Here is a 53,266-nt window from a genome sequence, read left to right on the forward strand (position 1 = left end):
GAAGAACACAATAAAAAACTGCTGCTAAACTAGAGGCCTCTTTTTGAGTTTAATTGCGTGAAAACTGACAGTATTTTCTATCAACTCTTACAAAGATTTCCCGCTTGTTTCTTTGATTTGTTGAACCTTCCCCCCGAAATCGCCAATTCTTATCAATTCTCCTCGGTGGAAGTTAAACAATTGTCCTTTCGTCTCGATGGAGTCTTTTTGCCTGATACACCCAATCAGCCTATTTATTTCCTAGAAGTACAATTTCAGAAAGATAATAGGTTTTATTCCCGTTTCTTCAGTGAAATCTTCCTCTATCTCCACCAAACGGACTTAAGCAACAATTGGCAGGGAGTAGTTATTTATCCTCGGCGTTCAGTGGAAAGCGTAGAGACTGCTCGTTATGGGGAGTTAATCAACTCAGGCAGGATTTTACGTTTTTATCTCGAGGAATTAAGGGAAGGGGAATCCCTGGGAATATCGATGTTACAGTTAATTATAGCACCCACCGCAAGAGCGATCGAGCAGGGAAAACAATTAATTCCACGGATTAGAGAAGAATTACCTAAGGTCAAACAACAGCAAGAACTTTTAGAATTGATAGAGACAATCTTGGTTTATAAGTTACCCCAAGTCAGTAGAAAGGAGATAGAAGCGATGTTTAGTTTAAGCGATTTAAAACAAACTAAAGTGTATCAGGAAGCTTTAGAGGAAGGTAGAGAGGAAGGTAGAGAGGAAGGTAGAGAGGAAGGCCGACAAGAAGGCGAATTAGCGGCAAAATTAGCCTCTATTCCTCGTTTATTGGCATTAGGATTAAACTTTGAACAGATAGCACAAGCTTTAGAATTAGAGATCGAACAGGTTAGACAAGCAACTCAAGGGGAATAGGAAAGGTTCAAAGCGATCGCACTAAGGTTAGATAGCGTATCATGCTAAACGACTTTTGTGCTATAGCAGAGAGACTAGCTGTGTCATCATTAGACATCTCCGAAAACGCAGGGACAATTCATGAATTTTACTCCAAAAATGTAGGGACAATTCATGAATTGTCCCTACCAACGGTTTCAGATTACGCATATTTAATTTTCGGAAATATCTATTCTCTATCATCATTTCTTAAAACAATTATCCCATTTTTGTATATATCCGTAAATCCGCCAGTTGCTATACACGGACTACCGACTTGCCATTGATTATTAATTGGCATTACTTGTTTAAATATTGTCATAGATACAGTGAGAGTATTAACTGGACTAGCTATTACTGCTTACTGCATGGCAACCAACAAAAATGTGGACAAAGCTTTAATCATATACAACTTCAAAACTAATACAAATATTCCACAACGCCTTATTGTATTTTTACTGAAATTTTTTATAACATTTTTAAATTATGTACGTTATAACTATTAAGATTATTAAACCAATCTTAGTATTTGAGTATTAATTACTTTTTTGTTGGTGTTATAATATTTTTAACTTTATTTAAATAAAAGTCATGCAAAAATACAAATTATCCCAAGAAAAGGTAGTTTCAATTAATCTTAACCACTAATAAGGATTGAAACTTGCAGGCAAAAATCAGCGATACTGATATTGAGATCACGATGGTGAATCCAGAAGAGATAAAGGAGAGAGAAAATGGCTAACGAAACCGTCACTTATTCCCTAGAAGCAGTTCTGACAAGGATTGAGGGGAAAATCGACTCTCTGGAAAAACGGATCGATGAGAGATTTGATCAGGTAGATAAGAGATTTGATAAGATAGAAGAACGGTTGACAAAAGTGAGATGTAGCCAAAGACTCTCTGGGAAATGCAGTTAAATAATTGGATGGCGACCTAAAAATATGAGTGAATTAACTATTCGTCCAGCTAAAATTACTGGTGTCATCCCAGATTCGATCGCCGCCGAGGTGGGTTTTGAAATCGGGGATGCGCTCGTCTCTATCAATGGTAATCGTCCCCGGGACTTAATCGATTATCAATTTTTATGTGCCGATGAATTTTTAACCCTAGAAGTGCTTGATAGTCAGGGCAAAACTCATCAAGTAAAAATCGAAAAAGATTATCATGAAGACTTAGGTTTAGAGTTTGAAAATGCCCTTTTTGATGGCTTAATTCAGTGTAATAATAAATGTCCTTTTTGCTTTATAGATCAACAACCAGAGGGCAAAAGAGAAACTTTATACTATAAAGATGATGACTATCGCTTAAGTTTTCTCTATGGCAGTTATTTAACCTTAACTAATCTCACCTCAAAAGAATGGCAGCGGATCGAAAAGATGCGAATCTCACCGCTTTTTGTGTCCGTCCATGCCACGGAACCCGATCTGAGAGTTCGTCTCTTAAAAAATCCCCGCGCTGGTCAAATTTTAGACCATTTAAAATGGCTACAAGCCAGACAATTACAAATTCATGCCCAAGTGGTAGTTTGTCCCAATATTAATGATGGCATTCATCTCGAAAGAACCCTGTTAGATCTGGTTTCTTTTCATCGGGGGGATATTCCCTGTGTGGAGTCGGTTGCCGTAGTTCCCGTGGGATTAACCCGCTTTCGTCCCCAAGAAGATGAATTAATTCCCGTTAGCCAAGAAAAAGCGCGAGAAGTGATTGAACAAGTCCAAACTTTACAGAAACAATTTCGTCAAGAATTTGGCAGTAATGTGGTGTGGTTAGCCGATGAATGGTTTTTAATTGCCCGAGTCGATTTACCCCCTCAATCTCACTACGAAGACTATCCCCAAATCGGTAACGGAGTTGGCTCGATTCGTCAATTTATTAGGGATTTCCAGAAGACAGCCAAGAAGTTATTACCTGCTCAAATTACTCCATCTAGACGGTTAATATGGGTAGTGGGAAATGCGGTAGAACAAGCCTTTCAACCCCTAGTTAAACAGTTAAATAAGGTGCGGGGTTTAACCGTGGAATTAGTGACTTTAAATAGTGATTATTGGGGGCAGGAAATCACGGTTACGGGTTTATTAACCGGGCAAGATCTTCTCAAAGGATTACAAGGTAAAAATCTTGGGGATGGGGTTTTATTACCCTCCCTCATGCTCAAGCATGGGGAAGCGGTATTTTTAGATGATCTCACCCTAGAAACTGTTATTAATCAGTTAGGAGTCCCTATTTATCCAGTTCTGGGAGTGGAGGAATTAATTAAAACTTGTCTTACTCTCAATCCCTTCAACAAATCCTAATCTTGAGAATAGATAATTATCAGTAATCGGTGATCAGATTTGAGTTTTTAGTGAGCGGTATTAGGTATTAGATATTAGGTATTAAGTAGAAAATTGCCGTTTTCTTGGCACTGATAACTGATAACTGATTACTGATAACTGATAACTGTCTTAGCCGATTTCCACATTACCTGTCCCTTGAAACATCAGCCAAGAGAGGAAAAAATTAGCCACAAAAATCGCTAATAAAGAAGTTACCACAGCCGTGGTAGTAGATTGACCAACTCCTTTAGCACCGCCGGTGGTGGTTAAACCCCAACTGCAGCCGATAATAGCAATTAAAATCCCAAAAATAAGGGACTTGAACATAGAACTAATTAAATCCCATGTTTCCAGAAAATTTTGGGCTGATTGTAAGAATAGGGAATAGGAAATACCGTAAAGACTATCAGAAATCAATAAACCACCGAGTAATCCCGTGACTAAAGAGATAATAGTGAGCAGGGGTAACATTAAACTACAGGCAATCACCCGGGGAATGACCAAATAATCGATCGGATCGGTTTTTAAAATATATAAAGCGTCAATTTGTTCTGTTACTCGCATTGTACCAATTTCGGCGGCAAAAGCCGAGCCAACTCTCCCCGCCACCACCACCGCGGTTAAAACTGGGGCTAATTCCCTGGTTAAAGCCAAGGAAAGGACTCCCCCAACAAAACTACCCGCCCCAAAAAAAATAAATTCTCTGGCTACCTGAATAGTGAAAACCATACCCACAAAAGCAGCAGTAATTAGGGCAATTGTCAAGGATTCTGGCCCAACAATACTCATTTGTTCCAGAGTATTACGCCGGTGGATTTTGCCATTAAGAATATGTAAAAAAGTTTGTCCCGCTAATAAACCGGCAGCCCCCAAACGTTGGAACCATAAACTTAAACCACCGGCAGCATCACTTTTTCTTGGCATTTGTCGAGGGAATATCGCTAAAATCTAACTTATTATAGGCGAGAATTCCCTCTGATACTAAATCCGTTGAGTAACGCACAGAAAACGGGTTTCTCCGAGAAACCCGTTTTCTACTCATGTGCCACTCCCTCGAGGGATAAGAAACTATGGTTTTGCGCTGCTGGCAGGGGATAATAGAATTGTCTAGTAGCCGTCAGCTATCAACCCTGATTCTTTATCCATGCCAGATTTAGCGAAAATTATCCTGAGAAACCATAAAATTGATGCTGTTAAACGATTCCATCCTTGGATATTTTCCGGGGCGATTAAAGAGATGGAGGGAGAAGTCAAAGAGGGTGCTATCGTGGAGGTTTATAGCGATCGAGGCGAATATCTAGCCACTGGACTGTATAATCCTAGCAATATTGCCGTTAAAATTCTTTCTTTCCCAAAAGTCAGCGATATTGCTCAATTATTTCTCGAAAAATTCCAGAATGCCTATCAGCTGCGGCAACAAATCGGTTTAGTGGATAACCCGAAAACTAACTGTTATCGTTTAATTAACGCTGAAGGGGACGGTTTACCCAGTTTAATCGTCGATTGGTACAATGGCACGGCGGTTATTCAAGCTTATTCCCTAGCTTTATACCAACGTCTCGATCTGATTGTCGATTGCCTGAAAACTATCTACGCTGACAATTTACGGGCAGTTTACGATAAAAGTGCCGCAGTTTTGGCGAAAAGCGCCCATATCTCCGAGAATAAATACTTATTTGGTCAAAAAACCGGCGATGAGGTGTTAGAATCCGGCCATCGCTTTATTATTGATTGGGAAAAAGGACAAAAAACGGGATTTTTCCTCGATCAAAGGGAAAATAGAGCCTTATTATCTCAATATTGCCAGAATAAACGGGTTTTAAACACTTTTTGTTACTCTGGCGGCTTTTCCGTCTATGCTATGCAAGCGGGGGCTGCCCTAGTCGATTCCGTTGATAGTTCCCACGGTGCGATCGATCTTACCGAAAAAAATATCGCCCTGAATAATCTCAGTCAAGTTCCCCATCAATCCTACAGCACCGATGTTTTTAACTTTCTGCGCGACTGTCAGGAGGATTACGATCTGATTGTTCTCGATCCCCCCGCTTTTGCCAAAAGTATCCAATCCCGTCATCAGGCGGTTATGGCTTATAAAAGATTAAATTACCAAGCTTTCCAGAAAATTCGCCCCCACGGTATTATTTTCACCTTTTCCTGTTCCCAAGTGGTTAACGAAGAACATTTTCAGGGGGCTGTCATGGCGGCAGCCATTGAATCGGCTCGCCCAGTGCGAATTTTAGCACGTTTAAGCCAACCAGCCGACCATCCCACCAGTATCTATCACTCGGAAGGTTCCTACCTGAAAGGATTGGTTTTAGCGGTGGATTGATGGAAAATTAAACGATTACCATCGGGATCATAGATGTAGATTTCCGGACCGTGGGAAGCTTGGCTAATTTCTCCCCTAGCACCATAGCCGATTTCGCTCCAATGCTCGATCGCTTTTTCGAGACTCTCCACCTCGAAACAAATGCTCATGCCACTGCCACTAGAATCGCTAAATTCGTCTCTGTGGGACTCTTTAGGGCAAAAAAGACCTAATTTAAGGTTAATCAGCCTAAATTCCGCATAAACGGCGGCAAGGTAGGGGTTTGGTTCCTGTTGCAACAGTTGACGATAAAACTGTACCGAGCGATCGAAATTACTCGTGCCTAGGGCAATAAAAGCCTCTGTGTAATTGAATGGACTATCGGGGGGGTTATTCATTGGGTTTGGCGATTAGGAGAGGGGAGCAAGTCCTGTGGGGGCGAAGCATTCGGGCATAACCTATCGCTGAAACCGTAGATTTCCTATCCGAGATATGCTTCGCCCCTACTTTTTCAGCATACTCTACCTAGGGCTGGCTGAATAAATCTAAAAACCTTGTTGGATAAGGCTTTTAGACTTTTTTCCCCTGAAAAAGTGCTGACCATTGGAGTGAGCGGGGGTAAAATTCCGGGACTTTTTCCCTGAAAATTAGGTAACTGACTACCTCAAAATCGGTAAAACCCCACACCCCACACCCCACACCCTGCCCCCACCAACAAACTTTTTCACCATACCCTACCTATATCTGCAAGTCCCCTGGGGTTTCCGTCGGATCGAGGATCACCCTGAGCGTTCATCCGATCGAGTGATTTTGCGGAAAAGTGTTAAAAAAGATTGCTGTTTGTAAAGACAACTGTTACCGTGGGTTCAAGAGTGCGCTTTGAAGGAGGAAAAACCCCATGCACCCTAACCTATCCATCTATCCCCCGATTGCTTCGCTACTTATGTAGGGCATAGATGCACAAATCAAAGATTTCAGAAGCAAAACCAATAAATTCCCGTACTGTTGCTTAAAACAGGAGTTTGATCATGAAATTACAGGGAAAAACTGCTCTAGTCACGGGGGCATCCCGGGGTATTGGACGAGCGATCGCCTTAGAATTGGCCCGACAAGGTTTAAGCAGAATTGTGATTGTTGCCAGAGATCAAGAGCGATTAGAAAAACTAGCCAAAGAAATTGAGTCCCTAGGGGTCATTGCCACACCTTTAGCCCTAGATTTAACCGAAAATGACCTTGTTAGTCCTTCAATTATCCGCGTTTGGCAAGAATGCCGTGGCATTGATATCCTTGTTAACTGTGCCGGTATTGCCCATCAAACCCCCTTTCTGCGATCGCAATTTTCGCAAGTGCAAGCAGAAATATCTTTAAATCTGATGGCCATGTACACGGTTACTCGCTTAATTGCCCGCCGGATGGCAATTCGGGGACAGGGAACCATCGTCAATGTTTCCAGCATGATGGGTAAAATTGCCGCTCCTAGCTTCGCTACCTACTCGGCCACCAAATTTGCCATTTTGGGTTTTAGTCAAGCTCTCAGGTCGGAATTACGGGAACACAACATCAAAGTTGTCACCCTCTTACCCTCTTTAACCGATACGGATATGGTGCGAGAATTGCAGTTATTTCGATGGTTAAAACCGATGAGCGCCGAAGAAGTCGCCCAAACTCTAATTACTGGGTTAAATAGGGAAAAAACGGAAATTGTCGTCGGTTGGCAAAGTCATCTAGCTCTTTGGTGTCAAAAATTGGCCCCGAAACTGCTCGAGAAAATTGTCGATTTAGCCTCTCCCTTACGCCAAAGCAAAGGAAAGCGAGGATGGCGAGAAGTGTTTAACTAGGGTTTAATTAAATCCCTCAGGGTGAGCATGGCTCACCCTAATCACCTTAACTAATAGGTAATTAAACGGCTGTCAGGGTTTTTTCTAGAAGTTGTCGGGGAGCTTGAACCGAACCACGACAGTGGATTTCCGCAGAATTATTGGGACTTTCAATCAGTTTAACTTTATCTAATTCGGCTCCTAATTGGCGGATCCGTTCCTCTAATAGTTGAGCGATATGTAGGGCAATATTTTCCGCCGTGGGAACCACTTCGGCAAAGTAGGGAATATCCTTATTTAAAAAAGCATGATCGAAGGGTTCCACTACCAATTCATCGATCGCTTTTTGTAAATCCCCTAGATCTACAATCATACCGGTGCGGGGATCAATTTCTCCCGCCACGGATACTTCTAGGTGATAATTATGACCATGACCGTTTACCCTGGCGCATTTGCCGTAGATTTCCGAGTTTTGTTCCAGGGTTAATTGCGGTAAAGCCAAACGATGGGCGGCGCTAAAATGGGTTTTGATAGTTAAAGTTGCTTCCATATCTTTTCCTTGATATTCTGCCCACAATTCGGGGTGTTCAAATAGTTGAATTTTGACCAATGGTAAATAGGGTGTTAATCTTTGCCAGATAACTCTAGCGATATTTTCTGTGGTGGGTAGGGTTTGCTGAAATTCTGGCCAGACTTGATTGAGATAGGAGTAGTCTAATTGACTGGTTATCTCTCGTTTAATTACCTGTTTCACGGTGGAGAGATTTTCCACCATGCCATAAAGATTGAGTTCTTTGTATAGGGAGACGTATAATTCGTAATTGTGACCATGACCGGGAAAACGGCTACCAAGACCAAAACGTCTTTGATTTTCGGCTTCGTCCCATTCTGGTAGATAATAGCGATGGCTGGCTGAAAACCGCGCTCGACGATTGATGATGCAATCCATAAATGTGGGCGATCGATGACTTTGTAAAGTTACGTTAAGAGTAACCCCTTCTAGCATAAACCAGTTTTGTCCCCTCCTGCTTGCAGACCGGGGAAAGTTATCCCTCAATTCCGGCAGAATGCGATCGCTGTGAGTCGAGAGTGAGAAAATTTATCTTTGAGAAGGTAAAGGAATTTCTTTTTTTCCACTAAAATAACTTTCTCTATCCATAACTTTCTAGCTTCTTCAATTCTTCTTTAGGAGCAATCGAGATGGGATACTTTAGTGGGCAAAAAAGTAAATTCGTAGGTCGGGTTGAGGTGACGAAACCCGACAGAAACCCTCAGTTGTTGGGTTTCACTTCGTTCAACCCAACCTACGCAAAAAGAGCTACCTGCGGATTATTTTTGACTATCCCGGATTTTTCTAACTTCTAGAATAGGTAAATCGAGAGCTTCGGCGATTTGTTCCGAGGTTAATCCAAGTTTTACTAACCGCGGGATCGTGTCTCGCTTGGTTTTCTTTTGGATAGAATCGATGAAAACTTTATCATCGGGGATGAGTTCGTTGTTGTTCTCTATATCTCTAAAAGAACCAGAACAAAGATTAAGCTTTTCGATTTTAATATTGCCTACAAATTGAGAGTTTTTAGCAATTATTCTTTCAATAGTCGCACGAAAATTAGATTTATTAATATCTTCTCCTAACGTATCCGAAAGAAGTTGCCAGAGTTTGTAGGCTTCATCTTTGGCGTGACCCGTACTACAGTTATACTCTTTCGCGATGTCCGCGTATTTTTGTCCGTTGAGAACTCCCTTAAGAATTGCGAGTTGTAGGCTATCGATGTGTTTCCCCGTCGAGGAGAATATTAACTCGTCTAGGTAGCCGGCTAGTTCTTGGGGATTCATACCTGTATCACTAATTCCGTGGCAGTCTCTACCAGTCATTATCTGACAAAAACCGTCTTTTGTAAATATTGTTGAGAAAAGTACCGCCTTTATCCGTCTTTTGCTTACTTGCCTCGATGAAATTTTTCGCTCACAATTTAAACTTAGTTGGTTCGGGTCGTTCATTAGTTCGGTACTCGTTGATTACCTCATGGATTACGAGTGATACTTCTGATCCTAAAAAACTTCAATCACAGAATTTTGCGAGTATTTTGTGTCTCGCCAGAACTTTCAGAAAAACCATTCATTCTATTAGGAGTTAATCATGGGTAAAACGCCTAACATCCAAACCGAAGCGCAAAAACTAGCAGACTTCAATAATTATTTACAAAATCTACAATCCGATCTCAACAATAAAGCTCAAAACGTAGACAAAGCTCTTAGCGACATAATTACTAAGTTTTACCAAGACAATAAATATGATGATTCTGTAGATATTGTGTCTACTAAAAATACGGATTTTATGCAGTTAACCGAGTTTAAACTTGACAATCTTCTTAATGTTGCAAAACAAATTGCAACTGTTATTTTCGGTGGTGTTGGAACAAAGCCCCCAGGTACGAAGATAAATGAACAAGGGATAGATGCCGCAAAACAAGGTATTTCAGATTTTGCAGGTGAAGGGGCTAAAGCGGTTAATTTGATGATTAATTATACTGCTGGTAAAGCGACCGATGCAATCACTAGCGTGATCTTAAGTGCCAATACAACTTCCGCTATTGCATATTCATCAGAATTAAAATCTGTACCTCTTGGATATGGACTGCAATTATTTGTTGCGGTTTGCTCTTGCTCTTACCAAAATTCAGCTTTTTTAAATAATGACATTATTTATGAATATCTATACTTCGCTGATGTGAAATTCTCGAAAAAACAAGCTCAAACAGAAGCGGATATAATGTTAGCCAAATTATACCAAGATGAGATTGCATCCTATGTGAAACAAGAAGAATCTCTTCTCGATCAATTAAGTGCAGGAACACTAAACGTAACGGCTTATCAAAGCTCGAAAGCGATATATGATGGTTTAATCGCTGGGGCAAATGAAAGTATCAAAAAACTGTCAAACTAATTATTCATTATTTTGACATTTTTCAATCTCTTCATCTCTATATCCACGCAACAAGCTAGTAAATTCGTAGGTCGGGTTGAGGTCACGAAACCCGACAGAAACCCTCAGAAACCCTCAGTTGTTGGGTTTCACTTCGTTCAACCCAACCTACGCAAAAAGAGCGGTAAATCCGATCAAGAGCGGGGTACAATAATCGAAAGTTTGAAATTTTCTGGTATTTTTTGAGTTATCTTTTAGAAGGCATGGGAATGTCTTTTTTACCACTAAAATAAACCGTCTCTATCCATAACTTTCTAGCTTCTTCAATATTAATAATCACTTCCTCTAAAGTTTCCCCCTGACTCATACATCCGGGTAAATCTGGAATTAACGCGGTGTATCCGCCTTCTTCTTCGGGATAAATTGAAATCGGATATTTAAGAAATAAAAAGTATTCTAGAGGTGGACGTTTCAGTGCTTTATCGGTTGTCATCTTGCCAATTCTCCAAATCTAATACTTTAACAATCTCTCTAAGGTAAGTTCGTTTAACTTTATTTCCTCCCTTCTTCGGAATAATCATCACGTCTCCCGAATCATTTTCAAAAGCGTGGTGGCTACCTCTAGAGCGAATTTCTCTATATCCGAACGCTTCTAAAAGATATTTTACTTCCTCGAAACGAACATCGGGGGGATAGGACAGAAACTTTTCGACTAATTTACTGAGTTTACCCATTGAAATAATTAAGGTGGGCATTGCCCACCTTACTTTAGATTCTACTCGATTCCTTCGATACGGTCCTCCACTTCTTGATAAAGTTCCTGTAAGCGGTCTAAATTCGACTGGGAAGTTTCCCAGTAACCGCGACCATTAACTTCTAGCAGGGTTCCCACCATCTTGCGGAAAGAGTTGGGATTGAGATTCATCAGACGCTGACACATTTCCTCATCTTGAATAAAGGTGGTGTTGACATCTTCATAAACCCAATTATCCACCGCGTCAGCAGTTGCAGACCATCCCATGGTATTAACTAAACGCTTCGATAATTCTCGGACTCCTTCGTAACCGTGACTTAACATTCCCTCATACCATTTGGGATTGAGTAACTTGGTGCGGGTATCCAAGCGCACGGTTTCCGATAAAGTACGCACTTGAGCGTTAGCGGTGGTAGTATCGGCAATATAGGCCGCCGGTTTTTTGCCATCATCGCGTAAACTAGCGACAACTTTAGTGGGATCTGAGTCGAAATAGTGGGAAACATCGGTTAAACTAATCTCGCTAGAATCCAAGTTTTGGAAAGTTGCCTCCGCAGTTTTTAAAGATGCTTCAAACAACTGACGATTATCGGCCATCATCCCCGGATTATCAGAATCGAAAGCAAAACCCTTGCGGTTGAGATACATATTCTGTAACTCTTTTTCGTCTTCCCAACTGCTATTTTCCACCGCGAGATTGATGTTAGAAGAATAGGAACCGGAAGCATTAGAAAAGATGCGGGTGGCTGCCTGTCGAACCGTTAAACCCATTTCTTTTGCTTGTTCAATAGCGTGTTTGCGGACATAATTCACCTCTATCGGTTCGTTTGCTTCCGCGGCCATTTTTACCCCTTGGTCAAGCAAGTTCATCTGATTGATAAATAAATCCCGGAAAACACCAGAACAGTTGACCACCACATCAATGCGCGGTCTTCCTAACTCCTCTAGGGGAATTAACTCCAATTTATTCACCCGTCCCAAAGCATCGGGAACGGGACGAACTCCCACCATCCAGAGAATTTGTGCTAGGGATTCCCCGTATGTTTTGATATTATCCGTTCCCCAAAGAACACAAGCAATAGTTTCCGGATACTTACCACCATTATCCAGCCTTTGCCGTTCTAACAGACGATCCACCACAATTTTAGCCGATTTTACCGCCGCTAGGGTCGGTATAGACTGGGGATCTAAAGCGTGGATATTTTTACCCGTCGGTAAAACTCCGGGGTTACGGATGGGGTCGCCACCCGGTCCAGGAAGAACGTATTCTCCTTCCAATGCTTTTAATAGCGCCCCTAATTCATTATCGGCACAAACCTGTTCTAAACAGAATTCTAGGTATTCAAACAGGGGTTTTAACGCTTCCGGATCAACTTTTGGATAACCCATCGACCGTAAAGTTTCGATCCAAGGCGATTTCTTGCCTATATTCAAGAAATTCAGCTTAGAAAGCATCGATACCCGACCTTCCGCGTCGGTTTGAGACTCGACTAAAGCGGAGACGGCAGCGCGAGTCGCGAGGGTGATGTTTTGCAGTAGTTCCACATCTTCTAACACACCTCGATCGCTATTGCGATAAACTTCCTCTAGATCCCGGCCGATGCTGTTGGCAATAATTCGGGGTAAGGAGAGTAAATCGTCTTCTTCCCGGTCTAAACTGGCAATATTGACCAAAGTTGCCACCGCTTCGAGCGCCGAGGGGGGTTTCCCAATAACGTGAAGTCCGCAGGGAAGTAAGCGCGATTCAATTTCCATCAGTTTACGATAGACGGAACCGACGATATGATCCCGTTCCTCTTGACTGAGATGGGCGGTGTCACCATCAGGTAAACTTATATCTTTGTCAAGATTGACCAATAAACATTTATCGACAATGGTATTGACAATTTGCACCCCACGCCCACTATCTTTCAGGGTTTGGTAGGAACCGATCAACTCGCTTAGTTCTTTTAACCCTTTGTAGAGTCCGGCATTTTCTGCGGGGGGAGTGAGATAGGAGATAGTTTCCGCATAACTACGACGTTTAGCGATCGTCGCTTCGCTGGGGTTATTAGCGGCATAATAGTAGAGGTTGGGAATCATCCCGATGAGGTTATCGGGGTAGCATTCCCCAGACATTCCCATCTGTTTCCCCGGCATAAATTCTAGGGAACCGTGGGTGCCAAAATGGAGAACCGCATCTGCTTTCCAAACTTGATTGAGATAGGTATAGTAGGCTGCAAAACCGTGGTGGGGACTAGCAGAACGAGAAAAGAGCAGACGCATGGGATCCCCTTCATAACCGAAGGTGGGTTGAACCCCAATAAAGACGTTACCGAATTCTTTCCCGTAGATTAAAAGATTTTGTCCATCACTGTTGAGGTGTCCAGGTGGTGGTCCCCAATTTTCCTCTAAACGGACGGAATAGGGGGTTAAGCGTTCGTATTCGGGTACGGACATCCGATAGGCGATATTTAGCTCCGGACTATGGTATTGTGCGGTGGCATCATGGATTACCGCTGCCATCAGTTCTTGGGGAGATGCGGGTAGATCCTGCAAGTCATAACCGTTATTTTGTAACGCTTTCATCACCTCGTAGATGGAACCGAACACATCTAGATAGGCTGCGGTTCCCACATTCCCTTTATCGGGGGGGAAACTAAAGACAGTGATGGCGACTTTTTTATTCAGTTTCGGTTTCTTTCTTAGAGTAGCCCATTTTAGCGCCCGTTGAGCGATCGCTTCTACCCGATCCTGTAAAGCGATCGCTTTACCCGTGGCCCCATCCCGGCCCGATAATATAATAGGTTCGATCGCACCGTCTAATTCCGGAATAGCAATCTGTAGCGCCACTTGAATCGGGTGTAAACCTAAATCGCTTTCTTCCCATTCCTGGGTAGTTTGGAAAACTAGCGGTAACGCGCACATATAGGGACGATTGAGACGTTTTAAGGATTCTATCGCTTTTGGGTGATCTTGTCGCGCTGGACCTCCCACCAAAGCAAATCCTGTCAGGGAAATTACCGTGTCAACGATGGGAACCGCTGCCACTCCTTTTAAGCTTTTATCCCAGAAATATTCTTCTACCGGTTTAGAAAAGTCTAATCCCCCAGCAAAAACAGGAAGGACTCGCGCACCCATAGACTCGAATTCCTGCACGAGAGCGACATAATGAGCGTCATCACCAGTAACGAGGTGAGTTCTCTGTAAAATTAAGCCAACACAGGGAGCCAAGGGGTCTTTTAGGTCATCGGCAATATCACTGCGGTTATTGTACCAAGCGAAGTATTCCTTGACATCCTCGAACATTTTCATGGATAAAGGATGCCAGATACCCAGATCTGGATAAACTACCGGTTCCTTGTAAACTACGCTGTCATCCTTGTTATCAAAGACGTACTTATCGGCCAACATTAACAGGAAGTTCTCTAAATTTTCTGCCGAACCCCCTAGCCAATACTGGAAACTTAACATAAAGTTGCGTGCGTCCTGAGCTTTTTCCATGGGGAGGTATTTCAGGACTTGCGGTAAGGTTCGCAATAACTTTAACATCGCGTCTTGGAAACCAGCGCCGGAGTTTTCCCTGCGCTTTTTCATAAAGTTAGCGATGACACTCTTAGACTGTCCCAATTGGGCCATGGAAAAGCTGCCTAATTTATTTAAGCGCATTACCTGGGGCATGGAGGGAAAGACGATCGCCGCATCTAATTTATCCCGATGGGGACTGACAGCGGCCACAACTTTATCGGCTAAATCTTCGATAAAGATGAGAGAAGCGATGAAAATATTAGCTTTGGCTACATCCTCTTGAAAATTGCGATAATTTTCCCCATCGCGCAGTTCTTCGATTAAATAACCACTAATTTCGATCGCTAGTTTCGGGTTGTTAGCGTTGATTTCCCTGACCGCACTACTCAGCGCACTTTGGTACTGAGGTTCTAGCACGACATAGACCACCTTGACCAGCGATCGACCATTCAACGCGTCAGGAACTATGTGACGAATGGTGGACTTGACGTGAGTGAACATATATGATGGTTCTCCTTATTATTGCTGAGTCTGGTATGAAGTGATTTTCGTCATCAGATGACGATCGCCCTTTGTTTAAGGTATTTAGATATATGTTTCTGTTTTGTATCAGAAAATGTAACCCAAGTGAGTATTTACTCTGGGTTTTGACACAATTCGATAAATATCTTGCCATATTTTGTAACAGATGGTAAAGAGCTTTCGGAGTAAATGCTCAAGGTTTTCTTTACAAAAATTAATATTTAATCTATTGACTTTTAATTACAAAAGTGTTGCAGCTGAGTACCTCGGAGGAGATGTCCCTGTTCAAACATGATCAGGGTTAGGATTCGAGATCATCTCATAGACATCTGCAAGTGCTATAACTCAATCAAGATCAGCTTTTTGTCCTTGTCCTAGACCTCTGGTAAAAATCAAAAATTGTTGTTAGGGTTAGGATTCAGTAGCCAGTAAGCTGTACTGGATTTAAACTGCCTATTGGAAATTTTAGTACAAATGCTCGAACTGGCAACTCCGGCGCTCCAGTGCAGTCTTAAGGAGTAATTTAGATAGTCAACAGCTTAATTATAGTGAGGAAATCAGGCAATAGTTTCAGAAAATTTGGCAAGTTTAGGTTAAAAAATCAAAAATGAAGTAAAGTTCTTAGAGTTTCGTTATGGTGGTAGAATTGGTTTATGGCTAAAAAGTTTTTATTTGATTCGATACATCTATGACCGAGTTATTTGCTAGTGCAGCAGGCCGACATTTGCAAGATGCCAAAATTTTGCTGTCTAAACAACGTTGGGACAATGCCATTTACCTAGCTGGTTATGTAGTAGAATGCGCTTTTAAGCTTTTAGTAGAACAGTATTTTAAAAATGATCAAAAAGCCGCTAAAAAATTCGGACATGATCTCAAGGAATTAGAAGGTAAAGCGAGGGAAAGATTAGGAATTCTCTATCCTCGTTTAGAGCAACAGTTACCAGTTTCTCGCATCCGGGGAACTGTCCTAGGGCAAAATCACCCAGAAAGAAGATATTATCAATCTGGATATTGGACTGAAGATCAGGCTAACTCGGCCGTTGAATGTGCTGAAGAAATTTATCGAGATATTATTCTCAGATTAGTGCTAAACGGTTATATTTCTAGTAAGGATATTTAAGATTCTGATGATTAGTTTTAGTGAAACTTTTGCTAGGGTAAGGGAATGCTTTCAGGATTCCAGTCTTGGTTCTCTTGTAGCCAAACTAAAATCCGTGATTATTATTCGTGATGTTGAGGGAAAAATTCGCTTATTTCTAGAGTTAAAACAGGAAAACAAGATAGAATCAAACGAAGAAAATCATCTATCTACACTCCTGTCTGAAAAACTTGAGTATTACTATGGCCATGATATTTGGTGGCAAAAAGGAGAAGGAGATGCTTATAAAGCCCTGATTGATCTTATCATAGCTGAAAGAGTTCAGACACCTTGGTTCGATGAATCGGCAAGCTTGAAATGGTATATTCTAGAACGTCATCTGGCTAAACAAGCATGGACAGAGAATAAAATTGGGCAGCAATTGCCTTGGGATTTTGAAAAAGTTGCAAAAGGATATAAACCAGCTATTGTCTCCTTTTTTTCCTTCAAAGGAGGAGTTGGTCGCACCACTACTATTGCCGCTACTGCCTTAACTTTAGCGCGGAATGGTCATCGAGTCGCTATAGTTGACCTTGATTTGGAAGCTCCCGGTCTGGCCACAATTTTTTCTGAGGATTTTGCCGATAATTCTGGTGTCATGGACTATTTGCTAGAAAAGAAAGTTCAAAAAGACAAATGGAAACTGAGTTTAAAAGATATTAATGACTCAAATTTGTTAGGAGATGAAGGTGAAATCTTAAAATTGCTACCAGCAGGAAATGTGGATCAAGATTATTTAGAAAAATTGGCTCGTTTAGACTTTCAAAATCTTGTCAATGGTCAACTACAAGGCATTTTAAAACAAATGCTAGAAGAAATAGAAAGGTTAAGCAGACCACTGGATTTTATTCTCATGGATGCAAGAGCAGGTTTTCATGATATTGGTGGTTTAGCTATTACTTATTTTTCCCATGCAGTGGTTATTTTTGGTACGGAATCTCGACAAAGTTGGGCAGGATTAACCCAAGTTATCCAACATTTAGCCCTATCTAACCCTGAGGATCCTTTACCATTAATTTTAGTTCATGCTCTCGCTCCATCTTTAGGAACAGTTGGCCGAGAAAGAGAGTTACGAAATTTTCGACAAAGAGCCTATACAATTTTCCAAGAAAACTATTATACTGAATCTGAAGATGTCCCTAACTCTAATGATACTGATGCACCATTTTTCCCGATAGTTGTCCCCTACGATAATAGTCTGCGGGGAGATATTGCCCTCTTTACTCGTGACTCACGGCACGATACTCCAGAAGAAAAAGAGAGATTAGCAAATCTCGTGAAAGTTATGACCGATTCTCCTTATCAAACTATTGCTGAAAAGCTTTGTCAATTATTTGGACGTGATGTGATTATAAACAATCGGTAAAAATTATGGCTGAATTCGATAAAAAAAAGTTACTGGAATTAATGGGAGCAGTTGCTCCTGGAAAAGCAACTGCTGAACAGGAAAGTGATGATGAAGACGTATTTCTCAAAAATTTCTTACCCGTGGTTGATTATAGAAAAGCTTTGGAGCCAAGCATTTTATTAATTCAAGGTGGTCGGGGTGTGGGTAAAACAGAATTATTTCGTTTACTAGCCATTCCCTCTGGACGAGAAGCTTTAGTTAATAGTTTAAATATTCGAGGTCTTGCTCCTTTAAATCAGACCAGATGGATTGCAGGATTTGGTCGCACTCGCAAAACTGCAAAACGATTTCCGTCACCAGAAATTATAGAAAAAGAAATGCAAAACGCTACTAATCTTGAATGGCGTAGTTTCTGGTTAGGATTGATTTTAGGTGTCATTTTACAGGAACAAGAATCTGATATTGCCAGCATTATAGGTCAAGAATTGGATCCAAATATTACTACTATTCTTAAAAATAGGTTATCGCTTTTATCAGAATGGAGAATTTTAGTTAAAGATAATTTTGAACATCTAAATTATGTTCTTGACAAATTAGACGAACAATTAATTAGTTCTGACCAATGGCTATTTATTACTTATGATGAATTGGATCGGTTATTGACTACTTATAATGCTCTAGCTAATCCGATTAGAGAATTATTAGCTTTTTGGCTCGATCGCTCTCGTCGTTGGGAGAGAATTCGACCAAAAATATTTCTTCGTACCGACCTATTTAGAGAGGAATTTTTGGGATTTCCTGATGCTTCTAAATTACAATCCCATCGGCTAGAATGGCAACGCTCTTGGCTCTATCAACTCTGGATTAAACGGTTAGCTAATTCCGATCAAGAAATGAGAGACTATTTACAGATGATCCCTAATTTAATTTATGAAAGCTCAACCCAACTAGGATGGAATGTTAGTAGTGATGAACGATTATTTGAAGAATTAATCGAAAAAATGATCGGTAAATATATGGGAGCTAGTCCTAAAAAAGGCATTACCTACCGATGGATACCTAATCATCTTCAGGATACTGGGGGTAGAATTGCTCCTCGCTCTTTTCTAAAATTATTCGACCTAGCGGCAGCCAAAAGATTAGAACGTTTTGAACAACTGACCGAGCTATACCTTCTACAACCCCCTGATCTCCAGAGTGCTTTAATGGATACTTCAGAGGATAGAATTAAAGAATTAGCACAGGAAGAATATCCTTGGTTAGAATCTCTAAAAACTAAGTTAGAAGGGTTAAAAACTCCTATGCCGAAAGAAACTTTTTTAGAGGCTGTGCGCTCAACTAAATGGAGTCCTGAAAAAGAAAACAAACCTCCCGTTCAGGAACCTGAAGGGATTGTGCAATATCTAATACAATTGGGTGTGGTGGAAAGTCAGATTGATGATCGAATTAATATACCTGAAATTTATTCATATGGGTTTAAAGTTAAACGTCGCGGTGGGGTTCAACGTCCTCAATAACTTGAGGATATCGACAATAATTTTATGTAGAATAAATAGTAAAATACATGAAACAATAATAACTAACACTAGCAGATTTTAACAGTTGACAACTCTGGTAGTTAATGTGTATTAGTCGGTGATAAACCCTATTATTTTCAGTAACCGATCAACAATGTTTTTTAATTGGATAACTTTACCCTATTTATTAATTAATCCTGTTTTAATTCCCTTGAGTATAGCTCGATCAGAAACTATTCTTGTTCAACAAGTCAGCGATCCTAATTATCAAAAACTTGTGCAGTACGCTCAAAATCAACAACTCGATCGCTTACCGATGCCTGATATAATCCAGAATATCGCCACTCAATTTTTAGGAGCAAAATATCAAGCAGGATTACTCGATCGCTCGGCAACGGAAAAATTATTTATCTCTTTAAAAGAGTTTGATTGTGTCCTTTTTGTGGAAACAGTTCTCGCTTTGAGTCACAATTTTGCTTTAAAAAATTATCACTATTCTGCTTTTAGTCAGCAGGTTTTAAATCAACGTTATCGCCACGGTATTCTCGACGGTTATTGTAGTCGTCTGCATTACTTCTCCGATTGGATCAATGACAACCAAAACCGAGGCAATCTAGAAAATATAACTCAAAAATTAGGGGGAATTACTCTTGAAAAAAAGCTCAACTTTATGAGCAAAAATCGCCCTCTATATCCCCAGTTAAAAACTCAAAGTAATTACGATTGTATTCAACAGGTAGAACGGCAATTAGAAAGCTTATCCTTAACCTATATTCCCACCGTTAATATTAAAGGTATTTACCCACAACTACAAGCTGGCGATATTATCGGTGTCGTGACTAATATCGCCGGTTTAGATGCCACCCATACCGGTCTAGTTTATCGCTTTCCTGATGGCAAAATTGGCTTAATTCATGCCTCTCCTGCTGGTCAAGTTACCATTGCTAAAGACCTAGAAAAATATATCACTAAAGTGGAAAAGGCCATCGGTATTTTTGTAGTTCGTCCCCTTGATCCAAGAAATAGGTAGATAGGGAGCGAGGACAGAAAAAAAAATTGTGATCTCACCCTATTATTCATCTCAATTTAGGTGTTCAATGTCGGTAATAATCGGTAAAATTACCGTGATCTTTGTACCTTTTCCTTCCTCACTTTCCAGGTAAATTTGTCCTTTGTGCGCTTCCACACAGCGTCCGACAATGGCTAATCCTAATCCCGTCCCTTGAATATTATCGACATTGCTACCGCGATAAAAAGGTTTAAATAAATGTTCTTGATCTTTGCTGGGAATACCAATCCCTCGATCGATAATTTTAAAGACTACCTGCTCGGATTCGACAATAATCTTAAATTCTATGGGGTTTCCTTCGGGTGAATATTTGAGAGCATTTCCCAGTAAATTTGTCAAGATATGTTTAATTAAATTTATATCCCAAAGTCCTCTTTCTAAGCTGCCCTTAAGTTGGAAAATAATTGCTGATTGCAGCTCCGGCTTAACAATAAAAGATTCTACCAATTTCTGACAATAATCCAGTAAATCCACCGGATCAAATTGACAGTATAATCTCCCAGAATCGGCCCGGCCAATTAATAACACTTCTGTGAGCAATTGATCCATGTCTTTAATGGCCGATCGAATCATGCGAAAATAGCTAACTTGCTGATCTTTTGTCAACCGATCGCGACTTTCTTCTAATAATCCAGCCGAGAGTAAAATTTTATTTAAAGGATTGCGAAAATCGTGGGATAACATGGAAACAAATTCAGTTTTTAACTGATTTAATTCCTGAGCTTTTTCCAGTTGATTAGTGCGTTCAATCACGCTCATTTTTAAAGCTTCGTTCGATTCTCGTAAAGCTTCCTCCATCTGTTTTCGCTCGATCGCATAACATAGCGATCGAGTTAAAATTTCTAAACTTACTTCTCTTTTAATTAAATAATCCTGCGCTCCCTGACGTAGTGCTTGCAAAGCTAAATTATCATCATTAGTATTAGTTAAAACCACGATCGGCAATTTAGGAGCCGTAATCAAAAGGGGAGCTAAGGATTCCAAACCCTGACTATCTGGTAAAGTTAAATCTAATAAAATTACATCAAAATTTGTTTGTTGTAACAGAGAAATAGCCTCGGATAATCTTGACACATTAACCAGATGAAATTCTTTTTTTTCATTACCCTTAAGAATTTCCTTTAATAATCGAGCTTCGGCTAAATTATCCTCGATTAAAAGAACTTTTATATCCTGCGAGAGTCCCATTTTTTAATCAAGAGTTAAAGAGATTTGGGAGGTTAGGAAGTGGGGTGTAGGGTGTGGGGTGTGGGGTGTAGGGTGTAGGGTGTAGGGTGTAGGGTGTAGGGTGTGGGGAGGGGGAATTATGAATTATGAATTATGAATTATGAAGTGGGGTGTGGGGTGTGGGGAGAATAAATAGAAATAATCTCCTGACTCCTGACTCCTGACTCCTGAATCCTATCTCCTATCTCCTGACTCCTGACTCCTGACTCCTGACTCCTGACTCCTGACTCCTGACTCCTGACTCCTGACTCCTGATAACTGATAACTGATAACTGATAACTGATAACTGATCATGATTCACTCCCCGGGTAAAGTAGCGGTTTCTAACCAAAAAGCCTCGATATTTTTGACAATTTTGAACAAATCGTTGAGATTGCGCGACTTGGTTATATAACAATTAACGTGCAGTTCATAGCTATGAAAAATATCCTCCTCGTTGCGAGACGTGGTTAAAACCACCACAGGAATTCTTTTTAAACTGGGATCGTTTTTGATTTCCGCTAATACCTCCCGTCCGTCTTTTCTTGGCAAATTCAGATCGAGAAGAATCAGATTAGGACGGGGAGAATCGAGATACTCCCCTTCTCGACGCAGATAATCCATGGCGTTGACACCATCCCTAACGATAACTAATTCGTGTGGGACGGTGCTAGTTTTTAATGCCTCTTGGATGAGGCGAATATCAGCTTTGCTGTCCTCCACTAATAAGATAATTTTGTGTGGCACGTCCTCGCCAGCGCTCACGCTCGTTACCTCCTAGGGGAATTGTAAAATAGAAAACTGCTCCTTTACCTAATTGAGATTCTACCCAAATTCGTCCGCGATGACACTCGATAATTTTTTTACAAATCGCCAAACCCATACCTGTGCCGGGGTACTCGTCGCGGGTGTGCAGTCGTTGGAAAATCACGAAAATGCGTTCGGAAAATCGGGGATCGATACCAATTCCATTATCGGTGACAGAGAACAGCCATTCCTCCTCTTGACGTTGAGCAGCAATATGAATAGTGGGGGTTGCTTTTCCTCGGAATTTAATGGCATTACCGATGAGATTTTGGAACAATTGCATTAACTGGGTTTTATCTGCCATGACAATTGGCAAAGGATCGACGGTGATTATAGCTTGACTTTCCTGAATTCTCCCTTTCAGGTTAGCGAGAGCTTTTTCCAGTGCCAGATTAGCATCGATGGTATTAAACTCTACCGCCTGCATATCCACTTTTGAGTAAGCCAGCACATCATCTATTAATGTTTGCATCAAGCTGACACCTTCGACGGCAAAAGTAATAAATTCTTTAGCATCTTCGTCCAGTTCTTCGGTGTAGCGCATTTCTAGCAACTGCACATAGTTGGCGACTTGATTGAGGGGTTCCTGTAAATCGTGGGAAGCGACGTAGGCGAATTTTTTTAATTCGGCGTTTGATAGTTCCAAATCCCGCGCTAAACGGGCCAATTCATCCGCTTGTTTTAAGATGATATTGACGATCGCTTTTCGTAATTCTAGTGCGGCGTTAATTTCTACTGCTTTCCACGGTAAAGATTTGAGGCGAACGGTTTCTTTCCAGAGGGAGAAAGATTTACGCGGACAGAGACGAATATCACCATCTATGGCAGTGGTTTCGATCGCTTTACCCGGATCACCACCCCAGTTGACGGTTTGAATTACTTCCGGACGAAACCAGAGGAGATAATTACGTTTAGAAATGGGAATTGCTAGTAAACCACTGGCAATGTCTTTAAACTTACCCGCATCGGCATAAATTCGCGGTAAGGAATTGGTATAGTAAACATCTTCATGGACGTTTTTTTCTAGCCAAGTAATCAGATAGTTTAGTTCTTCTTCGCTCGGTGTTACTCCAATTAAGGTATAGTTACCACCTAAGCAAATAGCGGCTCCCGTGGCTTTAGTTAGATCGAGCAGATTCGGTTTATGGGCAATTAATCCATCAATAAAGTTATTAGCTTCCGCCATATAATCGATTAATTGCGATTGCACAAAGTTTAATTTCACTCGATAGTCATAATCCTCGGTTTCTTCCCGTGCCGATATTTCCGAAAAAATCACTCTTCCTAAGAACTCACAAGCTTTACGGAGTTCGTAGGGTACATATTTGGGGGTGCGGTGATGACAGGCAATAATACCCCAGAGACGTTTATTTTCAATCAGAGAAATGGTTAGAGATGCTCCCACTCCCATATTATGCAGGTATTCTAAATGACAGGGAGAAGCACTTCTAAGACTGGACAGGGTTAAATTTAAGGGTTGTTGGGTTTCGGGATGAAGAACAGGCAGTAGATCGACGGGTTCAGAGGTAGCATCGGGAATCTGTCGAATCCAATTAGCACTTAATAAATTTCGTGCTGGGAGAGGGATATCGGAAGCGGGATAACGTAAACCGAGATAGGGTTCTAGTTGCTCTATTTTGTCTTCTGCTATCACATCACCGTTATCTTCTTCGTCGAATTTGTATAACATAACTCGATCGAATCCTGTCATTTTTCTGACTTCTTTAACGATGATATTACAGAAATCTTTCAGGCTACGGGTGGCTTCAAGTTTATCGATCGAAGTTTTGGCTAGGTGATAGAAACTCAGGAAAGGAATGTTTTCATAGGAAATAGCTGGTTCTAACTCTAAAATCAGCATTTGTTCGGCATTGCGGTGGAAGATAGCATCAAAGACGGCAAAATCATCCCCTTTAACCCGCGCCCAAATTTTGGAGGGATTGATAGCATCAAAATCGTTATTTTCTATGGCTGATTTTAGAGGCTCGATCTGAAAGGGATCGAAGATTTCCTCTAGGGTTTTACCGATAATTTCTCCCGGAGAAATCCCCAATAAACTGCGGCTATTACTGCTAGTTTGGCTGACTTTTAGCTCCGGTTCGCTGAGAACTAAAAGCACCCCGTGCGGTTGAATTCGGTTATAGAGATGGATCGGTTCCCGTTCGATCGAAGTTGGGTTAATTGTCTCGGTTAGAACTTCCATGTGTATTGCCCCCAGAGGATTTTTGCCAAGTTGAAAACTCTTTGTTTATTAAAACTATTTCTTCTCACTTCCAAGGGGCGATCGAGAATAAATTTACTTCTCTTAATCCCAGGCCATCAAAAGTAATAAAACTTTAATCAATCAGTTATCTATCGATCGAGCAGTTCTGTTCAGTTCCCTTTATTATAATCAGTTTTTCTCTGATAATCTATGGTCATTTGTTAAGAATTAAGAGTTAATGTTACAAGGGACGGATAATTCTTAATAAAAATATATAGTAGGGTGTGTTAGCGAAGCGTAACACACCAAAATCTAAGATTTAAATATGATAGCAACCCTTTTTTGTTAATTACCTGGAGGCAAAATATTATTATTGGTGATCATTTCTGCCAGCTTATAAACATTGACAGGGAGACTAATTGACGGATTAATCTTTTGTGCTTTTTCTGGAACTATTTTTGTTAAAAATTTCCATAACTTTTGGGATATATTGTTCTTGGTTTCCTTATCTTCACCTTCGACTTCATTAATTCCCACCTCGGTGAGGGTAGCCAAAATTTCCTTGCGAAGACCATTATAGCCAACGATGTAAAATTTGTTAAGAGCTTCTAGGACTTCATTTAATTTAATCAGCATAAATTGTTTAAACTCTTGCGTAATTTTGCTATCTTCAATCATTTGAATTAAACCTAATATTTCTTCCCTTAACCTGTTCAAATCCTCTTTGCTTAAACATATTTCCTCAAAATCTTCTACACAAGAAGGAAGCCAATATAGAGCTTCCCAGTCAGGAGAGTTTAGTGGCTCTCCTAAACCTAACCAATTCTCGTGAACTTTTGACAATAAACTAATTAATTCATACTTAATTTCTTTCATAAGTTGTTTATAGGAAGACTGTTTGTTTGAAGAAAAATATTGTAGTTGATCTTCTATGTGAGAAATAAGCTCTAGCAATTTACCAAAACCTTGATAAAAAGAATCGGGATCATTTTTCACTTCCATGGCTCTTGAGAAAACTGTTTGAACTGTTTCGTCAGTTTTGTCTTGAGAACATCTTTGTAGGATAATTAATAAACGTTCGGCTGGATTATGAATCGGTAGAGTAGATGATTCCATAAATTTTATCAAAGGCTAGATTGGTGATGTATAGAACAATAGTATTGTAACCTATCATTGTCTATTTTTACTGGATTGTTTCAGCAGTCAAGTAGGGTGCGTTAGGCAATCCCTTGTTTTTCGGGAAAAAATCAAGAGCTAAATATTGCCGTAACGCACCACAAAGAAAGGTTTCAGCAGTTAAGTAGGGTGCGTTAGGCAATCCCTTGTTTTTCGGGAAAAAATCAAGAGCTAAATATTGCCGTAACGCACCACAAAGAAAGGTTTCAGCAGTCAAGTAGGGTGCGTTAGGCAATCCCTTGTTTTTCGGGAAAAAATCAAGAGCTAAATATTGCCGTAACGCACCACAAAGAAAAGTTTTTGGTGCGTTACGCTACGCTAACACACCCTACTGGATTGTTTCAGCAGTTAAGTAGGGTGCGTTAGGCAATCCCTTGTTTTCAGGGAAAAAATCAAGAGCTAAATATTGCCGTAACGCACCACAAAGAAAAGTTTTTGGTGCGTTACGCTACGCTAACGCACCCTACTTTTATAAGCCGCTATGACGGAGGAGAGGCTCGGTACTAGGTTCGCGACCGCGGAAAGCTTTAAAAACATTCATAGGATGAGAACTTCCCCCCATAGCTAAGACAGTATCGCGAAAACGGCGACCGATCGCTTTCACTGCTTCTTCGTTATCTAATCCCACTTCCTCGAAAGCGGCAAAAGCATCGGCGCTGAGAACTTCTGCCCATTTATAACTATAGTAACCCGCCGCATAACCGCCAGCGAAAATATGCCCAAAAGAACACAAAAAAGCATCTTCCGGTAGGGGAGGAATTATCGTCGTCGTCGCCGCTAAACGCTGTCTGACTTGTTTAGGAGTTTCGCCGCCATTGGGTTGATAACGATGGTGTAATTCCAAATCTACTAAAGACAAATGTAGCTGACGCAGCATGGCCGAACCGCTCATATAATTCTTAGCTAGGAGCAGTTTTTGGTAGTAATGTTCGGGGAGAGTTTCACCAGTTTCGTAGTGTTTGGCCATACTCATTAAAGTAGGGCGATCATAACACCAATTTTCCATAAATTGACTGGGCAATTCCACCGCGTCCCACTCAACGTTATTAATACCCGCCGCGCCAGAATAATCCACAGTGGTTAACATATGCTGTAAACCGTGGCCAAATTCGTGAAATAGGGTAGTTACCTCCTCAAAGGTCATTAAACTGGGGTTTCCGTCCACTGGAGGCGTTTGATTGCAGATTAAATAAGCCACAGGTAAACGCACCTCGGTGCCGGTTTTGGCGCGACCGATACAGACATCCATCCAAGCGCCGCCGCGTTTTTCGGCGGGACGACTGTAGGCATCGAGGTAGAAATAGGCGATTTTTTCGCCCTTTTCGTCGTTAATCTGGAAATAACGCACCTCGGGATGCCAGATAGGTGCTTTACCGTCGGCAGCGATAATTTCTACCCCAAAAATCCGTTTAGCGAGGCTAAATATGCCTTCTAAAACCCGTGGTAGGGGGAAATAGGGGCGTAATTCCTCGGCACTAAAGTTAAACTTGGCCTGACGCTGTTTTTCTGACCAATAGGCTATATCCCAATGCTTGAGATCGTCGGTTCCCGCAAAAGTTTTTAAGGCCTCTAAATCCTGTTTTGCCGCTTCGTAGCTTACTTGGCGCAAATTGTCAAGCAATTTCTCGATTTCATCCACAGAATTGGCCATTTTCCGGGCAAGACTGACCTCGGCGTAGGTACTATAACCTAAAAGATGGGCCTGTTCCTGACGAAGTTGCAAAATGCGATCGATTAAGGGATTATTATCCAATTCTCCCAGATCGGCCCGACTAACGTAGGCTTTATAGAGTTTTTCCCGCAATTCCCGATTATCGCTGTACTTCATAAAGGGGAAATAACTGGGAAAATCGAGGGTAATCACCCAGGGACCAGTTTCGGTGCCGGCGTTAGTTTCTCCTTGGCCCCGGGCGGTTTGGGCGGCTAAACTAAGGAGACTAGGGGGTAAACCGGCGATATCTTCTGGGGTTGTTAGTTTCAGTTGAAAAGCTTTGGTGGCATCGAGGATGTTATTGGAAAATTTCGTGGTGATTTCCGCTAATTCCAGTTGAATCGCGTTAAATCTGTCTTTTTTCTCCCCTAGCAATCCCACCCCAGCCAATTGAGCATCCCGCAGGGAAGCTTCGACAATGCGCTGTTGTGCCTCGTCTAATTGCCCCCAGCTTTCCCCTTGGCGCAGGGACAAAAATGCTTGATAAATGGGTTTACTTTGGCTTAAACGGCTAATAAACTCGACTACCTGCGGTTGTACGGTTTCGTAAGCTTGACGCAATTCTGGGCTATTTTTTACCCCCATCAGATGACCGATAATCCCCCAACTCCAGCTTAAACGTTCTTCAATCCGGGTGAGGGGTTCGACTAATTTTTCCCAGGTGGGGGTAATCTCTGCTTCTAGTTCGGTTAATTCTCTGGCCAGTTCCTGCAAAAGTTGCGTCATCCCAGGGACAATCAGGCCAGGTTGGATTTGGTCAAAAGCTGGTAATCCTTGACCGGCAAGCAGCGGGTTACTGGTGTTCGTCATAATTGTTGGTCTGCAAGGGCGAGTAATCTGTATCTTTTACTACCCTAACCCAAATCCCCGACTATCTATCCGGGCGATCGAGCGCCGGAGCTTTTTCAGTGGGGTGTAGGGTGTGGGGTGTGACCCCCCCCACACCCTGTCCCTAGGAAAAACTTCTTCAGCCAACCCTAGTTAAGGCCTGCTCGATTCTCTGACTATCGAGGGAGCGGCCGATAAAGACCAAGCGAGTTTGCCGCATTTCTGTGGATTGCCAGGGTCGATCGAAGAAAGAATCAAAGCGATCGCCGACTCCCTGTAACACCATACGCATCGGTTTATTGGCCACATTAACAAATCCCTTAACCCGATAGATTTCTTCTCGGGCCACCAATTCTTTAATCCTTTGAGTCAAAATTCGGGCATCTACGGGAGAATCGAGGCAAAACTGCACAGAATTGATCTCCTCATCGTGATCGTGTTCTTCCTCGTGATCATGATGACTAGGACGACTGGCTAAATTATCCTCGACGGCGGCATTAAATCCCAATAGCACATCGGGGCTAATTTGTCCATCGGCACAAGTAACTATTTTTACCGTCGATCGCAGTTGTGTTTTCAGCCAATTAATAATTTTTTCTAATTCAATTTCGCTGATGAGATCGGTTTTAGTTAAGAGTACCAGGTCAGCGCAGGCTAACTGATCCTCAAATAACTCCTCAATGGGGGTTTCGTGTTCTAAATTAGGGTCTGCTTGCCTTTGTGCGGTTAAAGCGTCCAAATCCGCCACCAGACGACCCCTAGCGATAGCAAAACCATCCACCACGGTGATTACTCCGTCCACCGTCGCACCGTTGCGGATTTCCGGCCAGCGAAAAGCTTGAACCAGAGGTTTAGGTAAAGCTAATCCCGAGGTTTCGATCAGCATACAATCCAACTGTTGCCGTCGCTCCAGCAATTTCTGCATGGTGGGGAGAAATTCTTCCTGTACTGTGCAGCACAGACAACCGTTGGTCAATTCCACAATATTATCGTTAGGGTTGTCGTCGCAGGTCTGACAACTTTTCAACAAATCACCATCAATTCCCACTTCTCCGAATTCATTGACCATAACGGCCACCCGGCGGCCTTGATTATTTTGCAGTAGATGACGGATGAGGGTAGTTTTTCCCGCACCCAGAAAACCCGTGATCACAGTAACTGGAATTTTGTGCATAGATAGAGCGATCGTTCATGTTCCTAGATCAATGTATCAGACTCTCGGTCTAGGGTTGAGGGTTTCAGCGCTAATTCTTTAGGATTGCCCCACCAATTGCCGGACTGTCACAAACTAGCTGAAATTTTCCTAGTTAGTCGTTATTCTGGGAAAAGTTTCAGCCGGCTAAATAATCGCTGAAAAACTTTTGTGGGAGTGGATCATGTTACAACGTCTTTTTTTAGCCTTTACCCTCGCTTTTCCTCTTTATTTAAGCATCGCTATTCAACAGACTTCTCCTCTAGCTGATAGAATAAATCGCCCTTCTTCTCGCGGAATCAATAAAATTGAGCGGACAGTAAAAACTATCCAAAAGCAATTAAAACAAGAGCAGTCGGTTCAATTAGATTAATAAATTTGGTGAAAAAGAGGAGAGGTAAAACTCCTCTTTTTCACTTTTGACTTTTTATAAGTAGGTAGGCACAATTATTTGTAGGATGGGTTAGCGGTAGCGTAACATAATCGGGCGTTGGGTTTCATGCTTCAACCCAACCTACGTTCTTGACAAATTACTTGCTATTTGCTTCGGGGGTTGGTATTCGGGAACTAAATCTTGTAGGGACTTAACTAAGCCCTGACGGTCATTAACTTGAATATAATTAAGCAATTGCTCTAATTTGATTTGCAATTCGTCCCAAGCAAGAAAGTGTTCATGAGCGCAAAAAATCTTTGGATGAGCGGTGGGACAAGCTTTATCGGTATCGATTAATAATTCTTCGTAGAGTTTTTCCCCCGGTCTTAATCCCGTGATTTCAATATCGATATCTTGCCCTAATTCCAAGCCACTTAAACGAATCATCTGTAGGGCCAAATCGTAAATTCTTACCGGTTCACCCATATCTAACAGGAATACCTCACCCCCCTCAGCCATTGCTCCTGCTTGCATAACCAAACGCACCGCCTCCGGAATAGACATAAAATAGCGAATAATATCGCGATGGGTGAGGGTAATATTCTTACGTTGGGCAATTTGTTCCCGGAAACGCGGCACCACGGAACCGCTACTATCAAGAACATTGCCAAAGCGGACGATCGCGCAACGGGTGGCAGTGTCAGGTAAAGCGGCCAAAGCTTGTACAACTAACTCAGCACAGCGTTTACTGGCCCCCATAATGTTAGTCGGTCTGACGGCCTTATCGGTGGAAATAAGAACTAAATTACTAACCGAATTCTCGATCGCGGTCTGAGCGACATTTAAAGTCCCCCAAACATTAGTGTAAACCCCCTGACTAGCATTGGCTTCCACAAGGGGAACGTGCTTATAGGCGGCCGTGTGATAAATTGTCTCAATCTGGTGTTGTTGGATGACTCGGGCCAGATGATTGCGGTCGAGAACATTGCCTAGATAGGCATACTTGCGTAAATCGGTATAATTTTCGCTTAAATCGAGATCGATTTTGTAGAGGGAAAACTCGTTTAATTCGTAGATTACCAGGCATTTTGGCTTGAGGAAGGCGATTTGTCGGCATAATTCCGAACCGATGGAACCGCCACCCCCGGTGACTAACACCGCTTTACCTGTGACATTTTTTCCCAAAAGTTCGGGATGGGGTAGAATTTCTTCCCGTCCTAATAATTCCGAGACATCGACACTGCGAATCTGATTGATGGTCGCTTCTCCCGATAAAATTTTTGAGAGGGGAGGAACAGTTTTAATGTCGATGGGTAAAGTTTCTAGACTTTCGATGATTTGCCGCTTTTTGGCCTTGGCTACGTTCGGAATAGCGAGAACAACCCAGTCAAAGGCCCGTTTTTGGTGCAGTAGTGTCAATTGAGAGGGGGGATAAACCCTAATGCCTTGGATAACTCGCTGCTGCAAATCGGGATTATCATCAATAAAAGCTAATAAACGATAGTGGGGGTCATTTTGTAGGGAACGTGCCAATTGACAACCCACAACCCCGGCACCATAGATAACAATTGTCGGTTCCCTATCCACACTACTGACGTAAATATTCAGACGGTGAAAGACAGAACGAATCAACAATCTCACCCCGATAACCAATACTAGGGTTAACAATGCGTCGATAATCAGGACTGAACGTGGCAAAAAGGCATCCCCTTGAAAGTAGGCAAGACTGATTAAAACCCCTGAACTATAGAGGACCGCTTGCAGTACGGAGGAAAGAAACTCTAATCCTGTATAACGTACTACGGGACGGTAAATACCTCTGAGATAGAAAACTAGAGTTTTAATGGCAATTAAGCCCAATATTTGCCCTAAAAAAGGTCTAATTTGCTGATATTCGAGGCTCAGATTAAACCTGAGAGAGAAGGCTAGATAGATGGTTAGACTAAAAATCAGGCAATCGGTGACAATTAAAAGAGAGCGCTTCGATGACCTAGATAGGGAATTAGCTAATTTAAGGATTTTGTTGGCCAGTTTTCTATACATTATCCAATTGATTAATTAATTTGGCTCTTCGTTACTTGGTATGATTCGATCAGGGGGCATAAATCGACTAAATCCTTATATGGCAAGAGACTCAATTGATTAGCTCGTTCTAGATAGAAAACAATTGGCAAAAATCGAAGCAATGTCTTTCTGTGTAAGGGTTTTATCCTTTATAACCCCCCTCCATTGCATAACACAAACCGAAGAACCATTAATTTTAAGTAAAATGATGTTTGGCTCTCCCCGACTTGGTGTGATAATCAGTGTTTATCGTTCCTAGTAGTCTTGCTAGGCAAGGCTTTGAAGACTATCTTTCCAGAAAATTACCCCTATTCTTCTCCCTTCCATACAGAAACGAGAAGAGCCAATGTTTTTTTTATAACAGTAGCGCTGCCCGTCTTTCCGGAAGATAATATCACCCAAACCCAACTATGTCAAGCGGCCGGATTTGTCAAGACTTTTTTCCTTTTACCAGCTTTTCATTTCTCCCCCAAAATTTTTTGCTCCCGCAAACTAGCCGATAAATGACCGCTAGTCAAGGGTTACAATCAAGAATTGACACAAAAATTTATCGAGTCAAGTTATGAGTAATCAGTACGATGCGATCGTGATTGGGTCGGGAATCGGGGGATTGGTGACAGCGACGCAATTAGCGGTAAAAGGGGCAAAAGTCTTAGTTTTAGAGAGTTATCTGATTCCGGGGGGCAGCGCAGGTTATTTTGAACGAGAGGGTTATCGTTTTGATGTGGGTGCTTCGATGATTTTTGGTTTTGGCAAAAAGGGGACGACTAACCTCCTAACCAAGGCTTTGGCAGCGGTGGATATGACTATCGAAACCATTGCCGATCCCGTCCAGATCCATTATCATCTCCCGGACGGATTAGACTTAAAAGTTCATCGCGACTACGAACAATTTTTACAGGAATTAATTAGCCATTTTCCCGCAGAAAAAACCGGTATCCGGCGCTTTTACGATGAATGCTGGCAGGTGTTTAATTGCCTCAATAGTATGGATTTACTATCGCTGGAAGAACCCCGCTATCTGACTAGGGTTTTTTTCCAGCATCCTTTATCCTGTTTGGGATTGGTCAAGTATCTACCCCAAAATGCGGGAGATGTGGCCAGAAAATATATTAAAGACCCGAAATTATTGAAATTTATCGACATGGAATGTTATTGTTGGTCGGTAGTACCCGCCGATCGCACTCCGATGATTAATGCGGGAATGGTCTTTAGCGATCGCCATTACGGGGGAATTAACTATCCCCGGGGAGGAGTGGGACAGATTGCTCTCAAGTTAGTCGCGGGATTGGAAAAAGCTGGTGGTGAAATCCAGTATCAAGCGAGAGTGACTAAGATTATTTTAGATGCAGGACGAGCGATCGGGGTAAGATTGACCAATGGTAAGGAATATTACGCTAAAAAGATTGTTTCTAATGCCACCCGTTGGGATACCTTCGAGAAACTACTCCCCCCAGAATCTCTCCCGGGCAGCGAAAAAAAATGGCAAAAACGCTATCAAAAATCCCCCAGTTTCCTGAGTTTGCATCTGGGAGTTAAGGCCGATGTGTTACCATCAGGAAGCGAATGTCACCATATTTTGCTAGAAGATTGGGAAAATATGGAAGCAGAACAGGGAACTATCTTTGTTTCTATTCCTACCTTACTCGATCCCTCCCTCGCACCCCCGGACCATCATATCATTCATACTTTCACCCCTAGCTGGATTGATCAATGGCAAAAACTGCCCCCCCAAGAATATCAACAGAAAAAAGAGGCCGCTGCTAATCGTCTCATCGAGCGCCTGAAAAAACTCTTTCCCAAACTAGATACAGGATTAGATTATATCGAAATTGGCACGGCTCGCACCCATCGCCGCTTTTTGAATAGAATCGATGGCAGTTACGGCCCAATACCGCGAAGAAAACTGTTAGGCTTATTAGGAATGCCCTTTAATCGCACAGCTATTCCTAATCTTTATTGTGTGGGAGATAGTACCTTCCCCGGTCAAGGATTAAATGCGGTAGCCTTTTCTGGTTTTGCTTGCAGTCATCTTCTATCGGTAGATCTCGGTTTACCTGGTCGCAGAGATTAAAAGCTGAAAATCAGGATTTTTACCAGCGAATTCGCAAACGGGAAGGTAACACTTGACAGCGTTTCTCAGATAGATGAAGCGCATTTTTGCGACTGGAGTTTTTACTTCGGCAAGGTTTAATTTATACTTCACCTTGACGAGAAACGCTGTGGGATATTAAGTAGGGAGGCACAATTATTTGTAGGATGGGTTAGCGGTAGCGTAAAATGATTGGGCGTTGGGTTTCATGCTTCAACCCAACCTACGTTCATCTGATAACTGATAACTGATAACTGATAACTGATGCTTACTCCCTTTGATTCCCCCAAATCTTTACATTGGCAGCAAAGCTTGCGATCGCCAATTATTCGTCAATTGGAGATATTTAGCTTTACAACGCAGTTTTTGACTTTTTTGCTCTGGGATCGTTTAACGGGGGCTAATAGGGGCAAAAAACGGCAAAAGAGAGCGAAATGGTTAGTTGATCGCCTCATGAATTTGGGACCAACTTTTATTAAAATTGGACAATCTTTATCGACGCGAGCAGATTTAATTCCGCTCGAATATATCGAACAATTAACCCAATTACAGGATCGAGTTCCCGAATTTAATAGTCAAGAAGCGATCCGAGTTATCGAAACAGAATTAGGACAAACCCTAGATAATTTATTTGAAAGTTTTACTGTTTCTCCCCTCGCTTGTGCCAGTTTAGGACAAGTGCATCGAGCGCAGTTATTAAGTGGGGAAGAAGTCGTTATTAAGGTACAAAGACCGAATCTAGAAGGACTATTTAATCTCGATTTTGAATTGTTGCATCGTCTCACCCGTTGGTTAAATATTTTCCCCGTGGTGAAAAAATATAATCTAGAAGCTATCTATCAAGAATTCTTTGAGCTACTCTTTCAAGAAATCGATTATATTCATGAGGGCAAAAATGCTGATCGCTTTCGGGAAAATTTTAAGAATTATCCCCAGGTAAAAGTCCCTTTAGTTTACTGGCAATATACCACCCGCAAGGTATTAACTTTGGAGTATGTGCCGGGGATTAAAGTTGATGATCGAGAGACTTTAATAGCTAATAATATTAACGTAGATGGGATTATTCAACTGGGTATCTGTTCCTATCTCAAACAACTATTACAGGATGGTTTTTTCCAATCAGACCCCCATCCGGGTAATATGGCAGTTAGTCAGGAAGGGGAGTTAATTTTCTACGATTTCGGCACGATGTTCGAGTTAAAGTCCGTCGCTAAAGATCAAATGATCGAAACCTTTTTCGCTATCTTGAGAAAGGATACAGAAACAGTCTTAAAAACTTTGATGTATATGGGGTTAATTGAACCCGTTAGAGATCTACAACCCATACGAAATATCGTGCAGTTTCTTTTAGATGAATTTCGCGATAAACCGGTAGATGTGAGGGTATTTGAACAAATTAGCGATCAAGTGTATTTAATGTTTAAACAGCAACCTTTTCGCTTACCCCCCCAAATGACTTTTATTATTAAATCTGTCACCACTTTGGATGGGATTGCCCGCTCTTTAGATCCCCAGTATAATTTATTAGCAGCTAGTCAACCTTTTGTGAAAAGTCTAGCAGTATCGGGAGGAACTACTAACACCATGCTTATCCTAGCTAATCAAGCGCGCACTTTTCTTAAACAACAATGGCAAAAAGGTAATAAAAACGAGAGAATACTCCGTCAATTAGAGGAAAAAATCGAGCGAGGAAATTTAGTTTTTCAAGTTAAGTCACGGGAAAATGAACGACTTCTGAAAAGAATTTATCTGGGAATTAAAGTATTAATTAATGTTTGTCTATTGGGATTTAGCCTTATCTCAGCCATATTTTTATTAGACACTAACTATAGCAAACTAGCCATTATTCCCTTCAGTCTAGCGGGGTTATTTGGTTTATTTTTTCTGCGTTCTTCCATGGCTTTATTGATTCAGGAAAGATTAGATAAAATGCTAGAAAAGTAAATAATTATCATTTTTAATTAGTAGATGGTTATCGGCGAAAATTTCTCCCAGAGGATGTATATTTATAATTATTGCGCCTTTGATTTGTATCAGAAACCGGTTATCAGTCTCGCTATTCTAGGGGATGAACGAGTAAATTGGCGACCAGATTCCTATAATTATACTATCGCTGGCTGTGAAGTGACTCTCAAATTCCCAACAGTCAAATTACTGGACTATGAGGAAAGATGGTCAGAACTAGAGGCAAGTAGCAATCTCTTTGCTATAATAGTCATGGCACACCTGAAAACAAAAGCGACTACCGGGAAGCTGCCACAACCGGAACAGTGGAAGTGGAAGTTAATCAGGGGATTATATGAAAAATAGTTCGAGAGAGAACGGATAATTAAACTGTTTGAAATCATCGACAATATGATGACTTTATCCCCTGAATTACAGTCAAGTTTAGAGAGTAAAATTAAACAATTTGAGGAGGAAAGAACCATGTCTTTAGTAATATGGAGTTACGAGGGATAGAACGTGGTAAGGAAATTGGCAAGGAAATTGGAGCGTTAGAAAATAGCTGCGATGACATAAAAACAGTTTTAACTGTGCGGTTTGAACAGATTTCTTCAGAAATTGAAGAGATGATTGACAAAATCACTAACCTTACTCTCTTAAAAGAGCTACTAAAATTAGCAGCTACTGCTAATTCTCTCGCAGAATTTAAGCAGTCTTTGGCAAGAATATAATAAGAACATCTTACCGTAGGGCGATGCACTGCCCACCAATTCACCTTAAAACCCTCAGCCAAAAAACAATATCCAGAAAACGGGTTTCTCGAAGAAACCCGTTTTCTGGACTTGTGTTACCGCTTCAGCTAAAACAAAAAACGTTTCACCAGCGCGCAATAGCTGGTAAATATCCTCATGGGTTACAGGTTCACCCATAGACTGACATCGAAAACAAAACACCCCAGGAGAGCGAGAGAGCAAAAACGAGGGAAATATTAAGAATTATGTAAAAAACTTGACAAATAGGCAAAAGTACAGTAAGCAAAACCGAGGACTAAGCCAACCGGTGGATAGGATGCACAATTAGTATTCAGATCTTGATTCGGCAGGGCCGGCACGCAAATTAATATCCACAACCATAGATAAAAGGTTATATAAATCTAACTAATCATTGACTTGAGTAATTGGTATTTTACAAATCGCTGAAAGCAAGTCACCATAGGAATTAAGCAAATGCAGTTCCGAATCAAATCCTGTGGGAGATAGAAATTATGGTTGCTTTAATCACCCCAAAACCCGCTAAAACCAGCCGTTTAACCACACAAATCCAAGAAATCGCCGAAAATACTTTTACCTTGCGCTGTTTGGATTGGGATCGCGATCGTTTTGATATCGAATTTGGTTTAGAAAACGGTACCACTTATAACTCTTTTATTATTCAAGGGGAAAAAACCGCCCTAATTGACACATCTCACCGCAAATTCGATCGCCTTTATCTGGATGAATTAACTAAACTAATCAACATCAATCATCTTGATTATTTAATTATCAGTCACACCGAACCCGACCACAGTGGTTTAGTCAAAGAGGTTTTGGAATTAGTCCCAGAAGTTACCGTGGTGGGGGCAAAAGTTGCCATGCAATTCCTCGAAAACATGGTACACAGACCCTTTAAACAGTTAATCGTTAAAAGTGGTGATACTTTAGATTTAGGTAATGGCCATGTCTTAGAATTTGTTGCAGCCCCTAATCTTCATTGGCCCGATACTATCTTCACTTTTGATGCTAAAACTGCCACCCTTTTTACCTGTGATGCCTTCGGAATGCACTTTTGTGATGATCAAACCTACGATCGAGAAAAAGAGCTGCTAGAAGGCGATTTTCAAACCTATTATGACTGTCTGATGCGACCGAATGCTCGTTCGGTTTTAGGGGCAATTAAAAGAATCGAGAAATTTGAGATTAATCTCATTGCCACCGGTCACGGTCCCCTATTAAAACACCATATTTCTGATTGGGTGGGACGCTATCAAACTTGGAGTCAAGAACAAACTTCTGCTGATACTTTAGTGGCTGTATTCTTTACCCAAGATTACGGACAAAGCGAACATTTAGCTACTATGATCAGTCAGGGTTTGACCAAAAATGATGTGGTGACAGAATTAGTCGATATGAATAATGCTGATCCCCACGAAGTCAGAGAATTAATCAATCAATCGAAGGGAGTTGTCATCGGAATGCCTCCCCAATCTTCCCCGATTAACCAGACAATTTTAAGCACGATTCTTGCTTCAATTAATGGCAAACAAGCGGTAGGATTATTTGAGTCAGGAGGTGGGGAAGATGAACCAATTTTTCCCTTAAGAAATAAATTACAGGAGATCGGAGCGATCGAAGCTTTTCCTCCTCTTTTAGTTAAAGACAATTCCCATCAATCCCTCGATTTGATTGCCGATGAAGCAGGAACCGACCTCGGCCAATGGTTAAGCCGAGAAAAAACGATTAAACAAATTAAGTCGATTAACAACGACTTAGAAAAAGCTTTAGGTCGTATTAGTACCGGATTGTACTTAATTACTTCCCAAAAAGCCGATTTATCTAGTGCCATGGTTGCCTCTTGGGTGACACAAGCAAGTTTAAATCCTTTAGGTGTGGCGATTGCAGTGGCCAAAGATCGGGCAATGGTATCCTTTTTACAGCCTAGCGATACCTTTGTTTTAAATGTTTTGGCTGAGGATAATTATCAGAAATTAATGAAACATTTCCTCAAGCGTTTCTCTCCCGGTGCCAATCGTTTTGAAGGCATTAAAACCTATACTGCTAATAATGGATCACCAATTTTAGCCGATGCCTTAGCTTACATAGAATGTCAAGTCACCAGTCGTTTAGATTGCGGCGATCATTGGGTAGTTTATTGTACCGTTAATACCGGACGAGTTGCTCGTTTAGATACCTTAACTGCTGTCCATCATCGCAAAGTTGGCAACCATTATTAACAGTTATCAGTTATCAGTTATCAGTTATCAGTTATCAGTTATCAGTTATCAGGAGGCAGGAGATTATTTTTATTTATTCTTCCCATCACCCTACTTCCCCACTTTCCTAACACCAAATTCTATCAATCTTAGGAGCAATAAAATGTACGAACCAATTAAAAAACCTTCCCCAATGATGGTGAGAGTAGTACAAGTGTTAGAAATGATTCAAGATTTAATTGTCATTTCTCTCTGTATCGGTTTATTTAGCTTCATGGTGTTAGAAGTCAGAGAAATGTTTATGTCTCTGCTGCCACCGATTCAATTTCGGATTATTACCGCCGATATTTTATTCCTCTTGATTCTAGTAGAATTGTTCCGATTGTTAATTATTTATTTGCAAGAAAAACGAGTTTCTATCGGTGTTGCCGTGGAAGTTTCTATCGTCTCGGTTTTGCGAGAATTAATTGTCAGAGGAGTCCTAGAAACTAATTGGACACAAGTATTAGCCGCCTGTGCTTTTCTAATAGTTCTCGGCACATTAATGGTATTAAGAGTTTGGCTTCCTCCCACCTTTGAAGGTATCGATCCCGAACAAAAAGTTTCTGAGCGTTATCGTCAACATTTAGTTAAAGAATTAACTGAAATAAACAGCAAAACTTAATCAGTTATCAGTTATCAGTTATCAGTTATCAGTTATCAGTTATCAGTTATCAGTGAGCAGTTATCAGTTATCAGTTATCAGTTAGAAGGGGATAGGAAAATGGGGGAATAGGGTAATGGGGAGATAGAGTAATTTCCACTAAAACTCTAAAACCTCACTCCCCCCACACCCCACACCCCACACCCCACACCCCACCTGCCCCCCCGATGTCGGGGGGGTTGGGGGGGTCACACCCAACAACCAACAACCAAATTAACAACTATGACCACTACTACCTTAATTCCCAATCCTGCTATTAATAATCGCCCCCGGGATGTTCAAGCCGCAGAAATTGCCGATAAAACTTGGGTTTTTCGCTCGCGTACTTGGGACAGATTAAAATTTGAAATAGAATATGCTCGTCAACGGGGAACCACGGCTAATTCCTATCTTATCCGGGGCGATAAAACTGCCTTAATCGATCCTCCTGGAGAATCCTTCACCGAAATTTATTTAGAAGAAATTCGTCAATATGTCCCCTTACATCGTCTCGATTATCTAATTCTCAGTCACGTTAATCCCAACCGTATTGTCACTTTAAAGGCCTTATTAGCCGAAACCCATCAAATCACCATCCTCTGTTCTAAAGCTGCCGTCAATACCCTGAAAAATGCCCTGCCTGATGCCCAAATTTTGGGCATACGAACCGATGAAATTCTTGATTTGGGGCAAGGTCATCAACTCAGTTTTATTAATGTTCCTACGCCGCGCTGGCCTGATGGTATTTGCACTTTTGACCAAAAAACCCAAATTTTATACAGCGATAAATTCTTTAGTGTGCATCTGTGCGGTGACGATATTTGGGATAAAAATTGGAAAGAATTAGACGCAGATCGTCGTTATTATTTTGATTGTCTCCATGCCGTGCAATCTAAAGCGTTAGAAACAGCCCTCGACAAAATTAAAGAATTTCCCGCCCAATATTATGCACCCGCCCACGGTCCGATAATTCGCTATAGTCTTAGTCGTCTTGCCCACGATTATCGTTATTGGTGTCAAGAACAAAAAACTCGACCCCTACAAGTGGCCTTATTATATGCTTCTGCCTACGGAAATACTGCCACCCTGGCCCGCTCGATCGAACGAGGATTATTAGAAAATGATCTGGCCGTAGAATCAATAAATTGTGAGTTTGCCACCCCTGCCGAAATTAGTCAAGCGATCGAAAATTGTGACGGATTTATTATCGGTTCTCCCACCTTAGCCGGTCACGCTCCTACCCAGATCCAAACCGCTTTAGGAATCGTTCTTTCCACGGCAGCAAAAACTAAATTAGCCGGGGTTTTTGGTTCCTACGGTTGGAGTGGGGAAGCTGTAGATTTAATTGAAACTAAACTCAAAGATGCCAATTATCGCCTCGGTTTTGAATCCTTGCGCGTGCGTTTTAACCCCACAGAAAGCAGTTTACAAGCTGGTTATTTAGCCGGAGAAACCTTCGCCCAGACCTTGAAAAAAACCAAAAAATTGCGGGTTCCCCAACAGGGAATGACCGAAACACAAATCGATCGCACTGCCCAGGCCGTTGGCCGGATCGTCGGTTCCCTCTCTGTTCTCACCACTCGCCAGGGCGAGGATCATGCTGGTTTCTTGACCTCTTGGGTATCCCAAGCCAGTTTTAACCCCCCGGGGCTAATTATCGCCGTTGCTGACGAACAAGCCGCCGATCGCCTAATTAACTCGGGAACCGCTTTTACCTTGAATATTCTCAAGGAAGGGCGCAATTTACGCCGCCATTTTTCCAATCGCATCAAATCTGGCGGTGATGTCTTTACGGGATTAGAAACCCAAGTCGGGGAAAATGGCTGTCTGATTTTAAGCGAAAGTCTCGCCTATCTAGAGTGTACGGTCAAAGAGCGACAACTCTGCGGCGATCGCTGGTTAGTCTATGCTACCGTCGAGCGGGGTCAAGTTTTGGATAGTAACGGTGTCACCGCCATCGGTCATCGCAAATCCGGCGGTCAGTATTAAAACCGGACTAGCGGGGTCAAGCTCCTGACTTTCCCCGTGTGGTCTGCCTAGATTTCTGGGAAAGATAGGTTATGTTATTATCCAAGGTTGTCCGACCGGGCCATTTTGTCTTTGTTTCCGTATGAAAAAATTGCCGCTAATCCTATCGGTGGGGAGTGTCGCTTTATTGTTGGTGGGATGTCCAGCTTCTAACCAAGCTAATCAATCCCCACCACCCAGCCAAGAAACCCCCACCCCCTCTCCCAGTCCCCTGGCTGCCCAACCACCAGCCTTTAGCGGTGCTGTACAACCAGCTACCGAACCAACCCCCCTAAGGGTAGCGGGATTGATTCCTGCTACCGATCCCGACCAAAAACGCGCAGAAATTAATCGCGGTCGCAGCGATCCCTTTGCTCCCTTTCCCCTACAACCAAATATTACAATTACAGTGGCGGAAAAACCCCCGGCTGGGACTCTGGCGGCCACCACAGCCAGACCCGCACCCGCAGCAATGGGCAATCGTCCCACCCCCAGACGACCGATAGTGAAAGCACCGCCACCACCACCGCAACCGACGGAAGCGGAAGAAGTGCAAGTATCGGGCATCGTCCAGTTACCTACCACTCCTATGGCGATCGTGAAAGCCCCCGGAGAAGCCACGGAACGTCGAGTTATTCCCGGTTCTACCCTCTCTAATGGTTTAATTTTAGTTAAAGCGATCAACACCGATCCCGATAACCCCTATATTGTCCTACAACAACGCGGTCAAACTATTACCCGTCGTTTAGGGGATGGTGCACCCGAACCCGCCGCACCGCAAGCCTCGATCAGCTATAATATTTCCGAATCAGGAGAATAAAACCCGTGCGATCGATTGCTATTCAACAAAAACAAACCATTATTTATCCGCGAATGCCCTTGGCTATCTATCGAGAATTAGCCAGCCATTTACAACAGGTTCAGGGTGTGGAAACCCATCTCACTCCCCAGCAGTTCCAACAATTCGATTATCACCAAAGTCAGATCGGTAGTCTAGAAATTAACTATACTGAGACTTTTCAGGAAAGCGATCGCGCTCTGATCACGACAATTCTCGATTATTATGCCCAACGTCACGGCTCCTATCAGCTTTCCTAAGCTTTCTTTCCTCACCTTTTCCCCGATTACCGACTTTCTTCTTAAAAACTAAAAGTATTTTATAGGATTTATCTTAATGCTTGGGATGATGCCAAATCCCGTCACACTTCATCTAAACTTAAGTAGGGTTTGCGGCAAAAAGTACGGGCGAAGCATTCGGATAGAAAATCTACGGTTTCACCGATAGGTTATTGCCCGAATGCTTCGCCCCTACAGGACGTAGGGTTCATTCATGAATCAACCCTACCTTTTATAAAAATTAAAATCTTTCTGATTTTAAGCCCCCGACGACCAGAGGTAGTCACTGATAACTGATAACTGATAACTGATTACTGCTCACTGATAACTGATAACTGATAACTGATAACTGCTCACTGATAACTGCTCACTGATAACTGATAACTGATAACTGATAACTGATAACTGAAATGACCCTGCCCAATTCCCTAGAAGAAACAATCCTGCAAGCGAAAGCCGCCACCCAACTGGCTATAGAATCGGGTGCTAGACGCGTACAAGTGGAATTAGTTATCCCAGAAATTGCTCTACAAGCGCAAGCTTTAGCCCTTGATTTTACCTCTCTTTTTGACAGTTATGGTTCTGGTTTAAGGGTAATTTTTCCCGATACCGGGGCCGCCATGTTAGCTCGACGGGATTGGGGAGAAACAGTTTTTCAACTGGGAGATTTAGGTAGTCGTTTTATTCCCATCGAAAACAAAATTAAGCCCGAAGATGAAGCTTTTTTAGTTGTTTGTCCCTCCTCGGTTGAGATTAATTCCGTAGAAAAACTCTGTTACCTTGCCGAAGATCGCCCCGTAGTTCTTCTAATTCCTCAATTAGAAGATGTATCGGTAGTGGGTATCGGTTACGCAGCCCGACAATTGCGAGAAAGATTTTTAAGTACCCTAGAAAGTTGTTATTATTTTCGTCCCTTGGAATCAGCGATCGTTTATCGCTCCTATCCTTCCTTGTGGCAAGTTTGGCTAGAAAAAGAAGACGGTTACGAGTTAATTTCTGAACAATCCACCAAACCCATGGGCGAAGCTTTAGAAAATCTGATTCTGAAAGCTTCTAGTAATAATCCTAAGGATAGTTCTAATCCTGCTAACAAAGCCAAAAAGTCGGGTTTATTTGCCACTATGGGACGCTTCTTAAAAGCATTACAACAGTGACATACTCCCCCCGTCAAGCTACGCTGTGACGGGGAATTCTTTCCACATTGCTGTTAGAAATTCCTGGCTTCGACAGATTGACCTCGATTGCAACTTTTGTTCTTCTATTTTAACCGATCATTTGGCAATGCTATAATAAAATTATACCATTTTTCTTTATTTGTAGCAGGCATAACCGGGTGCATCTCCTATTGGTGATTTTCTCTCACCTATTGGTGAGCAGCAGAAGTTGTTCAAAGAGGGCGAATGCAATTCGCCCCTACAATAATATGATGGTGCCAATGGTAGGGGCGCACTGCGTGCGCCCGAAATATCTAGATATTTCGACAAAATTGAGATGCACTAGGCATAACCATCTCTGTCATTACTTTTGAAAAATGGTATTAATCGGTAGTTTCCTAGAGGTAAACTTTTATGATCGTCAATAAGCGAGAACTCAAGCAAACCTTAAATCGGGTGTACTTGAAAATTAAGCCTGATACTGAAACAATTCAGGTTTTTCAAGCTAATTTAACGCGCTTGTTGGAGCAATGTGACAGCAAAAAGTCGGAAGAGTTTAATAAAAATTTGCTGATAGATTTTTTGAAAAATACCTATTATACTGATCGCTATTTTATCAATACAAAAGAGCGCATCGATCTGGTGATTCATAATAACCAGGATGTTAAAAGTCCAGTGGGGGTCATTTTTGAGACGAAGAAACCTACTCGGACAATAAATGCAGAAATGCCAAGACTGGATAATCTTAATACTAAGGCTTTTCAGCAGTTAATTTTATATTTTCTCCGCGAAAGGGTGACGGATAAAAATCTTGAGATTAAACACTTGATCGTGACAAATATTTATGAGTGGTTTATTTTCGATGGCAAGATTTTTGAGGAGTTGTTTTTTGCTAATAAGGCTCTATTTAACCAGTTTTGCGATTTTGAAGCAGGGAGACTGAGTAGTACGAAAACGGATTTTTTCTATCAACAAATTGCCGAACCGGCGATCGCTAAAGTTATTGAGCAAATTAAATTTACCCATTTTGATCTGCGAGATCTGGAAAATTTAGATTTGCTTGATATTTACAAGATTCTTTCGCCAGAACATTTACTTAAGTTACCTTTTGTTAATGATAGCAATACTTTAAATAAGCCTTTTTATAATGAGCTTTTGTATATTATCGGTTTGACGGAAATTAAGGATAAAGGGAAGAAGTTAATCGGACGAATGAAAGAAGGCGATCGCTGTGATGGTTCCCTGATTGAAAATGCGATTAGTCGGTTGGATAGTTTAGATAAAATTGCACAATTAAAAAATCCAGAAGAGTTTGGAACTACGGATGAAGAACGGCTTTTTAATGTGGCGTTGCGGTTATCAATTAATTGGATTAATCGGGTTTTGTTTCTCAAATTATTGGAAGCGCAATTAATTAAATATCATCAAGGCGATCGAGATTTTGCTTTTCTCAATTTGGCGAAAGTTCCCAGTTATGATGATCTCGATAGTTTGTTTTTTGATGTGTTAGCCAAGGAGACAAATAAGCGCGAGGCTAAGGTTAAAACGACTTTTGCTCATGTACCTTATTTAAATAGTTCGCTATTTGAGCCAACGGAGACGGAACAGCAAACGATTTTTATTGGCAATTTGCGGGAGCGAACTTTACCCATTTTTGCAGGTACGGTGCTAAAAGATAATCAGGGTAATAAGCGAGTAGGTGAGTTAAATACGTTGGCTTATTTGTTTGAGTTTTTGGATGCTTATAAATTCGATCGAGATGAGTTAGAAAATCCTCAAGAAGATAGCGAAAAGTTAATTAATGCTTCGGTGTTGGGGTTAATTTTTGAAAAGATTAATGGTTATAAGGACGGTTCTTTTTATACGCCGAGTTTTATTACCATGTATATGTGTCGGGAAACGATACGACGAGCGATCGTGCAGAAGTTTAATGAAGTAAAAGGCTGGAATTGTCAAACTTTAGATGATTTATATGAACGAATTGAGGATAAAAGAGAGGCGAATACTATTATTAATAGCCTGAAGATTTGTGATCCGGCTGTGGGTTCGGGACATTTTTTAGTTTCCGCTTTGAATGAGATAATCGCGATTAAGAGTGAGTTACGGGTTTTATTAGATAGTTCGGGTAAGTCCTTAAAAGATTATCGGGTGGAAGTGCGAAATGATAAGTTACTGGTTTACGATGATGAAGGAAATTTATTTGCTTATCATCCCCATAATAAAGAAAAGCAACGGGTACAGCAAGCCTTATTTCACGAGAAACAGACGATTATCGAAGGGTGTTTATTTGGGGTGGATATTAATCCTAATTCCGTGACTATTTGTCACTTGCGGTTATGGATTGAGCTTTTAAAAAATGCTTATTATCGCGAGGATGGCAATTTAGAAACTTTGCCAAATATTGATATTAATATCAAGTGTGGTAATTCTTTGATTAGTCGGTTTGGGTTGGATGTGGATGTTAAACAGGTTTTACAGAAGCAGAAGTTTAGTATTGAGCAATATCGCAATGCTGTACAGACTTATCGCAATGCGGAAAATAAGGAACAAAAGCGGGAGATGGAAACGCTGATTGCTAAGATTAAGGCGGGTTTTAGTGCTAATTTATTAATTGGTGATCCTAAGAAAGTGAAGTTACGTCAATTACAAGGGGAACTTTATAATCTGGAAAATCAGGGTTTATTGTTTGAGGAGACTAAGACGGAGCAAAAAGCGCGGGAGAAAAAAGTAACTAAGTTAAATAATGAGATTGATAAGCTAACTGCTGAAATTGCAGATATTGAAAGCGGTAAGCTGTATAATAATGCTTTAGAATGGCGGTTTGAGTTTCCTGAAGTGTTGAATGATGACGGGGATTTTGTTGGGTTTGATGTGGTGATTGGGAATCCTCCTTATGGCGTAGATTTTTCAACCCAAGAAAAAGAGTTTTTAAAGAAATATTATGATCGAATTCATGTCCGAACTCCAGAGTCTTTTAATTATTTTTCTTACAGATATCAAGAACTTACAGGTAAGCAATCTTTGTGTTCACTAATAATTCCCTCTAGTTTTTTAAATCAAATTGAATTTGAAAAAAGTAGAGAATTAATACTAAGTAATTACAGTCTTATCTTAGACATTAATCTTGGAGATGGAGTATTTGAAGATGTTACAACTCCTACCTGCATCATTAGTTTTTCTAAAAAAATATTAAACAACTCAACTCTATATGCAGATCTATCAGATGTGGAAAGAGATAAATTACCAGTTGAGCTAGATAAAATAAATAATCTCATTGATCAATCCAATCTTGTTTCTAATCAAGCTTATAGCTTTGTTTTTAAAAATCATCATCAATTAATTGAAAAATGTTATTCAGGGAATCTAACTCTTAAAGATATTGCTGAAGATGTAGCTACTGGAATTAGTCCCGGACTTGCAGATGCTTTTATACTTAAATCAGATGAAGCTGAAAGTAAGAAATTAGAAAAAGACATAATTAAAAAACTAATAATTGGAGGAGAAATAAACTCTTATTGTTTAAAGCCTAAATCAGAGAAAGTCATAATTTATTTTTCTTCGGACTTAGATGTTAAAAATTATCCCAATATTATTAAACATTTAAGCTTATACAAAGAAAAACTAGACAATAGAGTAGAAACTAAAAGTGGTGTTATCCCTTACTATGTAATGTTAAGACCTAGACGCAAAAAATTATTTACTCAGCCTAAAATTTTAATTCGACAAACTGCGAATAGAATCATTGCTGCTTACGACGAAGATCAATGGTATTGCCTTAAAAGTGGAATAATAGTTCAGTTGCCAAATAAATCAGAAGTGCAATATTTATATTTATTGGCTGTTCTCAACTCTAAATTGATGAATTTTTTATATAGTGATTTAGTTAATGAAGATGTGAGAATATTTCCAGAAGTAAAGCCAGTACAATTATTTAAACTTCCAATTGTAGTTCCTAAAAGGCAAATACAAATAGCATTAGAAAAAATTGTTAATAAAATTCTCACCGCAAAAAAAGACGATCCTAACGCTGACACAAGCGAATTAGAAAAGCAGATTGATCACTTAGTTTACAAACTCTATCAACTCACCTATAATGAGGTAAAAATCATTGATCCAGAATTTGCCCTAACAGAACAAGAATATCTGGACTTACCCTAATTTATTCCCTTACACCCCCGATGTCCTGTAGGGCTAATTCATGAATTAGCCCTACAATGGGTGTTGTCAAATTGAAAGATGCTGGGAATCAGCTTTGCCTTTTGCCTTGTGCCTTTTGCCTCGTCTCAACAAGCAATTTCAATGCTTGACAGCTTAATTTCTGGCCAACTAGCTACCACCGAAGCCAATTTATCCAAATCCCGACGATCTTCGATAAAGGGAAAAACACCTAAAACTGGACAATTAGTCAAGGATTGAATTAAATCGATCGGTGTTAACTGCTCTATCTCCGTCTCCGTGCGCGGTTCGAGACAATTAAGGATAATTCCGCCCAAATTGACCTTTTTCTGCTCTGCTAGGGCAATATTAGCCACCGTTTGGGAAATCGCTCCCAATTTCACCGGCACCACTAAAAGGGTTTTTAACCGCCATTGAGCCGCTAAATCCGCCACAGTTAGCTCGTGGGTGACAGGACAACCTAAACCCCCTAAACCCTCAATTAAAACCAAATCTTGGCTTTTTTGTAGGTTTAGCAGAGCTTGCCACACCGTCCCTAAAGGAATATCTCGACCTTCCAAATCAGCAGCCACAGGAGGCGCTAAGGGTGCTTGATATTGCAGCGGTGTGATCATTTCTAAGCGACCCTGAAATAAACCCTCATACCATTCTCGATCGCCTTGACCCGTTTGCATTAATTTCATCAGCCCCAGGGCCTTGGCGGGATAGTATTTTTGCCAATAAGCCACCAAAGCAGTGGTGACAACGGTTTTACCCGCATCGGTATCCGTAGCCGTAATCAAAAGACTATTCATAAAACTCCCAGGCCAAGTCAAGATCAGGTAAAATCACCAATATTTATCATCTTATCCCCCATCACCCCACTTCCCCACTTCCCAGATATTGCATGGGTAAGATGCAAAAAGAAAAAAAACTGCAGCCAAAAAGGTGAAATAGAATACACTAAATGTATAAGGATATCAATTTTGCTATTTTTCAAGTTGCATACTAGGCAACAGAATCGCAATTATCCCTCTCATTAGAAATTGGACGGTTTGCCCTGTGGTTTCATCACTTCCCAAGCCCAATGACTCTTTAACAACGGTTTCCCAGCGTTGTTCTGGTGCTTATGCCTTGATGGACAGTCTCAAACGTCATGGCGTTAAGCACATCTTCGGTTATCCCGGCGGTGCGATCCTGCCCATCTATGACGAACTCTACCGCTTTGAAGAACGGGGAGAATTACAACATATCTTAGTGCGCCACGAACAAGCGGCCGCCCATGCCGCCGATGCCTACGCTAGGGCCACCGGCAAAGTGGGAGTCTGTTTCGGTACTTCCGGCCCCGGGGCGACCAATTTGGTGACAGGCATCGCTAACGCACACATGGACTCCATCCCGATGGTAATTATCACCGGTCAGGTCAGCCGGGCGGCCATCGGTTCCGATGCTTTCCAAGAAACCGATATTTATGGCATTACTCTCCCGATTGTTAAACATTCCTATGTGGCTAGAAATGCCCGCGAAGTAGCGAGAATCGTCGCTGAAGCCTTCCATATCGCCAGTACAGGACGACCGGGACCGGTTTTAGTCGATATTCCCAAAGATGTCGGTTTAGAATTATGCGATTATATCCCCGTCGAACCGGGAGATGTGAAACTAACCGGCTATCGTCCCACGGTTAAGGGCAATCGCCGTCAAATCGAGGCCGCTTTACACCTCTTGGAAACCGCCGAAAAACCCTTACTGTACGTTGGCGGAGGTGCGATCGCAGCTAATGCCCACGCCCAAATTGCCGAGTTTGCCGAGCGTTTTCAGTTACCCGTCACCACCACGTTAATGGGGATCGGTGCTTTTGATGAACATCATCCCCTCTCGGTGGGAATGTTAGGAATGCACGGCACTGCCTACGCTAATTTTGCCGTGACCGAGTGTGATTTATTAATTGCAGTCGGCGCTCGTTTTGATGACCGAGTAACCGGGAAATTGGACGAATTCGCCTCGAAAGCTAAGGTAATCCATGTGGACATCGACCCCGCCGAAGTGGGCAAAAATCGCGCCCCTGATGTGCCGATTGTCGGGGATGTGCGGGTAGTTTTAGAACAAATACTCCACAAAGCCAGAGAATTTGATTATCCCACTAATCCTGATCGCAGCCAAGCTTGGTTAGCTAAGATCGAGCGCTGGCGGCAAGATTATCCCCTGCAAGTCCCCCGACCGGAAGGCAGACTTTCCCCCCAAGAAGTAATCATTGAGGTGGGTCGTCAAGCACCCCACGCCTACTATACCACCGATGTGGGCCAGCATCAGATGTGGGCGGCCCAATTCCTCAAAAATGGTCCCCGACGTTGGATTTCTAGCGCGGGATTGGGGACAATGGGTTTCGGTTTACCGGCTGCGATGGGGGTGAAGGTGGCCATTCCCGATGAGGAGGTCATTTGTATTAGTGGTGATTCCAGTTTCCAAATGAATCTACAGGAATTAGCCACCCTAACCCAATTTAATATTCATGCCAAGACGATTATTATTAATAATGGTTGGCAGGGTATGGTACGTCAATGGCAAGAAGCTTTCTATGGGGAACGTTATTCTAATTCCAATATGGAAGTGGGAATGCCGGATGTGGAACTGTTAGCCCAAGCTTACGGCATGAAAGGGATTACTATTCGCCATCGAGAGGAATTAGCCGCAAAAATTGCCGAAATGTTGGCCCATGATGGTCCAGTTTTAGTCAATGCGATCGTTGCTAGAGACGAAAATTGTTATCCCATGGTCGCCCCCGGTCAAAGTAATGCCCGTATGATTGGTTTACCGAAAATTGTCACCAAGGGTTGTGAAATGCTCGATTGTCCCAGTTGCGGTGCGGTTAACAGTTGGAATAATAAATTCTGTCCTGAATGTGGGGCGAAATTGTAGCCAAAAATTGTTAATTAATTAACCAGCCTCCGTTAAATATAACGGAGGTTTTTGGCTTTTTATCTACTATGTGAACATGATAATTAGGGTTTGCTGAATAAATGTGAAATGTAGGCATGGCAAGGGTTTTGTGGCTTTTCTTGCGAAAAAGGTGCAAGATTTTGAGAGAATCGTCGTTCAAAACCTTGCGTTTTCATCAGCCCGTGTCCTGTAGGGGCGAAGCATTCGGGCAATAACCTATCGGTGAAACCGGAGATTTTCTATCCGAATGCTTCGCCCGTACTTTTTCAGCAAACCCTAGGTAGGCGTTAAAAATTATCAGATGCCTCTCTTATTCAGGGGGATCGGCACCCCCCTTATCAAGGGGGGCAGGGGGGATCGAACCTAAAATCTATTCTTAAATTTAATTATAATCAGCTACTTATAAATTTTCAAATAGAAGCAATGGCAGCCCTAGAAAAAGCCTTAGAAAAAGAAGTGGAAAACTCGATGCCACCGTGATTAAATTAGCCATATCTCAGTGACAACGGCAAGAGCCTGACATCAACCCCATGAACGACAATTAAGAATGACAACCTAAAATCTTTTCGCTAATTTTGCCATAGACTGCACCCTTTGCTTCTAAAATGGGCTATTGCGGCTAGATACCAATATTGGTCTAGCATTTGCCCGTAGACTGAAAAAAGCACGTTATAAAGATTATGGCCAAAGTTCTGGTATCCGATTCGATCGATCCGGTAGGAGTAGAAATTCTGTCACAGGTTGCCCAAGTGGACGTGAAAACAGGACTATCTGCCGAGGAAATCATTCAAATTATCCCCGAATACGACGCGCTGATGCTCCGTTCCAGTACCCGCGTCACCAAAGAAATCGTCGAAGCGGGCAGCAAACTGCAAATTATCGGCCGCGCAGGGGTAGGAGTCGATAATATCGATGTTCCCGCGGCCACTCGTCAGGGTATTATTGTCGTTAACTCTCCCGAAGGTAACACGATCGCCGCTGCCGAACACGCCTTGGCCATGATGTTATCCCTCTCCCGTCATATTCCCGATGCCAATCAGTCGGTAAAAGCGAATAAATGGGAAAGAAATCGCTTTATCGGCACAGAAGTTTATAAAAAGAACCTAGGAGTCGTCGGTTTAGGGAAAATTGGTTCCCACGTCGCCGCCGTTGCTAGATCTCTAGGCATGAAAATTCTCGCCTACGATCCCTTTATTTCCAAAGAACGCGCCGATCAACTCGGTTGCACCTTGGTGGATCTAGAATTACTCTTTGCTGAGTCCGATTTTATCACTCTCCACGTCCCGAAAACTGCCGAAACCCAGCATCTCATCGGTCGGGAAACCATCGCTAAGATGAAACCCACAGTCCGCATCATTAACTGTTCCAGAGGCGGCATTATCGATGAGTTGGCTTTAATTGAAGCCCTCGAATCCGGTAGAATCGCCGGGGCAGCCTTGGATGTATTTGAACAGGAACCTTTAGGCGAATCTAGATTAAGAGAATTATCTAACGTCATCCTCACTCCCCACCTAGGTGCATCGACTACGGAAGCACAGGTGAATGTGGCTATTGATGTGGCCGAACAAATTCGCGATGTCCTCCTCGGTTTGCCAGCGCGCTCGGCTGTTAATATCCCCGGACTAACTCCCGATGTTATGGAAAAACTGCGCCCTTACCTGCAATTAGCGGAAACTATGGGTAATCTCGTCAGTCAGTTGGCAGGAGGTCGCTGTGACTCGTTAAATGTCCGTTTACAGGGAGAATTGGCCACTAAAGACAGTCAACCTCTGGTGGTGGCGGCAATTAAGGGTTTACTTTCCCAAGCCCTCCGGGAACGGGTAAACTATGTTAATGCGGCGATCGAAGCTAAGGAACGCGGTATCCGGGTAATCGAAACCCGGGATGCTTCCACCCGGGACTATTCGGGATCGATTCATTTGGAAGCGAATGGTTCCATGGGGACCCATTCCGTCACCGGAGCGCTGTTAAGTACCGGAGAAATCCGCATTACTGACCTCGATGAGTTCCCCATTAACGTGCCACCGAGTAATCATATGTTATTCACCCTTCACCAGGATATGCCGGGTATTATCGGCAAAATTGGCGCACTTTTAGGCAGTTTTAATGTCAATATCGCCAGTATGCAGGTAGGACGCAAAATTATTCGCGGTGACGCAGTTATGGCCCTGAGTCTCGATGATCCTTTACCAGAAGGTCTTCTCTCGGAAATTACTAAAGTCCCCGGTATCCGTGATGCTTATACAGTGAAACTCTAGATTAAATCAGTTATCAGTAATCAGTAAACAGTAAGGGACTTGCGTGGGAATAATATCCCAGCCAGAAAATCGCTCTGTAGAAGAACCAGACCGGCCAGATGGCACATTATCAAAGCGCAAGTCCCTAACATCTCGAAGGCTCTCGCCCTACTTAGGGTGATCAGCAAACCTGATCGATCGGAGGGCGCAAGCTTTGCGCCCCTACAGTAACGGATTTTGTCCACAATGTAGGGGCGAACTGCGTTCGCCCAAAAGGTACATTATCAAAGCGCAAGTCC

39 protein-coding genes and 1 pseudogene are annotated in these 53,266 nt (G+C 41.8%); 23 read left to right on the top strand and 17 right to left on the bottom strand.

The window, feature by feature from the left end; translation table 11 throughout:
* Positions 1-57 precede the first annotated feature (57 nt).
* From IM515_RS01550 to IM515_RS01560, 3 genes are all read left to right on the top strand, one after another.
* A complete protein-coding gene (locus tag IM515_RS01550; RefSeq protein ID WP_287697835.1) occupies positions 58-876 on the top strand; it encodes an Rpn family recombination-promoting nuclease/putative transposase in 819 nt (272 codons plus the stop codon).
* A gap of 752 nt (positions 877-1,628) precedes the next feature.
* Entirely contained in the window at positions 1,629-1,811 is a 183-nt protein-coding gene (locus tag IM515_RS01555) for a DUF4164 family protein (RefSeq protein ID WP_287628498.1), read from the top strand.
* A 24-nt stretch (positions 1,812-1,835) separates the two neighbouring features.
* Complete coding sequence (locus IM515_RS01560; RefSeq protein WP_287628497.1) at positions 1,836-3,188, top strand: TIGR03279 family radical SAM protein; 1,353 nt, start codon at positions 1,836-1,838, stop codon at positions 3,186-3,188.
* 150 nt (positions 3,189-3,338) lie between these two features.
* Here the strand turns inward: IM515_RS01560 and IM515_RS01565 are convergent, their stop codons facing one another.
* Both IM515_RS01565 and IM515_RS01570 read right to left on the bottom strand, forming a co-directional pair.
* The gene (locus tag IM515_RS01565) at positions 3,339-4,133 is read right to left on the bottom strand and encodes an MlaE family lipid ABC transporter permease subunit (RefSeq protein WP_002769219.1); all 795 of its coding nucleotides are present in this window, start codon (positions 4,131-4,133) and stop codon (positions 3,339-3,341) included.
* Complete coding sequence (locus tag IM515_RS01570; protein WP_260441865.1) at positions 4,117-4,251, bottom strand: hypothetical protein; 135 nt, start codon at positions 4,249-4,251, stop codon at positions 4,117-4,119. The genes IM515_RS01565 and IM515_RS01570 overlap by 17 nt, the downstream gene beginning before the upstream one ends.
* 102 nt (positions 4,252-4,353) lie before the next feature.
* Here IM515_RS01570 and IM515_RS01575 point away from each other — a divergent pair, with 102 nt between their 5' ends.
* Positions 4,354-5,538, top strand: coding sequence for a class I SAM-dependent rRNA methyltransferase (locus IM515_RS01575; protein ID WP_287628495.1), 1,185 nt, complete (start codon positions 4,354-4,356; stop codon positions 5,536-5,538).
* Here IM515_RS01575 and IM515_RS01580 read toward each other — a convergent pair.
* A complete protein-coding gene (locus tag IM515_RS01580) occupies positions 5,505-5,915 on the bottom strand; it encodes a VOC family protein (protein ID WP_287628494.1) in 411 nt (136 codons plus the stop codon). The two genes, IM515_RS01575 and IM515_RS01580, sit on opposite strands and share 34 nt — an antisense overlap.
* Positions 5,916-6,545: 630 nt before the next feature.
* Between IM515_RS01580 and IM515_RS01585 the strand changes: the two genes are divergently transcribed.
* A complete protein-coding gene (locus IM515_RS01585; protein ID WP_004163364.1) occupies positions 6,546-7,355 on the top strand; it encodes an SDR family NAD(P)-dependent oxidoreductase in 810 nt (269 codons plus the stop codon).
* A gap of 61 nt (positions 7,356-7,416) precedes the next feature.
* On the opposite strand, the gene IM515_RS01590 is transcribed toward IM515_RS01585, so the two are convergent.
* Together IM515_RS01590 and IM515_RS01595 are read right to left on the bottom strand one after the other, a co-directional pair.
* Positions 7,417-8,283 carry a 6-pyruvoyl trahydropterin synthase family protein gene (locus tag IM515_RS01590; RefSeq protein WP_287628500.1) on the bottom strand — a complete coding sequence of 289 codons (867 nt, stop codon included), beginning with the start codon at positions 8,281-8,283 and terminating at the stop codon, positions 7,417-7,419.
* Positions 8,284-8,663: 380 nt separating this feature from the next.
* Positions 8,664-9,209: a helix-turn-helix domain-containing protein gene (locus tag IM515_RS01595; protein ID WP_002769227.1), complete on the bottom strand. Its 546-nt coding sequence runs from the start codon at positions 9,207-9,209 to the stop codon at positions 8,664-8,666.
* A 265-nt stretch (positions 9,210-9,474) separates the two neighbouring features.
* On the opposite strand from IM515_RS01595, the gene IM515_RS01600 reads away from it, so the two are divergent.
* Complete coding sequence (locus IM515_RS01600) at positions 9,475-10,281, top strand: hypothetical protein (protein ID WP_287628493.1); 807 nt, start codon at positions 9,475-9,477, stop codon at positions 10,279-10,281.
* Positions 10,282-10,507: 226 nt separating this feature from the next.
* On the opposite strand, the gene IM515_RS01605 is transcribed toward IM515_RS01600, so the two are convergent.
* Genes IM515_RS01605 through IM515_RS01615 form a run of 3 tightly spaced genes read right to left on the bottom strand, consistent with a single transcriptional unit; the run spans position 10,508 to position 15,022 of the window.
* The gene (locus IM515_RS01605) at positions 10,508-10,753 is read right to left on the bottom strand and encodes a type II toxin-antitoxin system HicB family antitoxin (protein WP_287628492.1); all 246 of its coding nucleotides are present in this window, start codon (positions 10,751-10,753) and stop codon (positions 10,508-10,510) included.
* Complete coding sequence (locus IM515_RS01610; RefSeq protein WP_002769233.1) at positions 10,740-11,015, bottom strand: type II toxin-antitoxin system HicA family toxin; 276 nt, start codon at positions 11,013-11,015, stop codon at positions 10,740-10,742. The genes IM515_RS01605 and IM515_RS01610 overlap by 14 nt, the downstream gene beginning before the upstream one ends.
* A gap of 20 nt (positions 11,016-11,035) precedes the next feature.
* Positions 11,036-15,022, bottom strand: coding sequence for a magnesium chelatase subunit H (locus tag IM515_RS01615; RefSeq protein ID WP_287628490.1), 3,987 nt, complete (start codon positions 15,020-15,022; stop codon positions 11,036-11,038).
* A 709-nt stretch (positions 15,023-15,731) separates the two neighbouring features.
* Here IM515_RS01615 and IM515_RS01620 point away from each other — a divergent pair.
* From IM515_RS01620 to IM515_RS01635, 4 genes are all read left to right on the top strand, one after another.
* On the top strand, positions 15,732-16,163 hold the full coding sequence (locus IM515_RS01620; protein ID WP_287628489.1) for a HEPN domain-containing protein: 432 nt from the start codon (positions 15,732-15,734) through the stop codon (positions 16,161-16,163).
* 7 nt (positions 16,164-16,170) lie between these two features.
* On the top strand, positions 16,171-17,547 hold the full coding sequence (locus tag IM515_RS01625) for a KGGVGR-motif variant AAA ATPase (RefSeq protein WP_287628488.1): 1,377 nt from the start codon (positions 16,171-16,173) through the stop codon (positions 17,545-17,547).
* A gap of 5 nt (positions 17,548-17,552) precedes the next feature.
* Positions 17,553-19,046 carry a P-loop ATPase, Sll1717 family gene (locus IM515_RS01630; protein WP_272080588.1) on the top strand — a complete coding sequence of 498 codons (1,494 nt, stop codon included), beginning with the start codon at positions 17,553-17,555 and terminating at the stop codon, positions 19,044-19,046.
* 154 nt (positions 19,047-19,200) lie between these two features.
* Complete coding sequence (locus IM515_RS01635; protein WP_287628487.1) at positions 19,201-20,076, top strand: N-acetylmuramoyl-L-alanine amidase-like domain-containing protein; 876 nt, start codon at positions 19,201-19,203, stop codon at positions 20,074-20,076.
* 51 nt (positions 20,077-20,127) lie between these two features.
* Here IM515_RS01635 and IM515_RS01640 read toward each other — a convergent pair whose 3' ends face one another.
* The 7 genes from IM515_RS01640 to cobW form a co-directional block, all read right to left on the bottom strand.
* Positions 20,128-21,303, bottom strand: coding sequence for a hybrid sensor histidine kinase/response regulator (locus IM515_RS01640; protein ID WP_287628486.1), 1,176 nt, complete (start codon positions 21,301-21,303; stop codon positions 20,128-20,130).
* 336 nt (positions 21,304-21,639) lie between these two features.
* A complete protein-coding gene (locus tag IM515_RS01645; RefSeq protein WP_193960538.1) occupies positions 21,640-22,086 on the bottom strand; it encodes a response regulator in 447 nt (148 codons plus the stop codon).
* On the bottom strand, positions 22,025-24,331 hold the full coding sequence (locus IM515_RS01650) for a sensor histidine kinase (RefSeq protein ID WP_193960539.1): 2,307 nt from the start codon (positions 24,329-24,331) through the stop codon (positions 22,025-22,027). The genes IM515_RS01645 and IM515_RS01650 overlap by 62 nt, the downstream gene beginning before the upstream one ends.
* 345 nt (positions 24,332-24,676) lie before the next feature.
* Entirely contained in the window at positions 24,677-25,447 is a 771-nt protein-coding gene (locus IM515_RS01655) for a hypothetical protein (RefSeq protein WP_287628485.1), read from the bottom strand.
* Positions 25,448-25,514: 67 nt separating this feature from the next.
* Positions 25,515-25,742, bottom strand: coding sequence for a hypothetical protein (locus tag IM515_RS01660; protein WP_287695558.1), 228 nt, complete (start codon positions 25,740-25,742; stop codon positions 25,515-25,517).
* A gap of 234 nt (positions 25,743-25,976) precedes the next feature.
* Entirely contained in the window at positions 25,977-28,028 is a 2,052-nt protein-coding gene (locus IM515_RS01665; protein WP_287630603.1) for a M3 family metallopeptidase, read from the bottom strand.
* 157 nt (positions 28,029-28,185) lie between these two features.
* Positions 28,186-29,220 carry a cobalamin biosynthesis protein CobW gene (gene cobW / locus IM515_RS01670; protein ID WP_287630605.1) on the bottom strand — a complete coding sequence of 345 codons (1,035 nt, stop codon included), beginning with the start codon at positions 29,218-29,220 and terminating at the stop codon, positions 28,186-28,188.
* Between the two features lie 202 nt (positions 29,221-29,422).
* Between cobW and IM515_RS01675 the strand changes: the two genes are divergently transcribed.
* Positions 29,423-29,611, top strand: a complete 189-nt coding sequence (locus IM515_RS01675) for a hypothetical protein (RefSeq protein ID WP_002769260.1) — start codon at positions 29,423-29,425, stop codon at positions 29,609-29,611.
* Between the two features lie 141 nt (positions 29,612-29,752).
* On the opposite strand, the gene IM515_RS01680 is transcribed toward IM515_RS01675, so the two are convergent.
* Positions 29,753-31,654, bottom strand: coding sequence for a polysaccharide biosynthesis protein (locus IM515_RS01680; RefSeq protein ID WP_287630606.1), 1,902 nt, complete (start codon positions 31,652-31,654; stop codon positions 29,753-29,755).
* A gap of 583 nt (positions 31,655-32,237) precedes the next feature.
* On the opposite strand from IM515_RS01680, the gene crtH reads away from it, so the two are divergent.
* From crtH to IM515_RS01730, 10 genes and pseudogenes are all read left to right on the top strand, one after another.
* Positions 32,238-33,749: a carotenoid isomerase gene (gene crtH, locus IM515_RS01685; protein WP_287630608.1), complete on the top strand. Its 1,512-nt coding sequence runs from the start codon at positions 32,238-32,240 to the stop codon at positions 33,747-33,749.
* A 282-nt stretch (positions 33,750-34,031) separates the two neighbouring features.
* Positions 34,032-35,711 (top strand): ABC1 kinase family protein, encoded by a 1,680-nt coding sequence (locus IM515_RS01690; protein WP_287630609.1) that lies wholly within the window; start codon positions 34,032-34,034, stop codon positions 35,709-35,711.
* A gap of 24 nt (positions 35,712-35,735) precedes the next feature.
* Positions 35,736-36,442: pseudogene (locus tag IM515_RS01695) on the top strand (hypothetical protein).
* A gap of 533 nt (positions 36,443-36,975) precedes the next feature.
* On the top strand, positions 36,976-38,700 hold the full coding sequence (locus tag IM515_RS01700) for a diflavin flavoprotein (protein ID WP_287630610.1): 1,725 nt from the start codon (positions 36,976-36,978) through the stop codon (positions 38,698-38,700).
* A gap of 142 nt (positions 38,701-38,842) precedes the next feature.
* On the top strand, positions 38,843-39,343 hold the full coding sequence (locus IM515_RS01705) for a phosphate-starvation-inducible PsiE family protein (protein WP_002769278.1): 501 nt from the start codon (positions 38,843-38,845) through the stop codon (positions 39,341-39,343).
* A gap of 261 nt (positions 39,344-39,604) precedes the next feature.
* On the top strand, positions 39,605-41,350 hold the full coding sequence (locus IM515_RS01710; protein ID WP_287630611.1) for a diflavin flavoprotein: 1,746 nt from the start codon (positions 39,605-39,607) through the stop codon (positions 41,348-41,350).
* Positions 41,351-41,471: 121 nt separating this feature from the next.
* Positions 41,472-42,188 (top strand): hypothetical protein, encoded by a 717-nt coding sequence (locus IM515_RS01715; protein WP_287630612.1) that lies wholly within the window; start codon positions 41,472-41,474, stop codon positions 42,186-42,188.
* A gap of 5 nt (positions 42,189-42,193) precedes the next feature.
* On the top strand, positions 42,194-42,466 hold the full coding sequence (locus IM515_RS01720; protein WP_002790205.1) for a hypothetical protein: 273 nt from the start codon (positions 42,194-42,196) through the stop codon (positions 42,464-42,466).
* A 428-nt stretch (positions 42,467-42,894) separates the two neighbouring features.
* Positions 42,895-43,638: a DUF1995 family protein gene (locus IM515_RS01725; protein WP_287630613.1), complete on the top strand. Its 744-nt coding sequence runs from the start codon at positions 42,895-42,897 to the stop codon at positions 43,636-43,638.
* Between the two features lie 414 nt (positions 43,639-44,052).
* Complete coding sequence (locus IM515_RS01730) at positions 44,053-47,796, top strand: type IIG restriction enzyme/methyltransferase (protein WP_287630614.1); 3,744 nt, start codon at positions 44,053-44,055, stop codon at positions 47,794-47,796.
* A gap of 125 nt (positions 47,797-47,921) precedes the next feature.
* Here IM515_RS01730 and bioD read toward each other — a convergent pair whose 3' ends face one another.
* Positions 47,922-48,608, bottom strand: coding sequence for a dethiobiotin synthase (bioD, locus tag IM515_RS01735; protein WP_287630615.1), 687 nt, complete (start codon positions 48,606-48,608; stop codon positions 47,922-47,924).
* Between the two features lie 247 nt (positions 48,609-48,855).
* Between bioD and ilvB the strand changes: the two genes are divergently transcribed.
* The gene (gene ilvB, locus IM515_RS01740; protein ID WP_287630616.1) at positions 48,856-50,709 is read left to right on the top strand and encodes a biosynthetic-type acetolactate synthase large subunit; all 1,854 of its coding nucleotides are present in this window, start codon (positions 48,856-48,858) and stop codon (positions 50,707-50,709) included.
* Between the two features lie 701 nt (positions 50,710-51,410).
* Entirely contained in the window at positions 51,411-52,988 is a 1,578-nt protein-coding gene (gene serA, locus IM515_RS01745) for a phosphoglycerate dehydrogenase (RefSeq protein WP_287630617.1), read from the top strand.
* The last annotated feature ends 278 nt before the right edge of the window (positions 52,989-53,266 follow it).

Origin of the sequence: Microcystis sp. M44BS1 (assembly GCF_020244875.1) — a bacterium.
Lineage (GTDB): Bacteria > Cyanobacteriota > Cyanobacteriia > Cyanobacteriales > Microcystaceae > Microcystis > Microcystis panniformis.

Excerpts from the sequence above, each read along its gene's own strand:
- IM515_RS01555 (WP_287628498.1), top strand. The coding sequence starts at position 1,629 with ATGGCTAACGAAACCGTCACTTATTCCCTAGAAGCAGTTCTGACAAGG.
- IM515_RS01560 (WP_287628497.1), top strand. The coding sequence starts at position 1,836 with ATGAGTGAATTAACTATTCGTCCAGCTAAAATTACTGGTGTCATCCCA.
- IM515_RS01565 (WP_002769219.1), bottom strand. The coding sequence starts at position 4,133 with ATGCCAAGAAAAAGTGATGCTGCCGGTGGTTTAAGTTTATGGTTCCAA.
- IM515_RS01570 (WP_260441865.1), bottom strand. The coding sequence starts at position 4,251 with ATGAGTAGAAAACGGGTTTCTCGGAGAAACCCGTTTTCTGTGCGTTAC.
- IM515_RS01575 (WP_287628495.1), top strand. The coding sequence starts at position 4,354 with ATGCCAGATTTAGCGAAAATTATCCTGAGAAACCATAAAATTGATGCT.
- IM515_RS01580 (WP_287628494.1), bottom strand. The coding sequence starts at position 5,915 with ATGAATAACCCCCCCGATAGTCCATTCAATTACACAGAGGCTTTTATT.
- IM515_RS01585 (WP_004163364.1), top strand. The coding sequence starts at position 6,546 with ATGAAATTACAGGGAAAAACTGCTCTAGTCACGGGGGCATCCCGGGGT.
- IM515_RS01590 (WP_287628500.1), bottom strand. The coding sequence starts at position 8,283 with ATGGATTGCATCATCAATCGTCGAGCGCGGTTTTCAGCCAGCCATCGC.
- IM515_RS01595 (WP_002769227.1), bottom strand. The coding sequence starts at position 9,209 with ATGACTGGTAGAGACTGCCACGGAATTAGTGATACAGGTATGAATCCC.
- IM515_RS01600 (WP_287628493.1), top strand. The coding sequence starts at position 9,475 with ATGGGTAAAACGCCTAACATCCAAACCGAAGCGCAAAAACTAGCAGAC.
- IM515_RS01605 (WP_287628492.1), bottom strand. The coding sequence starts at position 10,753 with ATGACAACCGATAAAGCACTGAAACGTCCACCTCTAGAATACTTTTTA.
- IM515_RS01610 (WP_002769233.1), bottom strand. The coding sequence starts at position 11,015 with ATGCCCACCTTAATTATTTCAATGGGTAAACTCAGTAAATTAGTCGAA.
- IM515_RS01615 (WP_287628490.1), bottom strand. The coding sequence starts at position 15,022 with ATGTTCACTCACGTCAAGTCCACCATTCGTCACATAGTTCCTGACGCG.
- IM515_RS01620 (WP_287628489.1), top strand. The coding sequence starts at position 15,732 with ATGACCGAGTTATTTGCTAGTGCAGCAGGCCGACATTTGCAAGATGCC.
- IM515_RS01625 (WP_287628488.1), top strand. The coding sequence starts at position 16,171 with ATGATTAGTTTTAGTGAAACTTTTGCTAGGGTAAGGGAATGCTTTCAG.
- IM515_RS01630 (WP_272080588.1), top strand. The coding sequence starts at position 17,553 with ATGGCTGAATTCGATAAAAAAAAGTTACTGGAATTAATGGGAGCAGTT.
- IM515_RS01635 (WP_287628487.1), top strand. The coding sequence starts at position 19,201 with ATGTTTTTTAATTGGATAACTTTACCCTATTTATTAATTAATCCTGTT.
- IM515_RS01640 (WP_287628486.1), bottom strand. The coding sequence starts at position 21,303 with ATGGGACTCTCGCAGGATATAAAAGTTCTTTTAATCGAGGATAATTTA.
- IM515_RS01650 (WP_193960539.1), bottom strand. The coding sequence starts at position 24,331 with ATGGAAGTTCTAACCGAGACAATTAACCCAACTTCGATCGAACGGGAA.
- IM515_RS01655 (WP_287628485.1), bottom strand. The coding sequence starts at position 25,447 with ATGGAATCATCTACTCTACCGATTCATAATCCAGCCGAACGTTTATTA.
- IM515_RS01665 (WP_287630603.1), bottom strand. The coding sequence starts at position 28,028 with ATGACGAACACCAGTAACCCGCTGCTTGCCGGTCAAGGATTACCAGCT.
- cobW (WP_287630605.1), bottom strand. The coding sequence starts at position 29,220 with ATGCACAAAATTCCAGTTACTGTGATCACGGGTTTTCTGGGTGCGGGA.
- IM515_RS01675 (WP_002769260.1), top strand. The coding sequence starts at position 29,423 with ATGTTACAACGTCTTTTTTTAGCCTTTACCCTCGCTTTTCCTCTTTAT.
- IM515_RS01680 (WP_287630606.1), bottom strand. The coding sequence starts at position 31,654 with ATGTATAGAAAACTGGCCAACAAAATCCTTAAATTAGCTAATTCCCTA.
- crtH (WP_287630608.1), top strand. The coding sequence starts at position 32,238 with ATGAGTAATCAGTACGATGCGATCGTGATTGGGTCGGGAATCGGGGGA.
- IM515_RS01690 (WP_287630609.1), top strand. The coding sequence starts at position 34,032 with ATGCTTACTCCCTTTGATTCCCCCAAATCTTTACATTGGCAGCAAAGC.
- IM515_RS01700 (WP_287630610.1), top strand. The coding sequence starts at position 36,976 with ATGGTTGCTTTAATCACCCCAAAACCCGCTAAAACCAGCCGTTTAACC.
- IM515_RS01705 (WP_002769278.1), top strand. The coding sequence starts at position 38,843 with ATGTACGAACCAATTAAAAAACCTTCCCCAATGATGGTGAGAGTAGTA.
- IM515_RS01710 (WP_287630611.1), top strand. The coding sequence starts at position 39,605 with ATGACCACTACTACCTTAATTCCCAATCCTGCTATTAATAATCGCCCC.
- IM515_RS01715 (WP_287630612.1), top strand. The coding sequence starts at position 41,472 with ATGAAAAAATTGCCGCTAATCCTATCGGTGGGGAGTGTCGCTTTATTG.
- IM515_RS01725 (WP_287630613.1), top strand. The coding sequence starts at position 42,895 with ATGACCCTGCCCAATTCCCTAGAAGAAACAATCCTGCAAGCGAAAGCC.
- IM515_RS01730 (WP_287630614.1), top strand. The coding sequence starts at position 44,053 with ATGATCGTCAATAAGCGAGAACTCAAGCAAACCTTAAATCGGGTGTAC.
- bioD (WP_287630615.1), bottom strand. The coding sequence starts at position 48,608 with ATGAATAGTCTTTTGATTACGGCTACGGATACCGATGCGGGTAAAACC.
- serA (WP_287630617.1), top strand. The coding sequence starts at position 51,411 with ATGGCCAAAGTTCTGGTATCCGATTCGATCGATCCGGTAGGAGTAGAA.